This window comes from Gracilimonas sediminicola, from assembly GCF_024320785.1.
Lineage (GTDB): Bacteria > Bacteroidota > Rhodothermia > Balneolales > Balneolaceae > Gracilimonas > Gracilimonas sediminicola.
Genome location: NZ_JANDBC010000001.1, coordinates 975,961 through 1,033,631 on the forward strand (window position 1 = coordinate 975,961; position 57,671 = coordinate 1,033,631).

The 57,671-nt window shown below is 45.3% G+C and carries 43 protein-coding genes, 3 tRNA genes and 3 rRNA genes (2 of these 49 only partly in view); 14 read left to right on the forward strand and 35 right to left on the reverse strand.

Going from position 1 to position 57,671, the window contains the following annotated elements; all coding sequences use genetic code 11:
- From NM125_RS04405 to NM125_RS04425, 5 genes are all read right to left on the reverse strand, one after another.
- Positions 1 to 1,924, reverse strand: the 5' portion of a protein-coding gene (locus NM125_RS04405; protein WP_255133248.1) for a CotH kinase family protein. It extends 635 nt beyond the left edge of the window; only the first 1,924 of its 2,559 coding nucleotides appear in the window; it begins with the start codon at positions 1,922 to 1,924; its stop codon lies off the left edge, out of view.
- Between the two features lie 101 nt (positions 1,925 to 2,025).
- Positions 2,026 to 2,892 (reverse strand): DUF3667 domain-containing protein, encoded by an 867-nt coding sequence (locus tag NM125_RS04410; RefSeq protein ID WP_255133250.1) that lies wholly within the window; start codon positions 2,890 to 2,892, stop codon positions 2,026 to 2,028.
- Positions 2,893 to 2,898: 6 nt separating this feature from the next.
- Positions 2,899 to 4,239 (reverse strand): pyridoxal phosphate-dependent decarboxylase family protein, encoded by a 1,341-nt coding sequence (locus NM125_RS04415; RefSeq protein ID WP_255133252.1) that lies wholly within the window; start codon positions 4,237 to 4,239, stop codon positions 2,899 to 2,901.
- Complete coding sequence (locus NM125_RS04420; RefSeq protein ID WP_255133254.1) at positions 4,239 to 5,114, reverse strand: DUF3078 domain-containing protein; 876 nt, start codon at positions 5,112 to 5,114, stop codon at positions 4,239 to 4,241. The genes NM125_RS04415 and NM125_RS04420 overlap by 1 nt, the downstream gene beginning before the upstream one ends.
- Before the next feature lie 17 nt (positions 5,115 to 5,131).
- Complete coding sequence (locus NM125_RS04425; RefSeq protein WP_255133256.1) at positions 5,132 to 5,635, reverse strand: phosphoribosyltransferase family protein; 504 nt, start codon at positions 5,633 to 5,635, stop codon at positions 5,132 to 5,134.
- A 123-nt stretch (positions 5,636 to 5,758) separates the two neighbouring features.
- On the opposite strand from NM125_RS04425, the gene NM125_RS04430 reads away from it, so the two are divergent.
- The 8 genes from NM125_RS04430 (at position 5,759) to NM125_RS04465 (ending at position 12,867) form a co-directional block, all read left to right on the forward strand.
- The gene (locus NM125_RS04430; RefSeq protein WP_255133258.1) at positions 5,759 to 6,070 is read left to right on the forward strand and encodes a YtxH domain-containing protein; all 312 of its coding nucleotides are present in this window, start codon (positions 5,759 to 5,761) and stop codon (positions 6,068 to 6,070) included.
- Positions 6,063 to 7,232 (forward strand): DUF2851 family protein, encoded by a 1,170-nt coding sequence (locus NM125_RS04435; RefSeq protein ID WP_255133260.1) that lies wholly within the window; start codon positions 6,063 to 6,065, stop codon positions 7,230 to 7,232. Before NM125_RS04430 ends, NM125_RS04435 begins: the two co-directional genes overlap by 8 nt.
- Before the next feature lie 48 nt (positions 7,233 to 7,280).
- Positions 7,281 to 7,351 (forward strand) — tRNA-Gln (locus NM125_RS04440).
- Positions 7,352 to 7,454: 103 nt separating this feature from the next.
- Positions 7,455 to 8,387, forward strand: a complete 933-nt coding sequence (locus NM125_RS04445) for a ribose-phosphate diphosphokinase (protein WP_255133262.1) — start codon at positions 7,455 to 7,457, stop codon at positions 8,385 to 8,387.
- 19 nt (positions 8,388 to 8,406) lie between these two features.
- Complete coding sequence (locus tag NM125_RS04450) at positions 8,407 to 9,126, forward strand: 50S ribosomal protein L25 (RefSeq protein ID WP_255133263.1); 720 nt, start codon at positions 8,407 to 8,409, stop codon at positions 9,124 to 9,126.
- 44 nt (positions 9,127 to 9,170) lie between these two features.
- Positions 9,171 to 9,728, forward strand: coding sequence for an aminoacyl-tRNA hydrolase (gene pth / locus NM125_RS04455; protein ID WP_255133265.1), 558 nt, complete (start codon positions 9,171 to 9,173; stop codon positions 9,726 to 9,728).
- 60 nt (positions 9,729 to 9,788) lie between these two features.
- A complete protein-coding gene (locus tag NM125_RS04460) occupies positions 9,789 to 11,972 on the forward strand; it encodes a sodium-translocating pyrophosphatase (protein ID WP_255133267.1) in 2,184 nt (727 codons plus the stop codon).
- A gap of 220 nt (positions 11,973 to 12,192) precedes the next feature.
- Complete coding sequence (locus NM125_RS04465) at positions 12,193 to 12,867, forward strand: hypothetical protein (RefSeq protein ID WP_255133269.1); 675 nt, start codon at positions 12,193 to 12,195, stop codon at positions 12,865 to 12,867.
- Positions 12,868 to 12,936: 69 nt separating this feature from the next.
- Here the strand turns inward: NM125_RS04465 and NM125_RS04470 are convergent, their stop codons facing one another.
- Entirely contained in the window at positions 12,937 to 16,278 is a 3,342-nt protein-coding gene (locus NM125_RS04470) for an amidohydrolase family protein (protein WP_255133271.1), read from the reverse strand.
- 411 nt (positions 16,279 to 16,689) lie between these two features.
- On the opposite strand from NM125_RS04470, the gene pyrF reads away from it, so the two are divergent.
- Both pyrF and rnhA read left to right on the forward strand, forming a co-directional pair.
- On the forward strand, positions 16,690 to 17,529 hold the full coding sequence (pyrF, locus tag NM125_RS04475) for an orotidine-5'-phosphate decarboxylase (protein WP_255133273.1): 840 nt from the start codon (positions 16,690 to 16,692) through the stop codon (positions 17,527 to 17,529).
- Positions 17,522 to 17,965, forward strand: a complete 444-nt coding sequence (gene rnhA / locus NM125_RS04480; protein ID WP_255133274.1) for a ribonuclease HI — start codon at positions 17,522 to 17,524, stop codon at positions 17,963 to 17,965. The genes pyrF and rnhA overlap by 8 nt, the downstream gene beginning before the upstream one ends.
- 69 nt (positions 17,966 to 18,034) lie before the next feature.
- On the opposite strand, the gene tsaD is transcribed toward rnhA, so the two are convergent.
- The 10 genes from tsaD to NM125_RS04530 form a co-directional block, all read right to left on the reverse strand.
- Complete coding sequence (tsaD, locus tag NM125_RS04485; RefSeq protein WP_255133276.1) at positions 18,035 to 19,018, reverse strand: tRNA (adenosine(37)-N6)-threonylcarbamoyltransferase complex transferase subunit TsaD; 984 nt, start codon at positions 19,016 to 19,018, stop codon at positions 18,035 to 18,037.
- Between the two features lie 117 nt (positions 19,019 to 19,135).
- A complete protein-coding gene (locus NM125_RS04490; RefSeq protein ID WP_255133278.1) occupies positions 19,136 to 20,077 on the reverse strand; it encodes an Lcl C-terminal domain-containing protein in 942 nt (313 codons plus the stop codon).
- Positions 20,078 to 20,220: 143 nt separating this feature from the next.
- Positions 20,221 to 22,176, reverse strand: a complete 1,956-nt coding sequence (dnaK, locus tag NM125_RS04495) for a molecular chaperone DnaK (RefSeq protein ID WP_255133279.1) — start codon at positions 22,174 to 22,176, stop codon at positions 20,221 to 20,223.
- Between the two features lie 114 nt (positions 22,177 to 22,290).
- Positions 22,291 to 22,725, reverse strand: a complete 435-nt coding sequence (locus NM125_RS04500; RefSeq protein WP_255133280.1) for an Hsp20/alpha crystallin family protein — start codon at positions 22,723 to 22,725, stop codon at positions 22,291 to 22,293.
- A gap of 166 nt (positions 22,726 to 22,891) precedes the next feature.
- Positions 22,892 to 24,181 carry a 3-phosphoshikimate 1-carboxyvinyltransferase gene (gene aroA / locus NM125_RS04505; protein WP_255133281.1) on the reverse strand — a complete coding sequence of 430 codons (1,290 nt, stop codon included), beginning with the start codon at positions 24,179 to 24,181 and terminating at the stop codon, positions 22,892 to 22,894.
- Complete coding sequence (locus NM125_RS04510) at positions 24,178 to 27,174, reverse strand: tetratricopeptide repeat protein (RefSeq protein WP_255133283.1); 2,997 nt, start codon at positions 27,172 to 27,174, stop codon at positions 24,178 to 24,180. Before NM125_RS04510 ends, aroA begins: the two co-directional genes overlap by 4 nt.
- Positions 27,175 to 27,210: 36 nt before the next feature.
- Positions 27,211 to 27,876 (reverse strand): CBS domain-containing protein, encoded by a 666-nt coding sequence (locus NM125_RS04515; RefSeq protein ID WP_255133285.1) that lies wholly within the window; start codon positions 27,874 to 27,876, stop codon positions 27,211 to 27,213.
- 6 nt (positions 27,877 to 27,882) lie between these two features.
- A complete protein-coding gene (hflX, locus tag NM125_RS04520) occupies positions 27,883 to 29,172 on the reverse strand; it encodes a GTPase HflX (protein ID WP_255133287.1) in 1,290 nt (429 codons plus the stop codon).
- Between the two features lie 16 nt (positions 29,173 to 29,188).
- Positions 29,189 to 29,773, reverse strand: coding sequence for a hypothetical protein (locus NM125_RS04525; RefSeq protein WP_255133289.1), 585 nt, complete (start codon positions 29,771 to 29,773; stop codon positions 29,189 to 29,191).
- Positions 29,773 to 31,875: a BatA domain-containing protein gene (locus NM125_RS04530; RefSeq protein ID WP_255133291.1), complete on the reverse strand. Its 2,103-nt coding sequence runs from the start codon at positions 31,873 to 31,875 to the stop codon at positions 29,773 to 29,775. Before NM125_RS04530 ends, NM125_RS04525 begins: the two co-directional genes overlap by 1 nt.
- A 108-nt stretch (positions 31,876 to 31,983) precedes the next feature.
- Here NM125_RS04530 and NM125_RS04535 point away from each other — a divergent pair, with 108 nt between their 5' ends.
- A complete protein-coding gene (locus NM125_RS04535; protein ID WP_255134725.1) occupies positions 31,984 to 34,617 on the forward strand; it encodes a hypothetical protein in 2,634 nt (877 codons plus the stop codon).
- A 174-nt stretch (positions 34,618 to 34,791) separates the two neighbouring features.
- On the opposite strand, the gene NM125_RS04540 is transcribed toward NM125_RS04535, so the two are convergent.
- The 11 genes from NM125_RS04540 to NM125_RS04590 all read right to left on the reverse strand — a co-directional run bounded on the left by NM125_RS04540 (position 34,792) and on the right by NM125_RS04590 (position 43,474).
- Positions 34,792 to 35,688 (reverse strand): TIGR01777 family oxidoreductase, encoded by an 897-nt coding sequence (locus NM125_RS04540; protein WP_255133293.1) that lies wholly within the window; start codon positions 35,686 to 35,688, stop codon positions 34,792 to 34,794.
- A 51-nt stretch (positions 35,689 to 35,739) separates the two neighbouring features.
- Positions 35,740 to 36,765, reverse strand: coding sequence for a dipeptide epimerase (locus NM125_RS04545; protein WP_255133295.1), 1,026 nt, complete (start codon positions 36,763 to 36,765; stop codon positions 35,740 to 35,742).
- Entirely contained in the window at positions 36,752 to 37,573 is an 822-nt protein-coding gene (locus NM125_RS04550; protein WP_255133297.1) for a phosphatidate cytidylyltransferase, read from the reverse strand. The genes NM125_RS04545 and NM125_RS04550 overlap by 14 nt, the downstream gene beginning before the upstream one ends.
- Positions 37,574 to 37,585: 12 nt before the next feature.
- Positions 37,586 to 37,867 (reverse strand): DUF2007 domain-containing protein, encoded by a 282-nt coding sequence (locus NM125_RS04555; RefSeq protein WP_255133299.1) that lies wholly within the window; start codon positions 37,865 to 37,867, stop codon positions 37,586 to 37,588.
- A complete protein-coding gene (locus NM125_RS04560; RefSeq protein ID WP_255133300.1) occupies positions 37,864 to 38,820 on the reverse strand; it encodes a CPBP family intramembrane glutamic endopeptidase in 957 nt (318 codons plus the stop codon). Before NM125_RS04560 ends, NM125_RS04555 begins: the two co-directional genes overlap by 4 nt.
- Before the next feature lie 9 nt (positions 38,821 to 38,829).
- Positions 38,830 to 39,381 carry a DUF4199 family protein gene (locus tag NM125_RS04565; protein WP_255133303.1) on the reverse strand — a complete coding sequence of 184 codons (552 nt, stop codon included), beginning with the start codon at positions 39,379 to 39,381 and terminating at the stop codon, positions 38,830 to 38,832.
- 8 nt (positions 39,382 to 39,389) lie between these two features.
- A complete protein-coding gene (locus tag NM125_RS04570; protein WP_255133305.1) occupies positions 39,390 to 39,860 on the reverse strand; it encodes a DUF2085 domain-containing protein in 471 nt (156 codons plus the stop codon).
- A gap of 3 nt (positions 39,861 to 39,863) precedes the next feature.
- The gene (locus NM125_RS04575; protein WP_255133307.1) at positions 39,864 to 40,301 is read right to left on the reverse strand and encodes an acyl-CoA thioesterase; all 438 of its coding nucleotides are present in this window, start codon (positions 40,299 to 40,301) and stop codon (positions 39,864 to 39,866) included.
- A gap of 5 nt (positions 40,302 to 40,306) precedes the next feature.
- Complete coding sequence (locus NM125_RS04580) at positions 40,307 to 41,263, reverse strand: acetyl-CoA carboxylase carboxyltransferase subunit alpha (RefSeq protein WP_255133309.1); 957 nt, start codon at positions 41,261 to 41,263, stop codon at positions 40,307 to 40,309.
- Between the two features lie 71 nt (positions 41,264 to 41,334).
- The gene (locus NM125_RS04585) at positions 41,335 to 42,063 is read right to left on the reverse strand and encodes a polyprenol monophosphomannose synthase (protein ID WP_255133311.1); all 729 of its coding nucleotides are present in this window, start codon (positions 42,061 to 42,063) and stop codon (positions 41,335 to 41,337) included.
- A 1-nt stretch (position 42,064) separates the two neighbouring features.
- Positions 42,065 to 43,474, reverse strand: coding sequence for a sugar transferase (locus NM125_RS04590; RefSeq protein ID WP_255133313.1), 1,410 nt, complete (start codon positions 43,472 to 43,474; stop codon positions 42,065 to 42,067).
- 92 nt (positions 43,475 to 43,566) lie between these two features.
- Between NM125_RS04590 and tgt the strand changes: the two genes are divergently transcribed.
- Entirely contained in the window at positions 43,567 to 44,694 is a 1,128-nt protein-coding gene (gene tgt / locus NM125_RS04595; protein ID WP_255133315.1) for a tRNA guanosine(34) transglycosylase Tgt, read from the forward strand.
- Here the strand turns inward: tgt and NM125_RS15950 are convergent.
- From NM125_RS15950 to NM125_RS04635, 8 genes are all read right to left on the reverse strand, one after another.
- A complete protein-coding gene (locus tag NM125_RS15950) occupies positions 44,691 to 46,766 on the reverse strand; it encodes a glycosyltransferase (protein WP_255133317.1) in 2,076 nt (691 codons plus the stop codon). The two genes, tgt and NM125_RS15950, sit on opposite strands and share 4 nt — an antisense overlap.
- A 62-nt stretch (positions 46,767 to 46,828) precedes the next feature.
- On the reverse strand, positions 46,829 to 49,138 hold the full coding sequence (porZ, locus tag NM125_RS04605) for a type IX secretion system anionic LPS delivery protein PorZ (protein ID WP_255133319.1): 2,310 nt from the start codon (positions 49,136 to 49,138) through the stop codon (positions 46,829 to 46,831).
- Positions 49,139 to 49,364: 226 nt separating this feature from the next.
- A 5S ribosomal RNA gene (gene rrf / locus NM125_RS04610) occupies positions 49,365 to 49,474 on the reverse strand.
- Between the two features lie 124 nt (positions 49,475 to 49,598).
- Positions 49,599 to 52,509, reverse strand: a 23S ribosomal RNA gene (locus tag NM125_RS04615).
- Between the two features lie 401 nt (positions 52,510 to 52,910).
- A tRNA-Ala gene (locus NM125_RS04620) sits at positions 52,911 to 52,984 on the reverse strand.
- A 13-nt stretch (positions 52,985 to 52,997) separates the two neighbouring features.
- A tRNA-Ile gene (locus NM125_RS04625) sits at positions 52,998 to 53,071 on the reverse strand.
- Positions 53,072 to 53,225: 154 nt separating this feature from the next.
- Positions 53,226 to 54,749, reverse strand: a 16S ribosomal RNA gene (locus tag NM125_RS04630).
- The 16S, 23S and 5S rRNA genes sit together here with 2 tRNA genes alongside, the layout of an rRNA operon.
- 287 nt (positions 54,750 to 55,036) lie before the next feature.
- Entirely contained in the window at positions 55,037 to 55,804 is a 768-nt protein-coding gene (locus NM125_RS04635) for a queuosine precursor transporter (RefSeq protein WP_255133321.1), read from the reverse strand.
- A 118-nt stretch (positions 55,805 to 55,922) separates the two neighbouring features.
- On the opposite strand from NM125_RS04635, the gene NM125_RS04640 reads away from it, so the two are divergent.
- Positions 55,923 to 56,660 (forward strand): TetR family transcriptional regulator C-terminal domain-containing protein, encoded by a 738-nt coding sequence (locus NM125_RS04640; protein ID WP_255133323.1) that lies wholly within the window; start codon positions 55,923 to 55,925, stop codon positions 56,658 to 56,660.
- A protein-coding gene (locus NM125_RS04645; RefSeq protein WP_255133325.1) for an ABC1 kinase family protein crosses the window boundary here: on the forward strand, positions 56,653 to 57,671 show its 5' portion. Its footprint extends 307 nt past the window's final position; 1,019 of the gene's 1,326 nt are visible here — the first part of the coding sequence; the start codon lies at positions 56,653 to 56,655; its stop codon lies beyond the right edge, outside the window. The genes NM125_RS04640 and NM125_RS04645 overlap by 8 nt, the downstream gene beginning before the upstream one ends.

Genomic DNA, 57,671 nt, shown 5'->3' on the forward strand with positions numbered 1-57,671 from the left:
CGAAAGTGTAAATGTGCTCATCGTCGGAATCGGAGAAGTACCAGCCTCCTAAATCAATATTTGAGTCGGTATTATTATAAAATTCAATCCAGTCTTCGGGATCAAAATCTTCAGCTGAATTGTAGTTTATCTCATTGATCACGACCGGAGTATCATCGGATAGATCATTTCTTTTGAACACCGCCGTTAAAGATTCCTCACTTTCAATGGTAATATCTGCTTCAGTGTTGGTGCCCGACGCCTCACCGCTCCAGCCCACAAAAGTGTAGCCCGGAGCCGGAATCGCTTTAATAGTGGTTGGTATGGATTTATAAATCAAAACCCAATCGGTAGTATCCGAACGAACCGTTTCAACTGTCACTGCCCCACCCTCGGCAGGACTTGAAGAGACTTCCAGTTTAGTTACCCCCGAAACCTCAAAGAAATTCTGAAGATGTGTCCGCGCTTTTGTTTGCCTGCTCCTCACAAAAACCTTCATTCTTTCCAGATGTTTTTCCCAATTCATGCCCGAACCCAACCGGAATGACTTTTCCCATCGGTCCATATGCCGGGGAATTTCAGATTCTATAAGTGCGGCCGTACTGTCAATAACTCCCAAAAGCCGCCCCGGCGAAAAAGATGCCTGTATGTGAATACTATATCGCTGAATAAATGTATTCCGAAAACGTTCATTGGTTAGCAAACTTCTGAATAGAAACGTCGACCATCCCGGATTTGCATAATAGATGTTGTTGGTCGTAGCCACCAGCTCCAGGCTGTTGGTATCATCCTGCCCAAAAGTGTGGCTGTTCATCGTCATATCCATGTCATACATTATCCAGCGCCACTTTCCTCCCGGAACCTGAGGCCTCCAGAATCGAATGTTATTAGCCGGCCAATCTCCATTCGCCATATAGATTTCAGTAAGCACATAGTCGATATACTGGTCGATATGCATTTGACGACTAACCCACTCGTAATTTTCCTGTACCGACAGGTCGTTATTCTTCATGAAGTCAATCATGGCCTGGTAATGCGTATCTGATCCTTCTTTCACATTTGCATTTCCTGTGAGGATATCGAGTTCGTCTTCATCATAGCCGTAATTCGATTCAATGAAATCCTCATTTTGCTTTTCACGCAGGATGTGAATCCCCCAGTATTCACCATTTAAGAAAACGACAACCGGCTTAAAAGCTTGGTATCCTAAATCCATCCGATCTTTCATCATGGCCTGTATGGATGCATTCCTGATCATAGCTCTGTACCAATCCTGCCCTCCACTTCTCAGGGCCAGCCGGTCAAACTCAGTAAAAGGTTTATCCTCAAAAAGGGGATAATTCAGCTTCTTGGGACCATACTCTTCCCGAAAATAGATATCCAGTGATTTTTGATCGTACAGCCGGGTACAACCTCCTCCAATTTTCACCCCGGCGTTTACGCTAAAACCGGGAGTGTGATCTTTTTCGAAGAAGGCCAGATGGACCGGACGTTCCCAGTCCTGATTCCAGTTTTTGGGAGTGCTTCTGCAGTATCCGGGAATGCCATTAGTACCTTCCACATAGATACCGGCACTGTCTGAGAAAAACCCGGCAGGATTTGTGGTTACGGATAGAATGGGCAATTCGGTCGGTTCATCTATAAAATATGATCTGAAAAAGAACGAGGTGTCTGCACGATCATCGGATAAAATCATGACTCGTAAAACAGAATTTTGGGTAATAGACAATGAATCCTGAAAAAGCGCACTTGCAGAATCCGGGAAGGCTCCGTCAAGTGTATAGAAAATGGATGAAGAATCGGACACACCCTCAATTTGAACGATCACTGAATCTGAATAGAAGCCGCTGTCGGTAATATGGATTTCATTTTGAGCCTGCACCTTAACTACAGAACAAATGATGATTAGAAATGCGACTGATTTTAGAAAATAGGCTCGGTACATCTTGATAAAGCTATTGGCATTTTACGGCCTGCAATTAAAGGCCTTTTGAGAAAAAAGGTGTGAAATAAAATGTAATAAGATTTATCCCTGCCGGGGGTACGCTAACCAAAAAATTTCATCCAGCCTAAAGTGACAAACAATAAGATGAGGCGGTAAGATTGAATCAAGGGCACGAACGCCACATTCAACAGAACCACTTTAAATCCTTTTATCAGCAAATTTCCGGCAAAAAAATTCCTGTACAGGAAATAGCCATACACATTCAGAATCAACAATACGGTAACTGATAAGCTCATCTCAGTAACTAATTCCATCATCCCGTCAATCTCAAAATATACTGCGATCAGCTTATACGACCCCGGAAGCACAGAACACAATACAAACACCAAGAAAGCACTTAAAACCAGGCTGTAATTGATATGATAAAGTAATGGCTTTCTCTCCCTTTCACTCAGATTAAGCACCCACGTAGCCACAGAAAATAGCAAGGGAAGAATTACAAGCAGTGCTTTTGAAAGTATTTGGGTCAGCTCATTGTATTCCGGCGTAAACTCCGGGTAACTCATACCGGAAGCTGCGATAAAAGACATGATAAAACCTTCCGTGTACTCACTATAGGGAAGTCGGTTTAGCTGAGTATGCAAAGTGGTTTTAAAGGTATCTACTGCCGGAAATATGAAGTAAAAGGCATTAGCCAGAATGAAAAGCTTAATCGGTGAAATATACTTTTTCCGTGCCCCGGATAGGTACTCACTTACATACGTGTGGGGCTTACCCAGAAATACCTTTAGGGTGTTCAGGAAGCTGTTTTCAAAATTAAGCCAGCCGCTTATAAACTCATTAAAGAGAACTGTAACCCTGTGGTCTTTCTCCGATAATTTTCGCTGTCCGCATTTGGGGCAATACGAAGTAGTGAAAGGCTCATAGCCGCAGTTTGGGCATTCGTGTGTATCAACCAATTCCGACATGGTTGACTATATAGCTTTTTCAATCCTTTGGAGCAACTGCTTTGTGAAAGCTTTTTGCTCAGGCTTCATGAACACGCTCCTCAGAATGGTCACCTGCTCCGCATCCACTTTATATTCGGGGTGAAGTCGGCTAAACATTTTTGCCGGAATTTTATACAGGGAAAGATAAAACGACTGCTCTCTCATCCCCGCATCGAACACGGCCTTGGATTTTGCAGAGATCTCTGAAGTCATTTTTGCTTGCGCAGGAAAGTATCCCAGAATATCCAATTCCGGTTTTTTAAATGCCTTAAGTTTTTGGGACGAACCAAGCAGATCATACATATTCCGGGCAGCTTGCAGGCATTTTTTCAGGATGGGCCCAAAGCCTTCGTTTTCTGTCAGGGGAAACATCTGCAAGGTAGCCCAAAGCGCTACTGCTGCAGCACCCGCCCGGGAACATTCCAAACTGATTTCCCCAAGGTGAAGATCTTCCGAAGTGAAATAGGTATAGGGAGAATCGTGCTTATAGAATTTCCCCACAGCCGGGTTTTTGAAAAGCACGCATCCACAACCATATGGCTGTAACCCGTGTTTATGTGGGTCCACCACAATGCTGTCGGCTTCTTCCATCAGTTTCCAGGATGTACCGTCTATGATTCCGGAATCTTTGAGCGTTCTGAAGAAACCGCCATAGGCTGCATCGATGTGAATCCGGATTCCATGCTTTTTTGCCCAGGGCAGAATTTCATCCAGTGGTTCTACCTCTCCCAGTCCCGTGGTCCCCAGGGTAACCACCATCGTTCCGATTTTCTCAGGGTTCACCGCTTCTAAATCAAAAGAACCATCATGTTTAACCGGTACCTTCACTCCTTCCACTCTTAACACTCCACACATTCGCTGATGGGTGTAATGGGAATTTTCAGAGAAGGCAATTTTTTTGTCGGGATGAGATTCCCGTGCCACCCAAAGAGCTTCCAGGTTCGCTATGGTTCCGCTTGCGGTAAGGTGACCCAAAAACTCCTCTCCATATCCAAAAAACTGAGCCAGCTCAGCTACCGCTTCTTTTTCCATTTCTGAGGATGGAGGTCCGCCATCCAGGGCATGGTTATTGGGGTTGATGGACATCGCCATGGCATAAGCCGCCCATGTAAGCGGATGCGGAGGCTTCAGCATTTGCCCCGCATAAACCGGATGGTGGAATGGGAAATTACACTTTAGCCTTTGTACCAAACGTGTGAAAACTTCCCGCTCTTTTTCTTCTGAAACAGAAAGCGAGGAATCCTGCTCCCAATCCCCAAAAGAAGACTTCCACTCTGAAAGCTGTTCCAGAGCCCGGCCTAACGCTTTTTGTGAGCTTTCATCCATTAGTAAAGATTTACAGAAACACCGGCAGACAGCACCTGCTTAAGCTGTACTTCACTGGAAAAGTCGTTATCGTAGCGAAGTTCAAACTGAAAAGAGGCACTCACAATACTGTTGATTTGCCCGACCAGTTCATTTCCCCACATTACGTCTGTTTCACTGACGGGGATCAGGAAATTGGTGAAGGTTTCGAGGCTGCTGCTGTACATAATGTTTTCGGCCACTTGTTTTTCAAATGTAATGCCGGTCGTTAAACCACCTTCTGACCGGAAGTTATCGCCCGGATCAAGGCCATAAACGGCAGATAAGCTATCATCATTTACAATGGTTTGCTTAAGCCCCAAACCTGCCTCAAAGGTAAAGGAATTACCGGGTTCGTATGCCAAACCAACGCCTTCATTAATATAAGCCGGTGCCATAAAATCTGATATCAACTCATCAGGAACCCCTTCTTCACTATTGTATTCGTACCCCTTATCAAACTGGGTTTGAAAACCTATCACCCCGTAAGCAGCAAGCGAACCGTCTTCCCTGAAGGTATAAGTAAATCGGTTTCTGATGGAAATAAGGTCATCTGTTTTACGGACCCCTTCGTTCTTAATTCTGGATTGTCCATACTTAACGTTGGTTCTGAATCCATAGGCAAATTGGTCCTGCCGGTAAAGTAAATTTAGGACGGATGAACCTGTTCCGCTTACTGAGCTTGCACCACCCTGCGACCAGTTGCTGTAGGCTGCTTGTGAGCCATTGAAACTAGCCACCCATTTTTGCTCCCATCCGCTTAGAGTATCCGGGATGGTAATGGTTTGGGCTGAAACTGTTAGTGAAATAAAACTTAAAAAAAGAAAGGCTGTTAAAGCTTTAATTCTGATAGTCATTTTACAATTTTGATTGATTAATTATTCTTAAAAAGTACGGCTTGGCTGAGGCTACCGTCTTTAAGCATTACCTCAATATGTTCTCCGGGCTTAGTCGGTACTGTTATTCCCATCAAGTCTGTTCGTAACGGGTATTTGCGGTGTCCGCGATCCAATAAAGCAGCGATTTCGATACTTTCGGGTTCGTAAACACTGCAAACCGCCGACAGTGCGCTAAACATAGTTTTGCCAGAGAAAATCACATCATCAACAAGCAGTACAAACTTATCGTTGCAATCCGGGAGGCTGCTTTTGGAGGCTTTCCCTTGTACATCATATCGGTGAACCGCTATATCTGTTCCCATTAATTCTTCGAGGCTCTCCCCAAGAAGCCGGGCCGTTGCTTCTCCCCGTTCATTCAAGCCAATCAATACCATTTCACCTTCATTCTCTTTATTGATTCGCTCCCAAACCTGTATCGCCATTCGCTTAAGCGTGCGCTCCATCCGCGCCCGATCCATTAAAACAATCTGCTTTTTCATAACCTGACTTTAAAAATTTAGACAAATGTACCGTTTTCTTTACTTAGTGTTAAAAAATAACATAAAAAACATGGCACAATTTGTTATCTTAACAGTGTTAACCTCAACCCAAAAGAGAGAACTATGAAACGTGTACTTGGAACATTATTAGTAAGTGCCACTGCCTTTGCCGGAGGCATGGTAACCGCGTTACTGCTATCCCCAAAAAGCGGTGAAGTAAACCGACGCTGGGTAAGCAAGCAGGGGAAAAAGACCAAAGGCATTCTGGAAGAAAAAAGCCGTAAATGGAAAGAAGACAGCGAGAAGAGAATTGACCGCTTTTCCAAAGGCGTGAAAAGAACGCTGAAAGATTCCGTCCCCAATTTATACGAAGCCACTGAAAATCTTCATTTTTCTGAGGGGGAAGAAGTAGAAGAAATTACCCGACATGGCTAAACCGGGCTTTGCACATTCTGAAGCCTTTTTGCAATGGATTTGGGAAAACCTGCTTTTTGATTTTTCGGACTTGCAAACAACGTCCGGGCATGCTGTTACCATCCTGAATCCCGGGAAGAAAAACGTCTCAGACGGGCCTGATTTCAAGCAGGCTACACTTGAAATTGACGGGCTTCGCTGGCATGGTGATATTGAGCTTCACACTAAAAGCTCCAACTGGAGATCACACGCTCATCACACGGATCCAAATTTTAATAGCGTGGTTCTGCATGTTGTAGCCGACTCAAATCCTGAACAAGTTCAGACCCAAAATCGCAGCCGGCCTTACACGCTCAATATTTTACCCTATCTCTCTGAAAAATTACACGTATTCTTAAAGAATTTTGAAGAACACTCCCCTGAGTTACCCTGCACCTCCGGTTTTCATTTTATTTCTGAAGAAGCTTTTTACCGCCAGATAGAACAAGCACACCGGGAGTATTTTGAAAAGAAATCCGATGATTTTCTCACCTTTTTTGATCCTAACCTGCTTCCATCCAAAGCCTGGAAACAAGCCCTCATTATTTCTCTTTGGGATGGGCTCGGCATTCCGCACAATCGGGAAGCCATGGCTACCACTGCCGCAGAGCTGTTAAAAAAATGGGATGGGCAGGATATAAAAGAAGCTAAGGCAATGAGCCTGGAAATTGCAGGTTTCACAAACGCCGATTCAGATCTGAACTGGAATTATAAATCAGTCCGCCCCGCCAATCACCCTGAAAAGCGGATTGAACAGGCTGTAGAATTAAGTGCGGCTATTCTTCAGGAACCATTTAATCATTTTCTTGCTACTGAAGCGATTCACCTCTGGGAGCAATGGTTCCGGAAAGCGGCGCTCAACCAAACCGCCCGCTTCGAGATTTTATTTGGCACGGTCTATCTTCCCGCACTCTTTATGCTGGGAAATTTATTTGCTTCCGGCCGGCTGAAATCTGCTTCACTCTCAAGCTGGAAAAATTTAAGAACCCCGATACCGGCCTCTTTGCTCAAAAAGTTCCGGCCTTTCCATCTTCAGGACAAACGATATCGCAAAAAGCTGGGCTCAATCCACCAATTAAATTCATATTGCAAAGCTTCCCGATGCTCTGAATGTTTTGTACTAAAAAAAGCGATTCAGTCTTGATTGCTTTTAAAGTGATTTCTATCTTTGGAGTCTGTCAATGACATGAATTGCCCGGTCGTCTAATGGCAGGACAGCTGGTTTTGGTCCAGTCAGTGGGGGTTCGAATCCTCCCCGGGCAACATATTTAGCTAAAGGATGACTGTTAAGCCATCCTTTTTGTTTATTAGCTGTTGTTTACATGAGTAACTCACAGCATTAACCTGAACTGAAAGCCCGCGCAAAGTGGACACACCTCTGGCGATTTTTTCCGGAACAAGTAACCCGGCTTTGGCAAGAGCAATTGCTGAAGAATATGGCACATCATTAGGTGATGTGACTATTAAAAAGTTTTCAGATGGAGAGCAGTACGTTAAGTACGAGCAAAGCATTCGGGGCGAAGACATTTTTGTGATACAGTCTACGCCTCCTCCCGGTGATAACATTATCGAACTTTTGTTATTGCTGGATGCCGCTAAACGAGCTTCAGTGAAAAGGGTAACCGCCGTTATTCCCTATTTTGGATATGCCCGGCAGGATCGTAAAGATCAGCCCCGGGTGTCAATAGGTTCAAAATTGATGGCTAACCTGCTGGTTAAAGCCGGTGCCGATCGCATCTTAACGATGGATTTGCACGCAGCTCAGATACAAGGATTTTTTGATATCCCGCTTGACCATTTATATGCAAGCCGGGCTTTTATTGATCATTTTACTTCCAACCCTATCGATAACCTGGTAGTGGTAGCTCCTGATGTTGGCAGCCTTAAAATGGCACGTGCTTACTCTAAAAAATTGGGCGCTACGCTGGCATTTATTGATAAGAGAAGGCCTAAAGCCAACCAATCTGAAATCATGAACCTGATTGGGGAAGTAGAAGGAAAGAATGTGTTAATCGTCGATGATTTGATCGACACAGCCGGAACATTGACGAATGCTGCAGCAGCTTTGAAAGAACGAGGCGCGCTCAGTATTGTCGCAATTTGTACACACCCGATTTTGTCGGGTCCGGCATTTCAGCGAATCGAAGATTCGCCTATTGATGAGTTGTTGGTAACGGATACCGTTCAGCTTCGCCAGCCTTCGGATAAGATTAAAGTGCTGAGCATTGCGAATATTTTTGCTGAAGCTATACAACGCATTCACACTAACGACACTATCAGTGCACTGTTTGATAATTAATGATTAAGGTAAACGCATTATGGCATACCCAGAATTAGTAAAACTTGAAGGAAAGGTCAGAGAGACCAGCAAAAAGGCGAATAAAGCGCTCAGGGAAGAATTACGTGTCCCGGCTGTTCTCTATGGTCCTGATGTTGAGGAAAATGTTCACTTTTCTATTGATGAACTTGAATTAGAGAAGATTTTAAGAAAGCCTCAAACCAAGCTTCAGGAACTCACTGTTGACGGCAAATCCTACAAAACTCTGTTAAAAAGAACGGAATTCGACCCGGTTACAGACCGTCCGATCCATGCCGACTTTTACGTATTGGCTGACGATCAAAAAGTTACACTTCGTGTTCCTATCAAGATTTCAGGAAATGCGAAAGGGGTTGTTGAAAATGGTGGTCGCGTATTCAAACCAATGAATTTTGTGCGAATTCGCGTACTTCCAGCTGACATTCCTGCAGAGTTTGAAATTGACATTTCTCCACTCGAAATCGGCCAGTCTTTCCATATTTCTGATTTGGAACTGGAAGGTATTATTCCTTTGGATGACCTCAGCCGAACCATCGTAACCATTCGTCCTCCGAAAGGTGCCGACTTCCTCGAAAATCTTGTGGCCGGTATTACTGAAGAGACCGAAGAAGAAGTTGTTGCTGAAGGCGAAGCGGCCGAAGGTGAAGAACTTGCTGAAGGCGAAGAAGCTCCTGAAGGTGAGGAAGGAGAAGATTCTTCTGAAGAAAAAACAGAAGAATAACATTTATTTGATACCCGAGAACGGTAACGTGATCCCTGCTTGATATGTCCCTTATTGTTGGATTAGGAAATATCGGGCAAGAATATGAAGGAACACGTCACAACATCGGTTTTGAAATTGTTGACGCGATAGCTGAAACTCTTTCTACCACATTTAGGCCTGGAAACGGGCCTTTTGTGGTTGCAGAAGGAAGGCATCGCGGGCGGAAAGTGGTGTTGATTAAGCCAACTACTTATATGAATAGAAGTGGTGTCGCGGTACGAAAAGCACTTTCTGAGTACAAAACAGACAAACAGGACTGCCTTATTGTATATGACGACCTTAATCTTGACGTCGGTGACGTTCGGTTAAGGCCACAAGGCAGCGCCGGCGGTCACAATGGGATTGCCAACATCATTGAGTTATTGGGAACACGTGAGTTTCCACGACTTCGGTTTGGCATCGGAAATGATTTTCCGAAAGGCCGGCAGGTTGATTTTGTACTTTCGCCGTTCAACAACTCAGATCAAAAGTATTTGGAAGAGGGCATTCAAAAAGCCCATGATGCCTGCCTGCATTTTGCACGGGAAGGCATCGCAAAAACCATGAACAACTTTAATTAATGAATGTTGACTGAAGCCAGACTTCAGCACATTGAACTTAAACTAACGTAACGGGAAACAATGCATACTTTAGTCTATCTAATACCGGTGGCAGGGGTGCTCGCACTTTTGTACACTGCATTTAAATCTTCCTGGGTATCTAAACAAGATATCGGGACCGAAAAAATGGAACGCATCAGCAAGCATATTGCGAGCGGCGCCATGGCCTTCCTTAAAGCTGAATACAAAGTACTTTCTATCTTTGTAGCTGTTGTGGCTGTAATTCTTGCTTTCAGTGCCGACCCAACCACTTCCAGCTGGATGGTTGCTATCTCATTTGTAATTGGTGCCCTGTGCTCCGGTCTTGCAGGCTTTATTGGAATGAAAGTTGCCACTAAAGCAAATGTAAGAACAACAAATGCTGCTCGTACCAGCCTTGGTAAAGGACTTGAAGTTGCCTTCGCCGGTGGTTCCGTAATGGGACTTGGCGTGGTAGGCCTTGGAGTTTTAGGATTGAGCGGATTGTTTATCCTTTTTGGAAACCTGTTCGGTCTTGAAGGCGCAGCTGCTGTAAATAAAGTACTCGCTATTGTAACCGGATTTTCATTCGGTGCTTCTTCTATCGCCCTTTTCGCACGTGTGGGTGGTGGTATTTACACTAAAGCGGCCGATGTTGGTGCCGACCTTGTAGGTAAAGTTGAAGCTGGTATTCCTGAAGACCACCCGTTAAACCCAGCAACTATTGCTGACAACGTAGGTGATAACGTAGGTGACGTTGCCGGTATGGGAGCCGACCTTTTTGAGTCTTATGTAGGATCGATTATTGGTTCTATGGTATTGGGTGCTGCTTTCATGACTATTCCTGAGTGGAGTGATAACTTCAACGGGCTTTCCGCAGTATTGCTTCCTCTGGTTCTTGCAGGAACAGGTATCATTACTTCTATTCTGGGAACTTTCTTTGTACGCGTTAAAGAAGGCGGAAATCCTCAAACTGCACTGAATATTGGTGAGTTTGCTTCTGCAGCAGTTATGCTGGTAGCATCTTTCTTTATCATCCAATGGATGCTTCCTGCTGAATGGACATTCGGTGGACAAACCCTTACCTCTATGGGTGTTTTCTGGGCCACTATTTTTGGATTGGCTGCCGGATTGTTAATCGGACTTATTACCGAGCATTATACCGGAACAGGCACAAAACCTGTTTGGTCGATTGTCAATCAGTCCGTAACCGGATCTGCAACAAATATTATTGCCGGTTTAGGTGTTGGTATGATCTCAACAGCTATTCCAATTATCATTATTGCTACTGCCATTATCGGAGCTTATGAATTTGCCGGACTTTATGGTATTGCGATTGCTGCCGTGGGTATGCTTTCAAATACAGGTATTCAGTTAGCTGTTGATGCATACGGCCCAATTTCTGATAACGCCGGTGGTATTGCTGAAATGTCTGAGCTTGAGCCGGAAGTACGTGAGCGTACTGATAAGCTTGATGCTGTAGGAAACACTACGGCTGCTATCGGTAAAGGGTTTGCGATTGGTTCTGCTGCTCTGACCGCACTTGCTCTTTTTGCTGCATTCATTACAGCGTATAACGCAACTCATGAAGTAGCTCTTACCGGAATTGACGTTACCCGTCCTTCTGTAATGGCTGCTCTTTTTGTAGGTGCCATGCTACCATTCCTTTTCTCAGCTCTTTCCATGCAGGCTGTAGGCCGCGCGGCAATGAGTATGATTGAAGAAGTTCGTCGTCAGTTCAGAGATATTCCCGAGCTTACTGAAGCTCTGAGTGCGATGAACCGAAATGAAGGCAAGAAACTTGCTGACTGGTCAGATGAAGATCGCGCTACTTTTGAAGCCGCAGACGGTAAAGCTGAATATGAGAAGTGTGTTGAGATTTCAACCACAGCTTCTATTCGTGAAATGGTACTTCCCGGCCTTCTTGCCGTGATCGTTCCTGTACTGTTTGGCTTTGTTGGCGGACCAGAAATGCTGGGTGGACTTCTTGCAGGTGTTACTTCTGCAGGTGTACTTATGGCCCTCTTCCAGTCTAACGCCGGTGGTGCATGGGATAATGCCAAGAAGATGATTGAAGAAGGCGTAACCATCGACGGTGTTGAGTATGGAAAAGGCTCTGAGCCTCATAAAGCCGGTGTTGTTGGTGATACGGTTGGTGATCCTTTCAAGGATACATCCGGTCCTTCACTGAACATCCTGCTTAAGCTGATGTCAGTAGTTGCCCTTGTTATTGCAACCATGATTTAAGCTTAAAAAGCACGTATTTTAAAGCCCCGCCCATAAATTATGGGCGGGGCTTTTTTGTTATTTGAATCAATCAATTTGTTTTCTCAAGTCATCCTGATCCCGAGAATCGGGGGAAGGATCTTCAACTGCATAAAGTGATTGTGATGTACTATCAGACTCTTGAAGATTCTTCGGCAAAGCCTCAGAATGACTCAATTATTAAAGAATGTTACCCTAATCAATGAATACTTCGACCGACATCTTCAAACTCTTTTTTCATCATGACCAGCGGCTGGATAAACTTCCCGAACGAACGCCCAACAAAAAGTCGGATGAGATGGAATCGACCCTCGAAGATTTCATGAAGCCCGACCCCACCTATTCAAAGTTTTACTTAACGGGAACCGATCTGGCACAAGAGCGATTTGGGTTGAACATGATTTCCGGGTATGAAAAAGTAATAGCTGCCCTTGAGAAGGCCTTTCCTGACGAGAATGTGTTCACAGCAAATGGGAAGGCGACTTCAATTTCTAACGCAGTCTCTGTGCTGGAATTAGGTGAAGTATTTGTGCTTGCGGGTGCAGAATCAACAGACCTGGACATCGAAAGCCTGCACATTGATATCAATTCCAACGTGGGACATCTGAAGGAAGAGCTGAAAGAAGCTCTGGAAGACGGGCATATTGTTGTGTACAAAGAGCAGGCTAAAGACGGATTTGACCTGCATATTTTTTCTAAAGAAAACATATACACGGATATGTTCTATCCGTTTCAGGAGTTGGTTCCGGATACTTTCCGCTTCTTCAGCATTAACGGCAAGAAATTCAGATCTGAACGGCACTTCTATTTCGAAACCTGGACACTCGACCGGCCTCCCCACGGATTTGAAGAGGTTCACCCTGAAAGCGTTCTATAGTTGGAAAGTGTTAGAGTGTTAACGTGTTAAAGAGTAGTTTGATCTTAAACACGTTAACACTTAAACACATTATTCCTTTTCGACACCGGGAACATTACTTGGTTCATTATCCTGCCACCAGAAGGTTGGTAGCTCTCGTTGATTCGGAAATACTTCGTCCAGCGTTTCAGCTTCGTACATATACCCGTTTTTCATAATATGGGAGATATCAGCCGTATTTCTGATGTTATCCAGCGGATTGCTGTTCAGTATCACAAGGTCGGCCAGCTTTCCTTCCTCTATAGATCCTAAATCCTGATCCAGCCCAATGCCATCAGCTCCCTGAATGGTGGCTACTTTCAGAATGTCATGTTCGGAAATTCCACCGGCCTGCATGGCCCACAGTTCCCAATGGTACCCAAGGCCCTGTAGCTGTCCGTGACTTCCAACTCCGGCACGTCCACCCGCTTCCACCAGGTCTTTTACAACAACGGAGAGCTCTTCAAACACATGCTCTTCTTCCATAAACCAGCCGGCATTTCGGCGCCGGGTCCGCTCATCCAGGTTTTGGTGGGGCATAAACCGCTGAAGCTTGGGCTCATCATGTGGTCGTTCGATAGCATAAAAGTAATTTTCTGCCCACGGGCCGCCATAAGCAACCAGCAAAGTGGGCGTGTAAACCGTTCTGGAAAACGCAACAAGATCAATCACATCTTTATACAGGGGGAACACCGGAAAAGAATGCTCATGGCCCGGATAACCATCTATTACCTGCGTCAGGTTTTCCTTGAAATCGAGAGAACCTTCCGTGGTTGGCATCAGCTCTTGCTCTTTCGCAGCCTGAATAATCCACTGTCGCTGTTCACGGTTTCCGGCACCATACATCTTTATGGTCTTGGTGTCATAATATTTACTATATCGGGTTAACACGTCCCGGGCATGATCCAAATCACTGATATCTTCACTGCTAAAAACACCCGGACCTGTTGAGTAAACTCTTGGACCTAAAAGCTTACCTGCATGTACCAAATCCTGATAGGTAAGTACATCGGTAGTAGCTGTTTGCGGATCTCGCGTGGTGATAACACCATAGGCCAGATTCGTCAGGTACGACCAAAACTCACCACGGTGCAAGTTCACCGGATGCCGGAAATGGGCATGCGTATCCACAAATCCCGGGATAATGGTCTTGCCATTCATTTCCATGATCTCAGCACCCTCCGGGATAGTAACTTCTCCTTGTTTTCCAACCCCAATAATCCGGTTATCCTGAATAACCAAATCGGCGTTCTCAATAATTTCGTCCCCATTCATAGTGATGAGTCTTGCATCGCGAAGCACCAGAATACCTTCCGGGATATCACGGTCGGCCATTACGGTTATCTCTATTTCCTGAGGCTGGTATCCTTTGTCTTCTTCTTTCTCCTCTTCCTCTTCTTCGTCAGATTCTTCTTCTGAGTCAGCCTCCCCGGCTTCATCTTCTGCCTTCTCCTCTTCCATTTCTTTGGCAGCTTTTACACTGTCTTCATAGGCCTGCTCATCATCAAAATCATAAATAACGTGTGCATTCCCAATCGACCAGTGTACACGATTGGCATCCCAGCTCCATGCAGGGAACTGCCCTCCAATATCAGTAAGTTGTTTACTCGGGAATTGACTGGATGAACCGCCCACACGTATTTCCGGGGCCTCCCCACCAACTTTTGGCACAGTCACCACAAACAGGTCGTTGCGAACCTGAGCCAGCGCCTGATCTCCTTCGGGAGCCATCCTGATCCAGGAAGCAGTACCTCCTCCACTCCTGCTTACTTCCAGATGTTCTTTTTCATCGGTTCCATCCCAGCGAATGGAGGAAAGACCTCCCCAGCTCGACAGATAAATCCGGTCTGATCCTTTTACGAAATGAGGATTTCCCCGACCATTTGTATAGGTAATAAATTTGTTTTCGCTTCCATCTGCATCAATCCAGATTAAATCGCTGGTTCCCTGAAAAGCCGTTCTTCGGGTTGCATTACGAAAGTCCTGAGGCTGCCCTTTGATCAACACAATGCGGCTGCCATCATTATTCCAAACAGGATCCTGGAATACCCCTTCCTCTTCATTAAGTTGTTGCAGCCGGCGTCCATTTGGCCGAACTTTATAAACCTTTCCTGTTTCGGGCGTCCAGGTAACAAACGCAATCCATTCTCCATCGGGTGACCAAACGGGTTGAGCCTGAGTTTCGTCCAGGTCCACCAATTTCTTAGGCTCTCCATCGGGAAGCACCATGGTGTAAATTTCATTCAATGCAGTGAAGGCTATTTTCCGCCCATCCGGAGAAGGAACAGCATCACGAATCTGTGTGATTTCAAACTGGGGCGTATCTTCAATGGGATAGTCGAAATCCAGCTCAGGGCCAAGCTCTATGGTTGAGTTTACTGAAAACGGAATCTCAATGGCATCTCCACCATCAATGGGCAGCTTCCAGATTTTACCTCCATAAGAGGCAACCACATACTTGTTATCCGGGGTGAACGACATTCCTGGCAGCACATCTCTGGAAGCCCGTGATTCCTGATCATCATGCTGAACCGGGTAGGCCAGCCAGCTTTCGTCTCCGGTCACCAGATCTCTTTTTACCAATCCTGTATACTCATCATGGCGGGTACCATACACCAGCCACTTGCCATCGCTTGAAAGTGTGGGGCGGAATGAAGAACCATAGCGATTGGACTGTACCGTAATATCCCCTGTTTCACGATCATAAGTAGCAATCTGATATTGGGGCAAACTCGCATTGTAATTCCAGGTTCCGAATCGTCGGGAGAACCACACATAGCGGTCATCAGCACCAAAAGCGCCTTCCAACATACGCAGGTTGCCGGGCTCATCAGTCAAAGCCACACCGGAGCCTCCGTCAATGTGATACATCCAAATCTTGTGGTTGCCGGGGTCATCTTTCGAGGCAATTACGTATTTACCATCAGGCATCCACTCCGGAGACTGATACTCGTCATCTTTTCCTTTTGTCAGCTGTTCTTTCTCCTCGGTTTCTAAGTCATAGATCCACACACCTTCTGCACCGGAAGCATCCGATATAAACGCAATCTTTTTTCCATCCGGGCTGAACCGTGGCTGGCTGTCGAACTGCATGCCTTCGGTTAATTGAGTAGCTTCTCCACCTTCCATCGGGATGGTATAGAGATCACCGAGGTAGTCAAATACTATGGTTTTGCCATCCGGGCTCACGTCAAGGGCAATCCAGGAACCTTCATTCAGGTTGAAAGAAAATTCACGACCGGGTTCCAGTGGTAAATCATTTTTCTTCTCTTCTTCGGTACTATCTGCTTCGGCTTCACCATCCTGAGCAACTGACAACTGAGGTATTGAAATTACCAGCAACCCGGCGAACAGTAATTTGATCCATTTATTTACAAACGTATGCTTTTCCATAGTATTCGACTTATTTAATTTGAAGTGAAAGAAGCTAAAAAATTTAGCGAACCAGCCCAATCGTTTTACAAGTATATACAAGTAACGCTTCTGTTTTTGCCACTAAAACACGAAAGCGCAAAAGAGTTGTTCATCTGAGTTCGATTATAAAAAATTGAGAGTTTTTCCACTTTGTGTATCGGTAAGTAAGTTGTCACCCCTGAACCTGTCTGCCGACAGGCAGGCTTGTTTCAGGTCTGAGAAGAATGATTTATAGGAAAGGTTTTAGTTCCAAGGTGTTAGGTTTTAGTTTTTGCCTTTTTTATCTAAAAGAACAAACTAAAACCTAACACCTAATACCTTGTCACTAACACCCATTTCAAATAAAACATTGGGTTTTAGAAATGTTATCTTCAGCAAAAATTTTATGGTATGACATTTACAGAAAAACTAAGAGCCTCAGTACAAGAAACCGGCTCTACCTTATGTGTAGGACTTGACCCCAACCTCGATCTTCTTCCTCAACCTGTTAAGCAGCAGTTTGAATCTCGTGAGGAGCAAGTCAGCTATTTCTGTAAACTCGTAATCGATTACACCGCTGAGCACGCCGCTGCTTTTAAACCCAATCTGGCTTTTTTTGAAGCTCTGGGTAAAGACGGATTGTCTGTATTTGAGGAAGTGATCAGTCACATCCCGGAAAATAAAATCATTATTGCCGATGCCAAGCGAGGAGATATCAGTTCAACAGCCGACCATTACAAAAAGGCGTACTTCGATGAGTTTAATGTGGATGCCATCACCATAAACCCGCTGATGGGTTTCGAAACACTGGAGGCCTTTTCCAAAGATGAAACCAAAGGCCTGTATGTACTGGCCTTGACCTCAAACTCCGGGGCTTCCGACTTCCTCAAACAGCCCTATAAAAATTTCGAGTCCATGTCGGAGTACATTGCAGATCAGCTCTCGAAAAAATCACGTTTTTCAGATACTCATTTAGGGATGGTTATTGGCGCAACGCAAGCGGAAGAGGCCTCTTCAGTGTTAAAGTATCATCCCGAAGGGGCTTTGCTTATTCCGGGCATCGGGGCTCAGGGCGGTTCTATTTCAGAACTTGAAAAGGCATTAACCCATCATACCGGAATTCCCCTTATTAACTCCAGCCGGGGCATTATTTACGCAGGAAAAGATGAAGGAGACTGGCCTGAATATGTTGCCGAACAAGCCAAATCGATGAAACAGAAATTAAGTTCAATCACGAAAAAATATGTCTAAGAAGCCGGAAGTTATTGTTTATACCGATGGAGCCTGTAGCGGCAATCCCGGTCCGGGAGGATGGGGAGCCGTCCTTATTTGGAATGGAAAAGAGAAAGAACTGTCGGGAGGAGATCCGCAAACCACCAATAACCGAATGGAGATGCAGGCCGTAACTGAGGCCTTAAATGCATTGAATAAACCCTGCACGGTCATAATCCACAGCGACAGCGCCCTTATTATTAACGCTTTTACCCAGGGATGGATTGACAGCTGGCAGAAACGCGGATGGCGCAAAGCCGACAAAAAACCGGTTGAAAACAAAGAGTTGTGGCAGGATATGCTGGAAGCTATGAAACCTCACGATGTAAAATGGGTGAAGGTAAAAGGCCATGCCGGCATTGAACTAAATGAACGAGCAGACCAACTCGCCGTAGCCGAATCGAAGAAATTCTAAATTAGAAATGCTGAATTTTGAATTCGCTTAGAGCCAATTCAAAATTCATAATCCAGCATTTCTAATTTCTTAAAGCGAAGCGTAGGGAACCATATCCAGATCATCAAACTGACCGGCTTCGGCTTTCATTTTTCCGGTGATGGCAATCATGGCTGCGTTATCGGTGCAATAGCTAATTTTTGGAGAGAACAGCTGAACACCCATTTCCCTGGCCATTTTTTCTGATTTTTCTCTCAGCATGGAATTCGCCGACACTCCACCGGCCAACAGCACTGTTTTAACCCCGGTTTTCTTAATTGCGCGTTTTAACTTTTTCACCAACACTTCAGCAATCGCAAAGGAAACGCTGGCGCATATATCATTCATGTGCTCCTGAATCCAGTCCTCCTCTTTATCCTGCAGATAATACAATACACTGGTTTTTAAACCCGAGAAGCTGAAATCCAATCCCTCCTGAAGCAAAGCTTGTGGAAATTTATGGAACTTAGGGTCCCCGTCTTTAGCCAAACGATCCATGTGAGGCCCGGCCGGATACGGCAGCCCAAGCAGCTTACCGATTTTATCGAAAGCCTCTCCGGCGGCATCATCCCGTGTCTGCCCGATAATTTCGTGCTCAAAGGCCGATTGCACATGCACCAGCTGTGTATGCCCGCCCGACACCGTAAGCGCCACTAACGGAAACTCAGGGCTGTGGTCGATGAAGTTGGCATAGATGTGGGCATCCATATGGTTAATCCCAATCAGTGGGATGTTTCGGGAAAGGGAAAGTCCTTTGGCAAAACAGGTTCCAACCAACAATGAACCCAGCAATCCGGGGCCCTGGGTTACGGCAACGGCATCCACTTCATCCAGCGAAAGCTCTGCTTCTTTCAAAGCCTGGTTTACGGTTTGCGTAATAGTTTTTTGATGAGCCCGCGATGCCAGCTCCGGTACCACTCCCCCGAATTTGAGGTGTATAGACTGCGAGGCAATCACATTCGATTTAATTCCTTCAGCCGTTAAAACCGCCGCTGAGGTATCATCACAAGAGGATTCAATTCCGAGTATATTCATGCCTTAAAGATACGAATGTTGGGCTTGAAAGACATGAGAAATGGAACACGGATGTCGCGGATTACTTGACTTCGTTTATGCCACTTCGGGCTTAACTAAAATCTGCTATTTATTATACTAATATCTTCTGATTGGTCTGACACGGTGTTCATCCGTTTTACTATCAGTATCCTCATCTCCCCAGGAAATCATTATCACTGCTCTCAGTGAATCGACAGCATGTTCATTTGAACTCCAGTAGGTTTCATTATCTAAACCACCCACTAAGCCACCGTTTTTAAATTGATAGAGTTTTCTCAATTCTCTGATGGATGGTAAATACCAATCATCAAACCCATTTAATTCCAGCTCCAGAGCTAGTTTGTAAGCTGGTTTACCATTTTTTGAATCATCGCACTCAGCATTATTTATAGCTTGTGTGTTTTCCAATCCATTTTCTCCGGAATAAGTACCAATTAAAACTGAATTACAACCCCATTCTGCCTTTGGGTCAATCTCCCCATTGTACCAGTTTGGTGGTGCAGCAACTAAATACCTCCATCCATCCGAGTACTCTCCTTTATCATAGAATACAATACCGCCTTGTTCATATAGCTGATCCTCTGTATTAAATTTTTTTGATTCTGAATACTTTTCAAAACTATCACCATATTGCTTAAATAGAGCCTTAATGCGGTAAAAATATTCAGTTCCGGGGCTCAGTTCATAGATTACATTACTAATGATACCTTCATTTTTTTCTTTATTGTAGTAAACCAATCCCTCCATATCTGTTGCATCAGCAAACTCGATATTATTTGTTTCATCCGGCAAACTGTCAACAGAAATAAATATTTGGTACCCGTAGCTAGAATTAAACTTTGTATAATTTGAATAATAAGGTTCATTGATGCTGAAGGTCGTAAATAAATTCACCGACCGTGTCTTTAAATACCTTACCTCGGTCGATAAAATTTTAATGGCTTCTATTTTTTTCTCTTCAACCGATGACGATGAATTGCAGCTTATGACTAAGCCCGAAAAAAGGAAAAGTATAAAACAGATAAGACGGTAACTCATAATAGTTCCTTAAAGATTACTCCAAAGAATATAATAATTTACCGATTTATTTAGATAGAAGAATACCTCCACAAAATAAAAAACCCCACACAGTTAAATGTGCGGGGTTAATTTAATCTTCGAGTAAGTGAGCTATATGTTACTTACTTCTTGTCTTCATCGTCAACTACTTCGTAATCTGCATCTACGGCGTCATCGCCTTCATCAGATTCTTCGGAAGCGGATGCACCATCAGCGCCGGGAGTTTGACCTCCGGCAGCTCCGGCTCCGGCTGCGCCACCTGCAGCAGCTTCTTCCTGAGTAGCTTTATAGATTTCTTCAGAAGCACCGGACCAAGCCTGATTTACAGCTTCGATCGCTGAATCAATCTCGTCCATGTTTTCTTCTTTATGTGCTTTTTCGAGGGTTTCAAGAGCATCTTTAATGGCTTTCTTATTGTCATCGGAGATCTTGTCGCCGTACTCGTCAAGCTGCTTGCGGGTAGAGAATACAAGGCTGTCGGCCTCATTAAGCTTCTCAACACGCTCTTTAATCTTCTTGTCTTCTTCTGCGTGTTCTTCAGCAGCTTTCTTCATTTTTTCGATTTCCTCATCAGACAATCCTGAAGAAGATTCGATACGAATACTTTGCTCTTTACCGGTTCCTTTATCCTGTGCCTTAATGTTCAGTACACCGTTGGCATCCATATCAAAGGAAACCTCGATTTGAGGGACTCCGCGTGGTGCCGGTGGAATTCCATCTAAGTGGAAACGACCGAGTGTTCGGTTGTCCTGCGCTTTAGCACGTTCACCCTGCAATACATGAATCTCTACACTGCTCTGATTATCGGCAGCTGTTGAAAATGTCTGTGACTTGCTGGTTGGAATGGTGCTGTTGGCTTCGATAAGAGGTGTCATTACACCGCCCATGGTCTCAATTCCGAGGGTAAGCGGAGTTACATCCAGAAGAACAACGTCTTCTACATCACCCGACATTACACCACCCTGAATAGCCGCACCAACTGCGACTACTTCATCAGGATTTACACCTTTACTTGGGTCTTTACCAAAGAATTCTTTAACCGCTTCCTGAATTTTCGGAATTCGGGTTGAACCACCCACCAGAATTACCTGGTCGATATCATTCTTGGTAAACCCGGCATCATCCAGTGCTTTCTTACAAGGATCGATAGACCGTTTGATCAGGTCATCAGCCAGCTGCTCAAACTTGGCACGGCTCAGATCAATGTTCAGGTGCTTAGGTCCTGAATCAGTTGCCGTCACAAATGGCAGGTTGATGTTCGTTTTTTGAGAGCTTGAAAGTTCGATCTTGGCTTTCTCAGCAGCATCTTTCAGTCGCTGCATGGCCATTGGATCTTTGCGAAGGTCAATACCTTCATCTTTCTTAAACTCATCGGCCAGGAAGTCGATGATGCGTTGGTCAAAGTCGTCACCACCAAGATGTGTATCACCGTTAGTAGATTTCACTTCAAACACACCGTCACCTAATTCCAGGATGGACACATCAAAAGTACCGCCACCGAGGTCATACACTACGATGGTTTGATCATCATCTTTCTTGTCCAGTCCATAAGCCAGAGAAGCGGCTGTTGGCTCGTTAATAATACGCTTTACTTCGAGTCCGGCAATTTTCCCGGCTTCCTGTGTTGCCTTACGCTGGGCATCGTTAAAGTAAGCAGGAACTGTAATTACAGCTTCCGTTACTTTCTCGCCCAGATATTCTTCCGCAGTTTGCTTCATTTTTTGAAGCACCATTGCCGAGATTTCCTGAGGCGCGTATTTGCGATCTTCAATTTCAACACGTGCCGTGTTGTCATCGCCTTTTACAATTTTGTAGTTAACCTGCTTGGTCTCATCCTTAACCTCGTCAAACATGCGCCCCATAAAGCGTTTTACGGAAGCAACAGTTTTATCCGGATTAGTAATGGCCTGACGTTTTGCAGGCGCTCCAACCAGTCGTTCACCGTCTTTGGTGAAAGCAACAACAGAAGGAGTAGTTCGCCCACCCTCACTGTTCTGAATCACCACCGGCTCGTTGCCTTCCATTACGGCTACGCACGAATTGGTAGTTCCTAAGTCAATTCCTATGATTTTTCCCATTGGTCTAAAATCTGAGTTTTATTTGTTTGATTTAATATTCTTTTGTTCGCCACAAAAACTCTAAAACACAAAATTAATTTTTCTTTCGTGGTTTAGAGCTTTCGTGGCCCTATTCTACTTAACCGGTATGGATTGTGAGTCCTTTAACGCCTCCGATTTAGGCATAGCGATGGTCAAAACACCGTTTCTGAAGCTGGCTGACACTTCGGCCGCATTCACATTTTGCGGTACCGCAAATGCCCGGGCAAAAGCCCCGCGACGTCGTTCCTGTCGCTTAAATTCTTCGCCATCTCCGGCAGTGATTTCACGCTCGCCTTTAACCGTCAGCACATTGTTCTTAAGGGAAATTCCAATCTCTTTTTTGGATAGTCCCGGAAGATCCAACAGAATTTTAAATTCTTCTTCACTCTCTACGATATCACAGTCAGGAGCAAAATCTTTGTCGTCGTTGGCCAGCGGCACAACTTTCTCTACAAATTGCTGAATATCCTTACCCAGCTTTGAGAGATGTCTCTCTATTTCGATACCAAATTCTGTAAAATCTCCCATGTGCTTGCCGATTAATTCTTGTTCACCCATAAGTAAGCAATAGCAATGCCAATCAGGGAGGGCGGTGGGAAAACTGACGTATTGACGGACGTATTGTCAGGAGTGGGAGGTGTTAACGTGTTTAAGTGCGAACGTTAATACTTAAACACGTTACATAGCAATCAATTTAAGAAGTTGATAGGTCTTCAAGATCATTCCAGAAGCCGGGATAGGAAACGGCCGCACTTTCGGCATCTTTGATGAAGCTCTCTTGACTTCCTTTAAGTGATAGAACAGCAGCAGCCATGGCAATACGATGGTCATGATAGGATTCAAAATTCGCGGAGGAAAATGAAAAATCCGGGTCTCCATGAATAATTAAACCATCTTCTTTTTCCTCGAAGTTGGCCCCCACGGCATTCAGCATGTTTGCCATTGCCATGATACGGTCGGTTTCTTTGTGGCGAAGTTCTTCCGCGCCCGATATAGTGGAAGTACCTTCTGCAAAAAGCATAGCCACCGAAAGAATGGGTAGTTCATCGATACAGTTGGGGATCATCTTCGGGTCGATCTCAATAGCTTTCAAATCGGAACCTTTTACGATAATATCCCCGGCCGGTTCGGCACCTTCCATACGCTCATTTTCTATGGTGATGTCTGCACCCATCTCATCCAAAATATCCAGCAGGGCATTTCGGGTAGGGTTCAGTCCCACGTTCCCGATCTTAATTTCCGCATCGTTTTGAATAGCGCCGGCAACCAGCCAGAAAGCTGCGGCAGAAAAATCTCCCGGAATAGTGTAGCTTTGATTGGGAATTTCATCCGCCAAACTTGCCGAAATGATTTTGCGATCCTGAACCACCTTCTGGTCCAAATTCAGCAAGCGCTCGGAATGATCACGGCTTGGCAAAATTTCAATAACCTGCGTTAACTCTTCTCCAAATAAACCAGCTAATAACACGCATGACTTCAACTGCGCGCTTGGAATCGGAAGTTCAAACTGCAGGGGCTTCAGCGGTTCATTCCTGTTAATGAAAAGCGGAGCATAAGCACCGTTCCGCGCCAGTATATGTGCCCCCATTTTCTCCAGCGGTTTGATAATTCGTGTCATCGTACGCCCGCAAAGGGATTCATCCCCTACCAGCTTCGCTGAAATATTGGCCCCAACCAATACTCCCGAAAGCAAACGCATGGCAGTACCGGAATTACCGCAATCAAGATCTTTAACCGGTGTTTTGATGTTCTTTCTTCCGGTTCCTTTTATAATGAGGGTGCCGTTTTCCTCTTTCACTTCAGCACCAAGCTGCTGGACGCAGCTTAATGTGCTTTGCGGATCCTGGGCTTGGGAATAATTTTTTACCTCCGAAACACCATCATACAATAACGAAAAAATGGCAGCGCGTTGAGAGATTGATTTGTCAGGAGGTAATGTGAGTTCACCTTTTAAAGATGAAGCCGAAGTAATCTTTTTAATCATGAATCTGTTTGGCTTAGCAATCTCTGAGCTTTTTGCTCTGCTTCGGTACCCGGGTAATTATTGATAATTGAGTTCAACACGGTCATAGCTTCACCACGGTTGCCCAGGCGAATATGGCATTCCGCCGTAGCGTACATCGACTCAGAAACCCAGTAGTCAAAAGCCTCAAAAAGAACCTTCACTTTGGCATATTCTTCAATGGCGGGGTTGAAGTCGTTTTGTTCCTGAAGAATTTTACCGAGATAATATTGTGCTTCAGCGCCAATTTCGGTAGTACTTCTTTCGGCAATTGGGAAGAGCAGGTCGCGGGCTTCGTCATAATTATTATTTGCCAGCGCTACTTTGCCCAGTCCCACTTTGGCAGCTTCGTTGTTCGCATTCACCTGCAGGGCCGACTCATACTCTTCCTTCGCCTGATCAATTTTTTCCCGGGCCAGACTGGCATTCCCCATTCCCACATAAGCTTCCTGCCTGAACCGTGGAGCGGACTCCAACAGCTGCGCATAGTTTGCGTGGGATAGGTCGTACTCACCCCGCTCAAAATTCAGCGTTCCAAGTGATGTAAGTGCTGAAGATGCCAAATCATCATTCGGGAATTCATCCACAATGGTTTGGTAGGCATTGATGGCATTATCAATCTGACCCAGCTGGCGATAGGCTTCTCCAAGGTTTGAGTAGGCTTCGGGCATGAGTCTTTCTGAATTGGTAACCCTCAGGTACTGCCGGAATTCTTTTATCGCATTTTCATAATCGCCTGACTGAAACACATTCAATGCTTGTCGGTATCGCAGTTGGTCGGCAGTGGAACTGGTTGGGTTATCGCTGAGGAATTCTTCCAAAATCACCGAACTACTGTCTGATCTTCCGGCTGATAATTGCGCATACTGAATACCGTTAATCGCCTCAATGATGTAACTGCTTCTCGGGTAATCGTCCAATACTTTTTGGTAAGCGGCTATGGCTCGCTCATATTCGCCGGCATTATAATAGGCATCCCCGATGTTGTATTGTGAACGTGCCGCCCAATCGGTGCCCGGATATTTGTTAATCACCGTTTGAAACTCTTCGACCGCCTGCGAATAATTGTTCGTATTCAGGTAGATGTAGGCCACATTATATTGAGCCTGTTCCCTCAGTCGGCTAAAAGGATAAATTCTCAGCATCTTCCGGAAGTTAGAAACTGCTTCAAAGGTGCGTCCGGCCCGGTAATAGCTGTTTGCTGTCTGGAACATGGCGTAATCGCCACCCGGCTCTGCACCGATGGCTTGGTTGTAACTGGCAATTGCCTGCCGATACTGACCCAAAGCATAATAGGCATCACCGACACGAAGCTGAGTATCCGTGTCATATGGGAACAGAGCTGTTTCCGGCTTTTCGTAATTCTCGAGGAAATCTTCCAGCGGGCCAACGGCCTTTTCGTATTGACCCATTTCAAAATAGCTCCAGCCCAGTGAATACAGCGCCGGGCCCATCATTTCATTATCAGGGTAGTTTTGGGTGTACATCTTGAAGCGTTGAGCGGCACTACTAAACTGGTTCATTTTGTAATAACTGTCGGCACTCCAGAACAAGGCTTCCCGCCCTACCTCAGAATCGGGCGTTTCTGCATAAACCGACTCAAATATAGGCTGTGCTTGCTGATAAGCCTGATTTCTATATAAAATCCAGGCTTTCTGAAAACGTGCCTGTCGCTTAAGTGCGGGATCGATATTCCCTGCTTTCTCTGCTTCTTCAAAAGCCTGAATGGCACGAGTATATTCCGCATTAGCAAAAAAGGCTTCCCCAAGCATGGTATAAATTTTGGCCGGCTCCTCAAGTTCTACATCACTGCGCACCAAATCTAACAACACTTCAATAGCCTCTCCATAAAGCGAAGCCTGAAAAGCCGACACCGACCATTCATAATAAGCCCTTTCAACCCATAGTCCGTCTTTGTAGCGCTCTCCAAACTCACGAAATGAATTGATGGACTTGCGATACTGCCCGCCCAGCTTTTCATTTACCGCTTTATAGTATTGAGCCTTTCGAGCTATTTCATCGTCTCCGATGGCTGCTTTTCCAAACGACTCTGCCGCCCAATGATAAATCTCCTGTTTGTTATACACCCATCCCAACCCATAATGAGCGATGCGTTCCTGCGGTGTTCCCTTTGTCATATTGATGTAGCGCAGGTATGATTTTGATGCTACATCATATTGTCCCAGGAAATTCTGACTTTCAGCAATCAGGAATACCGCTTTCTGTTGGGACTCCCCCTCCAGATAAGGTAAAGCACTATTTAATGCTTCGATGGCATCTTCATACTTGCCCTGCATATAATATGACTCACCCAGAGCAGTGCCCACTCTTCGGGTTATCTCGTTATTGGGATAACGCTCTTTGAGTACTTCAAATGCTATGGAGGCTGCATTATACTGCTGTTGGGACAGGTAGAGTCTCCCACGAGCGTACAATGCCTTTGGCGCCCACTCAGAATCCGGAAAATCATTAGCCAGTTCCATAAAGTAAACGCGGGAATCGGCATAGTCTTCGTTTTCAGCTGCCGCTTCCGCTATCCAGTATTTCGTTTTTGCAGACTCGGTGTCTTTCATCCATGATTTAATAGCCTGCTGATAATAGCCGATGGCTTCCTCGTACTGTCCCTTTTCCGTAAACCGATGCCCCAGATCTTTAAGCAGTTTCTCGGAGAGATCACTTCCGGGATATTCTTGCACAAACTGTTTGTAGTAGGTTTCTATGCCGGAAGAATCAACCCCGGTTTTAGCTCTCACTAAATAATAGTCCGCCGAAATGCGCATTTCATGGTTAGGATATTCGGAGCTAAACTGCTCAAATCGTTCAATGGCTTCTTCAAAAAAACCACTCTCGTACAGATTTATCCCTTTTTCATACAATTGGGTGGACGGTGAGGGTATATCTTGTGCGGGGAGCACATTCACCAGAATTAATGTAATAAGAAAAGTAAGAAGGCTGCTTTTGGGGACGACGTGCATGAACTCGTCAGGATAAATAAGGTTAATTGTTACTTCTTATATGTCAAGATAACGAATAAGTTCATCCGCGCGGTCAGAAAAATTATGCTCCAGCACCTCGCTATTGGCTTCAGATGTAATTGTGTATCCAAAGCGGCGTAATCCTGCGCTTACTACGGAAGAGTCTTCGAGGTTTAATTTAAAGGATACACGGTAGGCCTGATTTTTGGCATTGGGTTGTTGAACAGCCACTCCCAATATCTTTGCCCCTTCCATTTCGATGATGCGAACCAAATCAGAAAGGGTAAAATCTACCTGGTCCAGCTCCACAGTTATAACAGATCCAAAACTTGAAAGGTTGAATACATCACCAAGAGCACTTAATACATCCCGTTTTTTAATCATGCCCTGGAATTTCATTTCCTCATCGGTGACGGGAAGCAGAAATAACTCTTTAGCCAGCATAATTCGGGAGGCCTCAAATAAATGCTGATTGTACGGTACAAAAATAGGGTCTTCCAACTCTACGTCCGAGAGCAGGGAATTTTCATCTACTACTTCAATCAGCTTGTCCAGCGAAGCCATGCCCACCACCTTGTTGTCGGCATCCACAACGGTAAACTTTGTGGTGTGCAACAAATCGATTTTCATCAGTGCCGTAGCAACCGTGTCTTCGATATGAAGGGGTGATATGTCTGTATTCAGGATTTCGTTTATTAACATAAGTGACTATACAACTTCGCCGTTAGCACCAATAGTATCCAACAAATGGGATAATTGCTTAAAATCTTTTTTGGCGATACTGAACGTTAATTCAACATCGGTACCATCGTACGTTTCCTCTTCAACGTTGGCGTTTTCATGAATAAAAGCAACTGCCTTGTATTTTGAAACCGGAATTTGCAGTGTATGGCGGCTGTAATCGAGCTCAATCATCTCCTCGATGCTGTTTTCCAGCTCTTTAAGGCCAATTCGCTGTTCAGCAGATACAAACACTGCATTCGGATACATCCTTTTCATATCTGCAACCTGGTGTGCATCCATTTTATCCACTTTATTGAACACTAAAATGGTTCTTTTATTCGTGGCTTCAATCTCTTCCAGGGTCTCTTCCACCACTTCAATATACTCCTGAGCCATTTTGGAAGATGCATCCACTACATGTAACAGTATATCGGCTTCCCGAACTTCATCTAAAGTAGATTTAAAACTCTCTACCAGATTATGGGGCAGCTTTCGGATAAATCCTACAGTATCAGACAGAAGTACCGAATGGTTTTCAAGCTCATGACGGCGAACGGTAGAATCAAGCGTTGCAAATAGCCGGTCTTCGGCAAACACTCCTGTTTCAGTCAGGGCATTCATCAGGGTGGATTTACCGGCATTGGTATATCCAACCAACGATACTCTGTTCATTCCCTCACGACCTTTACGCTGTGTGGTTCGCTGCTTGCTTAGCTTTTCGAGCTTATCCTTTAGCACAGAAATGCGCCGGCCAATCAGCCTTCTATCGGTCTCAATCTGGGTTTCCCCCGGACCTTTTGTTCCAATCCCTCCTTTCTGTCGGGAAAGGTGAGTCCAGTATCGGGTAAGTCGCGGGAGCAGGTATTCCAACTGGGCAAGTTCCACCTGTGTTTTAGCTGCAGCTGTTTTAGCCCGGGCTGCAAAAATGTCAAGAATCAGTGAACTTCGATCCAGTACTTTAGCATCCGTGCCTTTTTCTACATTTCGTATTTGCGTGGGAGAAAGGTCATCATCAAAAATTACGGTATCAATGCGCTCCTCTCCCATGATGCGCTTCAACTCACTAAGTTTACCTTTACCTACATACGTGGAAGGGTCGGGGTGCGTTTTGTTCTGAAGTACTTTTTCTACCGTAATTCCCCCGGCTGTATCGGCAAGTAGTTCGAGCTCGTCTAAATATTCTTCGGCCTGAAATCTCGTGGTTTCAGGTCCATACAAACCTACCAATACAACTCGTTCTCGTTCTATATCGGAATTTTTAACGTCGTCTAACAAATGGGTGTCTTCTTAATTAGTCTTCCTGAATTCTCTTGAGGTCGATATCGGGTATCGCTTGTCCTTCAATCTTATTTTCCAGTTTTAAAGATACAATTTTTTTCACTGCTTTATATCGGTTCCGTGGCACAAATAGTTTTAGCTGTTTATACCCTTCAATCAGCGATTTGTCCATTTCTGAGTAGTTAAACAGGTATTCAACCCCGTTTTTTTCCGGCCTTTCCACATAATCCAGAATTTGAAACCATGGAATAGTTTGAGAGGGTTCATTTATGTTCTTCACAATACCGTAGTCGGTGATATAATACTTGGAAGCCAGGTAACTTGAAATGAACCACATCGTGCCGATCCAGGCGTAGGCAAAGAAAATCGGGAACCGGGCGATGTCGCCGGTAAATACCACAATGGCCGACAGACCCAGTACAATTCCCAGAAAAACTGTGGCAAATAGCGGATACCCCCGCAGCTTCCCGGCCCGCCAGCTCAGGCGTACTTTCCGTAACCGTAGTTTATTCTGAAAGGAATATCCTGCCAGTAAAGTGGATGCAATGGTAAACATCACAATCACACCGCGAAAAAAAAGTGAGAGTATCTCTTCCATTAACTTACGGTTTCAGCTTTATACCATATAGACACTAACGATTCCATTATTAAAAATAACAAGCCTGCCAACATAAACCAGCTCCATATTTCTTTACCGAATCCTGAGGCCATAATTTCATTCTGTAACTCTTCCTCATTGAGCTCGGCTGTTTGAACCCAGCTTATTTCTGCGTCTTCAATCAAATTCTCAAGCTGCTGCTCATTGGTTTCTGAAAAATCAGATTCATCGGCGCTGAGGTTTGCCGACAATACGTATTGTTTTTCACCATCGGTAACCGTAATCCAGCCGGGCGTCCATTCTTCGGCAGGGTACCGGAGCCGAATGCCCGATGAAACTACATCTACGGTCGGCTTAATTTCGTCTTCACCTACTTTAATAACGGCATTTTCTCCGTCAATGTTTCCTCTCCAGCTAAATGTATTCCCCAATTGATGATTAGCAAACCCACCCTGGTCGGATGAAGCCGAATACAGCAGTATGCGATAGTAAAAAGGGGCAAAAAGTGGCTTAACCGGAAAATTAGACCAGCCCGGATCGTTGCCTATGGTTGCAATAAGCAGACTTCCCTCGCCAAATCGTTTTTCATGAACCAAAACATCCCCGTTGTTCAAGCTCAATAAATCGAATCCGGTGCCCGAAGAGTTCGTCACTAACTTCAGGTAATAATAAATATCGGGATTGGTAAACCGCAGCTGTTCGTTCTGCTCCCGTTCAAACAGTCCGGTAAATGCGGGATGATCTTCCAGCAATTCATCTGCCGTTGCCACAGCGCTGAAGGAAGCATATTCTCCCTGAATACCCGCAAACCTTCCGGCATTGAACTGTGCAAATAAACTATTATAATTATTGATATTTCCGTTTTCAGAAGGGAAAAACATCACTCCCCCGCCATTTTGCACATACTCTTGCAGGGCTTGAAAGCTGTATTCGGGGATGGATTCTACTCCATCCAGCAGCACCGCATCAAATTCGCTGAGGTTTGCGGTTTCAAATATGTCCGGTGTTGCTTCCTGATAAGAGAGCTGTGCGTCATTTTCTCCTGCCACACGGAGCATGGCCCCGGTATAAGAAATAAACTGTGGATTTCGGCTCTCCTCACTTACCCACAACACATTTCGCGTTTCCGGAACCTGAACGGTAAAATAATACTCATTATCAGGTTGAAACTCATCTCCTTCAATAACCAACTTCCCTTTGGATGAACCTGTTTGTGATGGAGTGATTTCAAAAGTGTAGGTTTTTCGCTCGTTGGGAGCCAAAGCAATGGAGTACTGTCCGGCATTTTGCTCTTCAAATTCCAGCGACACAAATTGATTTACCGCTGCCACATCACTTTCATTTGCCAGCTCCACATTCAGGGTAAATGGGATATTGGTACCAATCATATTAGTGGAAGTAGAAATATCAGAAATCATCGTGTTTTGAACCTCTACTTCTCCCACATCAATAATGCTCACAGAAACATCTTCCATGTCCAGATCACGTAAGTCATCCAGCTGACTGAGTTGCCCATCCGTAATCACAAAAATATTCTTGTTCTGATAGGGGGCTTCTTTGACTGACTCAATCAATCCCGTCAGCCTGTTCAGCGTAAAATTGCCGGAGGATTTAATCTCAACTTCATCCACGGTTCTAAGCAGGTTGGCCCGGCTCAGAATATTGCTGTATTCTCCTTCTCCGTTTGTAAGCTGCAGCATAAACCGGTCCTCATCTTTGGCAGAACTTTCGATATCCCCTATAATTTCCCGGGCATATTCAAATAAGGGACCTTGCTTCCCGATTCTCGACATGCTTATACTATTGTCCAGCAAAATTGCGTTTAATGCCGGGGCTTGGGTAGTTCCTCCACCCGATAATCCGGGCGGTAAAAAAGGTCGTGCCAGCACCAGCGCCAGGCAGGCAATAGCCCATAATCGCAATATCAAAAGCAGGTAACGTTTGATACGGATTCGCCGGATGGTGGTGTTCTTCAGTTCCTGAAAAAATGCCAGTGTAGAAAAGGCTACTTTTTGCGGACGCTTGAGATTAAGCAGGTGAATAAGCAGGGGCAAACCCACCGCAATTAAGGCAAATAAAAAAATTGGATTTAGAAAACTCATTTAGCGCTCAAAAAATGTTACCTTTATTTCTTTGATACGGAACTTTTTATGGTTCCGGAAATTAGCCAATACAGAACCAAGACCTAAACAGCTTATTATTTCTTATTGATGCAACGCCTTTTTCAACTCTTAATTACTTTTTTTTCCATTAGCCTTATAGCTGCCTGCTCATCCGCACCGGATAACGAATGGTTTGCATTAATTCCTGAGGAAGCCACTTTTTTGGTAGTACCCGAGGATGGACTGAATGTACAAGAAATCATTACCAAAGAGTATGCCACTTACCTTGATGATTTAACGCCATCGGCCCTGCAGCAAGTGGCCGGCATCGATGCTGAAATGGATAACCCCTTAAGTATAAAAGCGGTGGCTCTGTATCCAGCTACCTCCCTTCACTCAAATTTTTTGTGGATTACGGGTTCGCCTTCATCAGATTTGAGCCAATGGGCATCCAGGTTTTATCAGCCGTTCACTCAGAATAATTACGAATTTAAAGGTTTCATCATTCATAAATTATTCTTCAATAAGACGGAAATTTATGCAGCTCAGGTAAACGACTACCTAATTTTGTCGGAATCGAGCCTGATTATAGAAAACTCATTGCGCGCTTTTCTTGATGAAAAACCTTCGATTCAACTTCAGCAAAACCCGCCGGCTTCCACGCTGGTGTTGAATACCCCGCAATTAGATCATTGGGTTGAACAGTTTGCAACGGTCATCAATCGCCCGGCCGTAATGTCTTCTTTCTCGGGCACTCAACCCACTGCCTTTACTTTCGATTCCTATTCAGACTCCACCAACAACATCCAGCTTTCCGGAAATATCGAACTAGCCGAAGACCGGCATTCCGTTTTAGTGGACGCATTCTCTTATGAGAACAAACCCATCACTCTCGACCGGCATATAGCCAGCAATGCCGCCGCTTTTGCCCTGTTTCGGCTGCCTCCCGTTTCGGTTCCTGTAGAGCCAACCAATACCATCACCACTAAACTTGATTCGGTATTGCTTCAGAATATCAGCATGTACCAAAACCTGGCGAATACCCTGGCATCAGAATTTGCTTTCGAGGCTTTCCCTGAATCCGGGCTACTATCTACCGGAGAGTTTTTATTTATGCGAAAGCTTAAAGACCGAAATTCTTTCCGGAGCCAACTGAATCGATTGGTACGCGATGGCCTGATTAATTTTCAGGATAACACGTATCAAATCAGCAGCAGCGTGATGGGTAAGCTGATCGGATCTGAAATGAGTACACTGCGGGATTTTTACCTTGCCTTTTCAAATGATGTAGTGGTGATCGCAAAGCGAAAAGGACTGGCTGAAAGCGTGAATGCAGATCGAATTCGTCGGCGGGTTATCTATTATGATGAAACCTATTCAAATGTCCGAGATAACCTTCCTGAGGAAGTGAGCGGATTTGTATGGTCGGCCTCTAACGACTTTCTGCAGTTCATCCGACCCTATGTGAAAACGGAGACTTCTATTGCCGGTTTACTCAGTCGCTTCGACATCACAACGATGACGATGACTACCCAAAACAGTGCAATAGACCTGACGCTGAACACCTACTCAAAAGAAGGGTCGAGCCTGCCATATGAAGAATTATGGGTGATGCCACTATCCAATTTTGAGCTAAGTGGCAAACCGGTATTAGGTGATTTGGTTGGAAGCAGCACGGATGAAATTATCTTTTCAACTCAGGACGGCCGGGTGATGGCTCTTGCTTTGGACGGCACCATTGCTATGCAAACATCAACCGATGGACTCGCTCCCATTGGAGGGCCTCAATTATACGATTGGTACGGAAACGGGCAACAAATCATTTTCCTGGCGGCCGGCTCTAAAATCTTTGCCTGGAACGAGAACGGAAACCTGCTTCCGCGTTTCCCGCTTGAAATGAACGAGCCGATTACAGCTCCTATTTTAGTTCAGGATGTTCTTAGAAATGGTGTCCCTGAAATTGTTGTAGCCACCGAAGACCGGAAAGTTCATGTTCTGGACGGGAGAGGTGAAAACGTACGCGGATGGCCTCAAAACACCAATGCAACTGTTCAGTCACAACCGGTATTTTCACTTCTGGATGATGTTTGGTCGGTTTGGGCTTTTTCTGAAAATGCCTTGCATAGCTGGTTGCGAAGCGGAAACACGCGCCCGGGATATCCACAATTTGTAAATGCTCGATTCACCCACTCCCCACTTGTTTTCGAAAACCAGGTAACCGCCAGTGCAGCTGATGGCTATCTTTATTCGTTAGGGATTAACCCGGTTTTCAGTGATTCTCTGGCAACTACTATTTCTGAAGACTCCGTTTCCATACGTTCACTTTACATAGCCAATAATGAGCTTTCATCGGTTGACTATCGGGAGAACATTTTGCTCAGAGACAGTACCGGGTTTTATCGGAATGACTTACTTATCACCCAAAGTTTGAATGGGTCATTATTTTTATACAACAAGGAAGGAGAGCTCCGGTTTACAAAAAGTTTGGGTCAGCCTGCTTCCACAACATTTGCTCCACAACTTATCGATATAAATTCGGATAACACTCTTGAGCTGGTTGCACTGGCTGAGTTCGGCCGGCTTTACGCCTGGGAAGTGCTGACCGGAGAACGTTTATTTGGAATACCCACATCCGGAATGAAGTATCCGATTATTACAGATTTAAACGGTGATGGACAAAAAGAACTGATTGCTCAAACAAGAGAAGGCCTTCGCTGCTGGACGATTAACAGGGAGAATTAGGTTATAGGTTTTAGGTGTTAGGGGCGAGGTGTTAGGTTTTAGTGGGAACTTGGATCGTAAGCAAAGAATCGTCGCGCATATCCTCCAGTACAAATCTCTTAATTCAAATCTACCCGTATGATGAAAGCTACCCCACTAAAACCTAACACCTAAAAACCTTGCCCCTAACACCTCCTACACAATGTCAGCGAGGGCTTCTTCCAAATATTCAAAATGAAACTCAAAATCCGCAACTTGCAGCTTCTTTGGTTGCATGCGGATGCTGTCGGTTACCGGCTTGGCGGCTTCACCCAATACAATATCCAGGGCAAACTTAGGTACCCGGAATATGGACGGACGATTCATCACATTACCCAGAGTCTCGGCAAACTCATTCATCGTAACCGGGTTAGGTGAACATAAATTATAAGCACCGGTGAACTCTTCATTCACTAATGGAAAAGTAAGTGCTTTGCATAGATCCGATCGGTGAATCCAACTCATATATTGCTTACCGCTGCCAATGGGCCCGCCTACCAAAAACTGAAAGGGCGGGATCATTTTTCCAAGAGCTCCTCCTCCTTTTTCCAGCACAATGCCAATACGCGGGTTAACCACACGAACACCAAACTCGGTTGCCTTTTGAGACTCCGCCTCCCACGCCTCACATACGTCAGCTAAAAAATCACTTCCATGCGCTTCTTCTTCATCCAGAATATCATCACCACGGTTTCCATAGATTCCTGAAGCCGAGGCGGATACAAATACATCCGGCTTTTGATCGGCTTCACGCATGGCATCCACCAACTGTTGTGTGGATTGAACCCGGCTATCCATAATTCTCGTCTTCACTTCATCGGTCCAGCGTTGACCGAATAGGTTTTCTCCCGCCAGGTTTATCACCCCATCTATTTCATTCATCTCGGTGGCAAGATCATCATCCCACCCAATAAACCGCTGGTTTTTGGCCGCTTCGTCTTCATATTTTTTGGGGCTGCGACTCACAATTACCAGGTTATGACCTTGTTTGAGAAGCATAGTTCTCAATTCTTCGCCAATAAAACCTGTTCCGCCCGTAATAAGAATATTCATAATCTTGGTTTCTTTGTTTTCATACCAAACCACATCCAGCTACAAAAACATTCACTTACTAACCCCGAAACCCGGTTTCTCCGATAATTCAATTTCTCCTGATTCCAGCACTGTTAAACCACTAAACGGATCATTCCCAATCAAAAGGTGGCCGTCCAGGTCGGCGTAGTCTGCTTCAAGGGCCAATAGTGTTCCTGCAGCGTTCGCCAAAGAGCTTTCGATCATGCACCCTATCATGACTTCCATGCCCAAAGAACGGGCTTCTTTCAGAACCTGTCTCGCTTTAACCAAGCTTCCTATTTTCATCAGTTTGATGTTAATCACATGGAAAGCTTCTTCTATTTCCCGGAGGTCTTCATTTCCCCGAAAGCTTTCATCAGCAGCCAGTGGCAATGGTGACCATTGCTTCAATTTTTTCATGAGCTCAAACTCATCAGCAGGCATGGGTTGTTCAATCAATTCTACATTTTGGGTGGCTAAAAACTCGATCTCTCTTTTGGCTTGATCAAGGGTAACCCAGCCTTCATTGGCATCCACCCGAAGGGGTTTGTCTGTGACTTCTCTGATAGCCTGAATAATCTCCCTGTCCCTGTCCGTTCCCAGCTTGATCTTGTAAACCGGATACTGACCGGCTTCCTGAATTTTCTTCTGCATTCTTTCAGGCGTATCCAAGCCGATGGTATAAGAGGTTACGGGACCTGTCGGAGAATCTATCCTCCACAACCTCCACAACGGTTGATCCTGAGATTTTGCCCACCAATCCAGCCATGCCATTTCGATTGCGCATTTTGCTGACTGAATGGAGGATAGATTCAGGCCTTCCAGCTTTTCAGTTATTTCTTCAGCATGTTCAATTTCATCAAAAAAGTCACCGGGTAGCGAATCAAAGTACTCTTCTACTTTTTCCGGAGTCTCATTGTATCGCGTATTTGGACCAGCCTCTCCATAACCGGTAAATCCATCTTTGGTTAAAGACAGAAATACATTGGGTACCTGAGATTTTGATCCTCTTGAGATGGTAAAAACTTCTTTTAGCTTGAGCGGGAATACTTCCCAATCGACCTTAAAATGAGACATATCCAAATTTCTGAATGAGCTGTAAATAAATATAAACGGCGGGTGCTACCAGTAGCAGTGCATCAAAACGATCGAAGAAACCTCCGTGCCCCGGAAGTAAATCAGAAGAATCTTTTACACCGGCTTTTCTTTTGATTTTGCTTTCAATTAAATCCCCGACGGGACCAAAGGTGCCCACCAACAAAATTAACGGAAGAGTCAGAGTCATCGTTACACTCGTTTCAAATGGGATGGCATATAAGGCAATGGCCAGCCCCACAAAGCACCCAAAATAACCTGATATAAAACCTTCCCAGGTTTTATTGGGACTGATGGAAGGAGCCAGTTTCCGTTTCCCGAATGAACGTCCACCGAAGTAGGCAAACACATCCCCGCCCCACACCATAAGTACGGCTGCCAGGGTTAGAAGAAATCCGGTTTCGTTAGTGCCAAGATCCCGAATCAGCATCAGGCAAAGCAGGCCAACGGGAGCATACAATCCCGCAAAAAAGGAAGTGCTCAATTTAGTGATACTCTCTTCGGAGACATCAAAAGTTTGAATGGCAATGAAGAGAAGTAGAATGCCCAGTCCAATTTCAAAAGCATAAGGAAGTACCGGGAACAGCATAATCCACAAACCTATGGTGTAGGGAAAGTATTGATCGGTGGGATTGCCCGCACTACTCATCAACCGCATCACTTCCTGCTGAATAAAAAATCCTATAAAAATGATGAAGCCTTTGAAGTACCAGCCTCCCATCCATGTTAAGGAAATGAATAAAATTGCTGCAGGTACCGCAAAAAGAATGCGTTTTACAAGTTCACTCAAGTCAGGCTCCGGTTATTCGGTGTCAGGATTGAAATCGGGATTTTCTTCTTCAAGATCTTCCAGTGCCTTACGGGCTTTTTTTTCAAACTCTTTGGGCACGTATAAATAGACCATCGCCATCTCACTTACATTCAGGCTGTAGGCTGAATCACGCTTGGATAAGATATTGGAAGGAATCTTCAGATTAGACAGGTAGTTCTTAGCCATTTCGATTTCGAGGTCTGTGCTGCCTTCAAGCACACATACCCAATTATCGATATCGTTTGGCTTGGGGGATTTGGAGAAAAAACTCATGCTTCCTGCTCTTTTGGTTTCAACGTGTACAGGTAATAAAGCAAACCTGTGGTTAAAACGACACTGCCAATTACCAAAAGAACAGGGATGTCCATTTCAGGGGTAATTTTCTCATCCAGCATTTCCGGGTAAAAGCTGCTGGCTACTACTTGTCCGCCGTTATTTACGAAGTGAGCAACCATAGCCGGAATCAGACTATCAGAGATGTAGGTAACATAGGCCAGGAAAACACCTAAAGTGGCCAGCGGTAAAAAGTTTGAAATTTGAAGGTGATAGGCTCCGAAGATAGCCCCTGATATTAAGATAGCAGCCGTTATGCCCCAGCTTTTTTCAAAAGCCCGCTGCACATATCCACGGTACATAATCTCTTCGCACACCGCCGGTACCAACCCAATATGAAATACTCCCAAAAGCAGGGCATTATCTGATTTCAGAAAGTTTGAAATCATTTCGGCCATGGTCTCCTGCATTTGAGCCATAGCTTCCGGAACCGGTAGAAAGGAATTCAGCCACCCTAAAAACAAAATAGTGGGCTGAGCAACAACAAAAAGAACGGCAGCCAAAGCGGTTACCTGCCACACATTCCCGGAAAGCTTCATTCTGAGAAATTCTTTCCGGTCTCCCTTTACTGCGTGAAGTTTGACAACCAGCAGTGTAGCAAGGGCCATGATGAGAATTTGACCCGAGGAGTTTGCCAGAAAAAGGATGTCAAAGTTGGTGGAAAGCTCGTCCAGCATGGTTTGCACATCCAGGCTTTCAGCGGTAGCTAAAATTCCTACGAACCCAACAATTCCTCCAACAATGTTAAACGCGATTAGTGCTACAAAAACCCAGGCAATAGCCATTCCCCAGTGGGCAAAACCGTTACGTTCTACCCACGGGGCCGGCTTATGGTTTTCATATACTTGCTGGTATTCACTGTGCGAAGATGCCGTCTCTTTTTCCTGATTCATTAACTTCTTTTACTCTTCTGATGCGAAAATTTTAGCGCCGATTAAGCCCGAGATTACGTTCAAAAGTCCAAGACCGATAAAAGTAAATAAAGCCTGAAGACCTATATTTTTAGCAGAATTAGGATTCTCCATCCCGGAAATAGCTTGCTCTTTTGCCTCTGCCGGCATTTGCATAGCTTCGATATTCTGAATGTTCCAGTCTACAAGAGCTTGCTGAAAACTTGGATCAATAATATTCCAGATTTGTCCTAAAATAACAGAAACAACGGTAGCACCCAGACCAACGAAAAGTCCAATTAATGCACCTTTGCCGATTTTATAGGTAACGTCATACTCTTTAGCGTAGTGCCAGTTTGCAAGCACTCCACCAATGGCACCGACCAAACATCCGATGGTTCCAAGAAGTTGAGCTGAACTAAAAAATGATCCTGATGGCTCAGAACCTAAAGTCATATACCCGCCGATAATTGCAAAGGCTGTAACGATAATCCCTACCACCAGTGAGGCTATTATTACTGAATTCCAATAACTTGGGTTTTCTTGTATCTGTTCGTTTTCCATATCCATTGTTACTCCGAATTATTAATTGTGAAAAATTCATGTACCAAGATAAATGCGAGCGGTAATCCAAATAAGGCACCCATAATAAATCTTGAGGTAAGGGTATTCGTCCAAAGGCCGAAATAGTTTCCCGAAACATCAACTAAATTTAACAGAATAGCAGCAATTAACCAGCCCTTTTCTATGTTTTGTCCCCGCTTTTTTAACAGGGCATACACAGGCAGTAAAATCCAGCCGGCAAACAATGCCCCATAGATACCAAAACATCTTGCACAAACAGCCATTTGAACACCGGAAAGAGTATATGAGCGGGCAGGATCCTGATGGCATAGCACATCAAATATGGCAAATTGCCAGCTGTTTATAGCTGTGGGTGAAGATGAAAACAGACCGGGGCCCAAGGCTGCAATAACCAGAAACACCAGTGCCGGCAACAAACTCCAGTACAATAGCTTGTTATGTGCCTGCAGGCTCCACACATTTTACCCGTTTAGCTGTCCTTGGATACCCTGTAGAAAAGATTCGGGTGCGCGCAATGGCTTTCGGGATTCACGATCCATAAAACAAAGGCTGACTTCACCAAACACATGCACCTTATCGGATGCTGAAGTTCTTACTTCATAAAAGGTTTGAAGCCGAACGGTAGGCATATCATATACCATCACTTTAATACGCATTTCCTCGTCATAGGTGATGGGCATTTTATATTCCAGCTCGGCATGAATCACCGGGAGCATCACACCGGAGTCTTCCATTTCCCGATAAGAAAGCCCGTAAGAGCGAATCATCTCTGTACGGGCTACCTCAAAATATTCCAGGTATCGGCCATAATACGCGTATCCCATCCTATCGGTCTCACCATACCGGCTTCGGAGTCGGTGCGTATATTCAATGATGGGCTGCTTGTCCGGGAATTCCACAATCGTTACTTAACTACCTTCCACTCACCCATGGCAGCGTACTTGTCGATGCGTTGTTCGATGAGTTTCTCAGGTTTAAGTTTTTTGAGACGCTTGAGGCTCTGCAGAATTTGTTTTTTGAGAGCGGCAGCGGCTTCATCATGATCACGGTGAGCTCCTCCCATAGGTTCGGGTATCACACCGTCAATCACATCAAGTTCTTCAAGGTCAACGGCTGTCAGTTTTAAAACTGCTGCAGCCTGCTCTTTGTAGTCCCAGGTTTTCCATAAAATGGAAGAACAGGATTCCGGAGAAATAACCGAATACCAGGTATTCTCCATCATATAAACTTCATTCCCCATGCCTATACCAATCGCTCCGCCACTTGCTCCTTCACCAATTACAATGGTCACGAAAGGCACTTTCAGCATCGCCATCATTTTCAGGTTTTTAGCGATGGCTTCAGCCTGACCGCGTTCTTCCGCTTCCAGGCCTGGGAAGGCTCCGGGTGTATCCAACAGCGTGATGATGGGAATATCAAACTTTTCGGCAAGCTTCATCAACCGGTGGGCTTTTCGATATCCCTCCGGATTGGCCATTCCAAAATTGCGGTATTTACGGCTGTTGGTATCCCGACCTTTTTGGTGGCCGATAATCATAACCGACTGCCCGTCAATAGTAGCAAGTCCGCCCACAATAGCTTTATCATCAGCGTGATAGCGGTCTCCGTGAAGCTCTACGAAATTCTCCGTGATTTTGTAGATGTAATCCAATGTGTAAGGCCGATCAGGGTGGCGGGCCAGCTGTACTCTTTGCCAGCGGGTGAGATTACTAAAGATAGATTCTCTGAGCTTATCAACCCTTTTTTTCAGGCTTTGAATCTCTTTATCCAATACGCCATCGCTTACATTTGAAAGTTCTTTGAGTTCTTCAATTTTACCTTCGAGTTCGGCAATGGGTTGTTCAAAATCTAAATACTGCATATCTGATTTTTAATTTTTTATCAGCAATAATATAAGGAATCCTCACCTGAGGTGAGAGTTTCAATTAGGAGTTACAGAGCACCAAAAATACTGCGGAATTTAAGCGCCCAAACCCGCCAGATGGCCTCTCTTACAATGGCCTTCGACATTTTTGAGACCCCTTCTTCCCGCTCCCGGAATACAATCGAAACTTCTTTCAGTTTAAAACCGGCTTTCCAGGCTCTGAAGTGTAGCTCTATCTGAAAAGCATATCCGTTCGATTTTATCCGCTCAATGGAAATGGATTCCAGCACCTTGCGGTGAATACATTTAAAACCGGCGGTAGTGTCAAAAATGGGCAGCCCCGTAATGGTGCGGGCATAAATGTTAGCACAGTAAGATAAAATCAAACGGCTTAGCGGCCAGTTTATAATACTGATTCCGTTTGCATACCGCGAGCCTACGGCCACATCAGCTTTACCCGATTTAACCTCGTTAATCAGCCTCTCTGCATCATCGGGATCGTGGGAGAAATCGGCATCCATTTCACATACATAATCATAGCCTTTATCCAGGGCGTACTCAAAACCTTTTACGTAAGCCGTGCCTAACCCCAGTTTGCCGGAACGTTCGATAAGCGCCACACGGCTGGAATATTCTTTCTGGGCCTTCCGTACAAAATCAGCGGTTCCATCCGGTGAACCGTCATCAATCACAAGAATATCCACTTGGTTCTCAAGATTCATAACGCGCTCAATCAGTCTGGTTATGTTGTGCGCTTCGTTGTATGTGGGGACAATAATTAAGGTATCTGAAGCCATGCTACTGTCCCTTTCCTTTTATGACGGTAATCATAGTGTTAATCAGGATTTTCGCATCCATTCTTAGTGATGCGTTTTCAATATAAAACAGGTCGAATTTTGTTTTCTCTTTTACATCATCGAGTGATGCATCGTATTTCCACTTTACCTGAGCCCAGCCGGTTATCCCCGGGCGAACTCTCAGCCTGCGGGTGTACAGGGGAATTTGTTTACTGAACTGTTCGACAAAATGAGGGCGTTCCGGTCGGGGGCCCACCAAACTCATATCACCTTTCAATACATTTATAAACTGTGGTACTTCGTCAACCCGAAGCTTTCTTAACCAGTAACCAAGCTTGGTTACGCGAGGGTCATCTTTCTTTGCCCAGGTGGGTCCGCTGTGCTTTTCCGCATTATCCAGCATGGTTCGGAATTTATAGATGGTGAAAATCTTACCGTTTCTCCCCACTCTTCGCTGCCGGTAAATAGCCGGCCCCGGTGATGTAAGGCGAACGGCCAAACCTATCAAAATCAAGAAGGGGAAGGTGAGCAGTAAAACAACCGCAGAGACAATGATATCAAATGCCCTTTTAATCGTTTTTTCCCAAAGAGGCATCGGTTCCGGGGAAATTTCAACCAGCGGCATTCCAAAAATCTGGTTGGTTTTACTGAGTCCGCTCACCAGCTGATAAAAATCGGGTAATAATTTGAGTGAGATCTCTGGAGCATCCACTTTAGAAATGACGTCCACCAAATCCTGACGGCGGTCGGGCTCCAGGGCCACTAAAATATCCTGAACCTGCCGTTCTTCCAGTATTTCTTTAATCTGATCGAGGTTCCCGATTACGTCCTCTTCGGTAATACCTGTTTCGGGGTCGGGTGCTTTTCCATTCACCTGTATAAACCCGAGCACCTGCATCCCCAGTATTTTATTACGGTTCAAATCATCATAGGCCGCTTTTGCTGTTTGGCCGGTACCTATAATCACCGTACGGTGCAGTCCTTTTCCTCTTTGCGCATAGTATTTCTGGATGGTACGAACGATAAACCGGTTCAACGCCAACAGCACAAAAATGGTAGCCCAATAGGTGATGATAATCATCCGCTGTTCGCTGATAGATATACTCTCGTTGATATTAATGATGAAGTATAAGATGAGCGCCCCAAGCACACTGGCTTTCAGTACTTTTATAAACTCATCGAGGCGGGATACGAGATATAGCTTTTTATATGACCCCATCACCACAAAAATAGCCAGCCAATAAAAGCTTATAATGATACCGCCGGAAATAAAATCCAGGTTAAAATCCTGAATCAGAATATTCATCGTATTCGGATAGAAGGAATGAAATACAAACCAACTGGCCAATACGATGAGGAAATCCAGAATACTGGTAAAAATTACTTCCCGATATCTTTTTAACTTCAGCACTATATTTATATGAGGCCTTTCATTTTTAAGATTGCCAAAATAAGCAATTTTAGATAGGCTGCATAACTTCTAAAACTTAAATTTAATTTAGATTGTACACACTTAAAAAGACAGCATCTACCACAAAAGCACGGCTTGGCGAACTAAAAACGGCACATGGTACTATTGAGACTCCCATTTTTATGCCCGTTGGCACCCTGGGAACCGTAAAAGGAGTTTCACAGGATACCCTGGCAGATCAGATTAAAGCACAGATTATTCTTGGCAATACCTATCACCTGTATTTGCGGCCGGGGTGTGATATAATCAAAGAAGCGGGTGGATTGCATAAATTTATGAAGTGGGATCTGCCTATTCTTACCGACTCAGGGGGATACCAGATTTTTTCCCTTTCCGATAACCGGGAACTGGACGAGGAAGGAGCTCACTTTCAAAGCCATATTGACGGCTCCCGACATACTTTTACTCCGGAAAATGTGGTGGAAACCCAGCGTATTCTGGGATCCGATATTATGATGCTGCTTGATGAATGCCCGCCCTATCCCAGTTCGTATGACTACGCCAAAAACTCCATGGAACTCACCCACCGCTGGGCCAAACGCGGCCGGAAGGCTTTTCTTGAAATGAAACCACTATACGGTCACGAACAGGCTCAGTTCGGTATTGTCCAGGGAGGAACGTATAAGGATTTACGGATTGAATCTTCCAAATTTATGGCCGATCAGGATTTTGAAGGCATTGCCATTGGTGGACTGAGTGTAGGGGAACCCATTGACATGATGTACGAATTTACCGATTTGAACACCGATTATCTCCCCAAAGAAAAAGCCCGCTACCTGATGGGTGTTGGAACTCCCGCCAATTTACTGGAAGGAGTGGCCCGCGGCGTGGATATGTTCGACTGCGTGATGCCTACACGTAATGCCAGAAACGGTACCATTTTTACCCGAAATGGAAGAGTGAATATCCGAAATGCCCAATGGAAAGAACACCACGATTACCTCGATCCTGATTTTCCCAGCGATTTATGCAGCAAATACACGATGGCTTATATCCACCACTTGATTCGAAATAATGAGATTTTTGGGATGGTGCTGGCATCTATCCATAACCTGACATTCTATTTATGGCTGATGGAAGAAGTGCGGAAGCGAATAGCGGATGACACTTTTGGCGAATGGTATCCGGGAATGGTGGAAAGACTGGAGAATAGGATTTAGTCTTTTTTCTTTGTTTCTGATAATATTTCTAAAGGATACGGACCATTAAATATGGTTTTGATAAGGATATCAATATCCATCCACAGCGAATAGTTTTGCAGGTAATACAAGCCAAAGCTTTCGGCTTCCTCTTCCTGCTGAATCCGGTTTTTGCTGATTTGAATGAGGCCCGTAACCCCCTTTTTGGCGGTGCTTGATTGCTCCATTACTGATTCATTGATGGGCGCCCCGACTAAACTCAGCTTACCTGAAATCACATACCCCAATAACCGGAGCCGGTTTTTCCACTTATTTTGCTCTATCTGCCGGTACAGTTTTATGCCTTCCACAAAAACCCAGTCTCGTCTCGAAAACAGCACAGCCGGCCAGCAGACCAACAACAGCAACACGAACAAAGGAACCGATAACCCAAGATCCAGCAATCTTTTCAGCAACCGATTTATGGGCTTGGAATATTCAAACTCTACTTCAACCAGGGGAATAGCTTCGAGGTATTCCACATTAGATTTCCCCAAAATGAAATCCATGGAGTCCGGGATCAGCTTAAATACAACTTCTTCTTTCTGGAGATTGGATATTTCCTTCAGCATCTGCTTATAGCTGATGGAATTCAACGCAAAAAACACCTGATCTACCTGATAGGCTTTTACCAGATCACGAAGCTGAGTCAGCCCTCCCAATGCTTTTTCATCATCTTCATCCACATTCACATAGCCTACCACTTCATAACTCCAGTCGGGACGCGTGTGTATTTTTGAAATGATATCAGCCGACTGCCCGGCATCGCCAACCAGAATTACCCGTGAATTCCTCAGTCTGCCCCTGTTCATGTTTCCAGCATCCTTTCTGTTCGCCCTGATCAGTTTATAGCTGACGAAAAAGATCACCCCTAAAATAAATCCAAAAATCAGACCCAGCCGCGAGTACGCAAGATTCCTTACAAAAAACGTGATTATTACCACTCCGGCATAGGTAATACTTAACGCTTTAAGAGCCGTTGAAATTGATTCCTTATTCTTTTTAAACATCCCCAGCAAGCTTCCGCTAAAGAGGAATAAGAGCGTCATCAACAGGTTTATCCAAAGGTATTTGGTTCCTTCCGGGGTCAATATGTTTGTACCCTTAATGCCGTAGCGGATCAAGAACCCTAAAGCCACCGACAAATTCAGTAATATCAGGTCGGCAAATACGGGCTTCAGTTTTTTCAGATTGGTTGAGATAAAAGAAAGAGCCGTTTTCAACCAAATAGCCAGGTAGATAAATATCCGAAAAAATAAACTGTACCGGGCGCTATAGTGCTTGTCAAAAAATTGATACAGCGCTTTATTAAAGATTCGGATGTACCGCAGATCACCTTTCTTGGTGCTCTCTCCTTTATAGTGAATGATGGAGGTATCGGGCACATAATCAATTCTATAATCTGTTTTCTGTACGCGGTAGCACAGGTCAATATCTTCCCCATACATAAAAAAGCGCTCATCGAAACCGTCCAGCTCTTTGAGTAAATCGGTTCGCCAGAACATAAAGGATCCGGAAAGCACTGGGATTTCACCGGCCTCATCTTCACCCATCCAGCTCAGGTAGTATTGGCTAAACAGTTTACTTTCCGGGAATAACGTATTCAGCCCAAAAACTTTGCACGAAGCTGACCAAATAGTAGGGATCGAACGCCGGGATTCCGGAGCAAAAGTACCATCCGGATTTAAAATTTTGCACCCTGCCGCTCCACACTCCGGGTTTTCATTCATGTGGTTCACCAATACATCGAGCGTGTCTTCACTTACCAGCGTATCCGGGTTAATGATTAGCGTAAACTCCCCATTTGCCTGCCTGATGGCCTGATTGTTCGCCTTCCCAAAACCGACATTCTCCTCATTGGCTATGTAATTAACTTCCGGATACCGCTGTTTGAGATAGGAAACAGAATCATCGCCGGAGTCATTGTCCACAACAAATATTTCCAGGGCAAAGTCGTGTTGTGCTTTTTTTAACGAGTTAAGGAGATTGGCTATATACTCTTTAACCTTATAGTTAACAATAACCACCGAGATATGAGGAGCTGCATTTTGCACGCTTTAAAATCCTAAGTTCTTGGGGTGATAGTCAATATTTTATTCCAACACATATCCGCCCCTTATTTTACAATAACTACTTTTCCAACCCCTGTTTCCCGGCCACTGTCTTCATACGCAATCAGGAAATAAACACCGGTTCCCAATCGGTTGCCACTGTAATCAAATCCATCCCAGCTTATCCTTCCACCTTGGGCCGTAAGCTCGTTCACCACAATGCCATCCACACCCAACACTTTTATTTGGGTTGATTCGCTTAATCCCTCTACCACAATCCGGCTATGTTTAGCGTAGTTAAATGGGTTCGGAAACACCTTTAGCTTATCCATTGATTTAACCGGAGCTTTTGGAATATCGAGATAACTCACCAATCCCAAATCAGTAGCTATAAACACCTCACCCGTTTCATTATTTATGGAAATAGATTCAATATTATTTGAGATCAGGTTACTGTTCTCTGTGGTAAACCGTTTTATGATCCGGCTGCCTTCGTCATTTAATACCCATATTCCCTGGTTCACACTGCCAATCCACTTCTGGTTGGCATCATTAACCGCCATGGTGCTTACATTTACATCTCGCAGTAAAAAGCGGGATGCAGCCGTGGTATCTTCATTAATTAGCCATTGAGCCTGCCGCTCTTCCGGGCCTCCTTCAACAATTAGCTCCGGGAAAATGAACCGGGCAATTCCCCTTCCGGTGCCAATCCAAACTTCTCCGTTCTTATCCTGAATAAAGGCATTAATTTTATCATCAGGAAGATTTCCATTTGATATTGCTGATGATAATCGCACCGAACGGTCATCATTGGGGTCCGTAGGTTCCCCGGTTTCTAAAATCAACAAGCCTTGCCCCACATTGTCGCTATTAACCAGCGAAATCCATTTTTGGTCAAAGGAGTCTATAAATAAGTTAAAGTATAAGCTGCTTCCGGCTCGTCCTCTAAAGGGAATCCATTCCTCAGTCTCATTTAATTGAACGTAAAGCGGGAACTCAGCCCAATATGAAACAGCCCACATATTATTTTCGCTGTCATCATCCAGTCCGGAAATCACCACATAATTGGGGTTTTCATCAATTCCCAACAGGCTCGAATTAGACCTGTCATATTGAGTGATTTCGTTTGTTGATTTCTGATGCTTAATAATACCGTCGCCCCAGCTTCCAAAAAAATAGGAAGAATCGTTTGAGCCTACCGAAAACGCATAGGCTGTATTATTTAATGCGGGATTCGTGTTTCTGTTGAAGTTATTCCATAATCCGTCTTCGAAAATATAATACCCTCTTAGAAAAGCGAATGCATCTGCACTTGGGAATGAGGTGGTTGAAGTACCAATCAATATATTATCCTCCACTTGTAGATTACCAAAAAAATTGAGGTAAGGCCCACTGGGAAGATAAAAATCGGCATTGCTGTTCCTGTTCTCCAGCACTACAAGTCCTTCATTGGTTGTCCCTAAAAAAATTCGCTCACTATCAAAGCGCATTTCCGTAATTGAACTTTCCAGGCTCAGGTTAATGCTTTCAGAATTCTGTTCTGTGTCTATAATCGTAAGTCTTGATGCTGAAGCAGCTCCCAATTCCTGACCGCTCATGCTTTTTTGAAAACTACGGATGCCACTTGCCGGAAATTCAGGATGTAAGGTCCACGCAGAGTTATTCTCCTGCGTATAAATGCTGCCGTCAATCAGAACGTTAATTTGGGAATTAAAAAAGTTAATCTCCTGCACACTATTAGCCGGGAGTCCCTCTGCTTCCGTGTAGTTAACCCAATTATCGCTTTCAACCAGGTTAGTATTTAAACTTCCGTAAGCTACCCCCTGAACTGTAGCAGCATAAATAGTATCTGAAACGATATCGAGATCATTTACTTGAACACCGATATCAAAATCAGCCAGCTGAAGAAAACTGTTCTCTACAAACAGGTTTTGAAGGTTATATACCACAATTCCAAAACTGGTGGCTACATAAAGCCGATTTTCATATACCTGAAACGCATTAATGCTTTTTGAATTAAATCTCGAAACTCTTTTGATGTCTTCTATTCTTTCTACTTCATTAGTTTCAAGATCAATTACATCCAGATTTCCGTCGATATATCCGGCGATTAATCGATTGTTGTCTGTGTCGGCAATAATCGTAGTGGGATTAGATCGATACAGCCCGTCGAGGGTCGTTAATTGGTGACTGATCTCTCCATTCTCAACGCTGAATATACCCCCTAAAGTAGCACTAAATATTTCGCCCTCATTTAACGTGATGGAATTTATCGTAGAATATGAGGGATAAGCGTTCCAGCTTTCAAGACCCTGCGATTGGGATGCAAAAGGAAGGCTACAGAGAATAGATAGAAAGAATAATTTCTTAATCATATCAACCAATTAGATGTCGGTTTCTTAAAGTAATTGCATGCAAGCAGTTGCTCGCAGATGGTCACTAACCGTAGCTATTTTCTATACTGCCTGATTTGATGTTTGAAATTATTCGGTGCTAATAACTTAAGGAAAAAGATCAGGTAGGTAAATTAAATCAAAAAATAAATTAACGACATAAAAAAAGCCTCTTCGTTGATTGGAAGAGGCTTAGGGGAAAAAAGGAAGAAGGCGACGACCTACTCTACCCCTTGCGGGAGTACCATCGGCGCTGCAGGGCTTAACGTCCGTGTTCGGGATGGGAACGGGTGGGACCCCTGCGCTAGAGTCACCTTCAATAAAATCAGTACATGTAATGTCTAAAAAAACGTTCTTTGACATGATGAGGCCAGCAATAGTAACGGGGTTTATAAACTTAGCTGATTACAGGGGGAATGCACGGGGACCCGTGCAAACCATATAACCGAAGCCAGTGGCCTAATTAGTATAGCTCGGCTAACCATGTTACCATGGGTACACCTGCTACCTATCTACCTGGTCGTCTCCCAGGAGGCTCTTAGGGAATACTTATCTTGGAGCGTGCTTCGCGCTTAGATGCATTCAGCGGCTTATCACTTCCGCACATAGCTACCCTGCGATGCATGCGACCACACAACAGGTACACTAGCGGTGCGTCCACTCCGGTCCTCTCGTACTAGGAGCAGCTCTCCGCAATATTCCTACGCCCACAGCAGATAGAGACCGAACTGTCTCACGACGTTCTGAACCCAGCTCGCGTACCGCTTTAATTGGCGAACAGCCAAACCCTTGGGACCTTCTCCAGCCCCAGGATGCGATGAGCCGACATCGAGGTGCCAAACCTCCCCGTCGATGTGAACTCTTGGGGGAGATAAGCCTGTTATCCCCGGAGTACCTTTTATCCTTTGAGCGATGGCCCTTCCATGCGGTGCCACCGGATCACTAAACCCAACTTTCGTTCCTGCTCGACCTGTGTGTCTTGCAGTCAAGCACCCTTATGCTTTTACACGCTACGCACGATTGCCAACCGTGCTGAGGGTACCTTTGGGAGCCTCCGTTACTCTTTAGGAGGCGACCGCCCCAGTCAAACTACCCACCATACACTGTTCCTCCGTTGCCCGGAGGTTAGAATTCACCTGAGGCAAGGGCGGTATTTCACTGGGCGACTCCCCCCAACCTAGCGATCAGGGTTCAAAGTCTCCCGCCTATGCTACACATGCATCCGGTAAAGCCAATGTAAAGTTGTAGTAAAGGTTCACGGGGTCTTTTCGTCCCGCTGCGGGTAATCGGCGTCATCACCGATACCACAATTTCACCGAGCTCATGGCTGAGACAGTGCCCAAATCGTTACACCATTCGTGCAGGTCGGAACTTACCCGACAAGGAATTTCGCTACCTTAGGACCGTTATAGTTACGGCCGCCGTTTACTGGGGCTTCAGTTAAGGGCTTCGCCGAAGCTAACCCCCTTCTTTAACCTTCCAGCACCGGGCAGGTGTCAGTCCCTATACATCGCCTTGCGGCTTAGCAGAGACATGTGTTTTTGGTAAACAGTCGTTTGGGCCTTTTCACTGCGCCCCGAACGCCCGAAGGCGCCCAGGGGATCCTTCTCCCGAAGTTACGGATCGAATTTGCCTAGTTCCTTAGCCATGAATTACTCGAGCACCTTAGGATACTCTCCTCACCCACCTGTGTCGGTTTGGGGTACGAGCGGGTTGTACAAACTACGACGCTTTTCTCGGCAGCGGGATTACCTCCACTATCTCCTTGCCCGCAGGCTCAGAGTACTGTCGGGGTTCAGCCTTAACGGGAGGCGGATTTGCCTGCCTCCCAGCCTACGCCCTTTAACGTGCATTCGTCAGCACGCGGGAGTGTCACTTCTGCGTCACGCCTTAGCCTGGCGTACAACTCGGTACCGGAATATTGAACCGGTTTGCCATCGGCTTCGCCTTTCGGCTACACCTTAGGTCTCGACTAACCCTGATCCGATTAGCGTTGATCAGGAACCCTTGGGTTTATGGTGGACGGGTTTCTCGCCCGTCTTCTCGTTACTCATGCCTACAGTTTCGCTTCCAGGGGCTCCACGGAGTCTCGCGACTCCGCTTCTGCGCCCCTGGAATGCTCCCTTACCTCCCCCGATAAATCGGGGGACCACAGCTTCGGCAGTATGTTTAATGCCCGTGTATTATCGACGCCGGGCCGCTTAACTAGTGAGCTATTACGCACTCTTTAAAGGAATGGCTGCTTCTAAGCCAACCTCCTAGTTGTCTGGGCAACCCAACTTTCTTTGTTCAACTTAACATACATTTGGGGGCCTTAGCTGGTGGTCTGGGTTGTTTCCCTCTCGCGACGGGACGTTATCACCCCGCCACTGACTGCCTGGTGGCTCTCTGCCGGTATTCGGAGTTTGTCTAGGGTTGGTACCCGGTGAAGGGCCCTAGCCTAATCAGTGCTCTACCTCCGGAGAGACAAAACCAGACGCTATACCTAAATATATTTCAGGGAGTACGAGCTATTTCCAAGTTTGATTGGCCTTTCACCCCTATCCACAGTTCATCCGAAGACTTTTCAACGTCTGGCGGTTCGGGCCTCCATGGGGTTTTACCCCCACTTCACCCTGACCATGGATAGCTCACTTGGTTTCGCGTCTGCCCCGCTGTACTGCACGCCCGTTTCAGACTCGCTTTCGCTGCGGCTCCTCCGCTTAGCGGATTAACCTCGCACAACAGGAGCAACTCGTAGGCTCATTATACAAAAGGCACGCCGTCACCCCTCAAAGAGAGGCTCCGACCGCTTGTAAGCACACGGTTTCAGGTACTATTTCACTCGCCTTCTCGGCGTTCTTTTCACCTTTCCCTCACGGTACTGGTTCACTATCGGTCATACAGATGTATTTAGCCTTACCGGATGGTGCCGGCTGGTTCACGCAGAGTTTCACCTGCCCCGCGCTACTCAGGATACCCGCCTCTCCGCTCGCCGTACGCCTACAGGCCTTTCACCTTCTGTGGGACTGCTTTCCAGGCAGTTTCGACTTAAGCTCGCTTCGATTATGCAGGTCCTACTACCCCGACTCCCCGTAGGAAGCCGGTTTGGGCTGCTTCCCGTTCGCTCGCCGCTACTAGGGAAATCACTGAATTGTTTTCTTTTCCTGGGGGTACTTAGATGTTTCAGTTCCCCCCGTACGCCCTCCTCGAAAGGAGTATCCTCCCGGTAAACCGGGAGAATGGGTTGCCCCATTCGGAAATCCACGGATCATTGCTCGTATGCAGCTCCCCGCAGCTTATCGCAGCTTTACACGTCCTTCATCGCCTCTGTATGCCTAGGCATCCACCGTGTGCCCTTAGTATGCTTCTACTATATGGTTTGCACGGCGTCTCCGCCGCCAAACCTACTCGTATTCATGCTATTGGTTTATTGTGGGCCGGACGGGGACGAACCTGTCCGGCTACCTTGGCGTAGTACGCAATCCTTAGTAACCTAAGAAATGCGCCCTACTATCTTTTGTCGCACATACAAGATGTGCGACATCAGACCTATTACTATTGCTATATTGCTTCATCATGTCAAAGAACCCGCGCTCGGCGCGGTACGGCCCGTTCGACGGGCAGCGTGTTTTACTACGGATGCATGCGCCCGGCCTCGAAAGACCAGCAAAATACATCCTAAACAATCTTATAAAGAACTTCGCGAGCTTTCCGGGCAAACCGCCTCTCATATCTCAATACTCACGACTACATTACTACCTTAAAATTCCTGTGGAGCTACGGGGATTCGAACCCCGGACCCCTGCCTTGCAAAGGCAGTGCTCTAGCCAGCTGAGCTATAGCCCCTTGGTTACCATTGTGGGCTTGGGAGGACTTGAACCTCCGACCTCACGCTTATCAGGCGTGCGCTCTAACCACCTGAGCTACAAGCCCCCATATCAGGCAGGCCTCGGCTGCAGGCGGTATTCGCCGGCTGCGGCGAGTGTGTGACCCGCCGGGTACACAGTCAATTAAAAGTACAGATCAGATTGTTTGCCACGAGCGATGCGTAGCGTCGTAGTCCCATATTGCAGGGACGCTCTCCTTGAAAGGAGGTGATCCAGCCGCACCTTCCGGTACGGCTACCTTGTTACGACTTAGCGCCAGTTACCAGGCTTACCCTAGGCACTCCTTGCTGGAGCGACATCAGGTACTCCTGACTTCCATCGCTTGACGGGCGGTGTGTACAAGGCCCGGGAACGTATTCACCGCGTCATTGCTGATACGCGATTACTAGCGATTCCACCTTCATGGAGTCGAGTTGCAGACTCCAATCCGAACTGAGAATGGCTTTGTGGATTTGCTCCTGCTCGCGCAGTGGCTACCCATTGTACCATCCATTGTAGCACGTGTGCAGCCCTGGACGTAAGGGCCATGATGACTTGACGTCGTCCCCACCTTCCTCACTACTTGCGTAGGCAGTCTGGCTAGAGTCCCCACCATTACGTGCTGGTAACTAACCACAGGGGTTGCGCTCGTTGCGGGACTTAACCCAACACCTCACGGCACGAGCTGACGACAGCCATGCAGCACCTTCCATAGTGCCCCGAAGGGACCCTCCTTTTCGGGAGGTTGCACTGTGGATTTAGCCCAGGTAAGGTTCCTCGCGTTGCATCGAATTAAGCCACATGCTCCACCGCTTGTGCGGGCCCCCGTCAATTCCTTTGAGTTTCATCGTTGCCGACGTACTCCCCAGGTGGTATGCTTACTGCGTTAACTGCATCACTGGCCCCAAAGGGCCAACAACTAGCATACATCGTTTACAGCGTGGACTACCAGGGTATCTAATCCTGTTCGCTCCCCACGCTTTCGTGCCTCAGCGTCAGTTACAGTCCAGCCGGCCGCCTTCGCCACTGGTGTTCTTCGTAATATCTATGCATTTCACCGCTACACTACGAATTCCACCGACCTCTTCTGTACTCAAGAAACCCAGTATCCATGGCAATTTTACCGTTAAGCGGCAAGATTTCACCACAGACTTAGGCTCCCGCCTACGCACCCTTTACACCCAATGATTCCGGACAACGCTTGCACCCTCCGTATTACCGCGGCTGCTGGCACGGAGTTAGCCGGTGCTTATTCCAATGGTACCGTCACCCCAGGTCGAAACCCGGGCGTTCTTCCCATTAAAAAGCCGTTTACAACCCATAGGGCCGTCTTCCGGCACGCGGCGTGGCTGCGTCAGGCTTTCGCCCATTGCGCAAGATTCCTCACTGCTGCCTCCCGTAGGAGTCTGGGCCGTGTCTCAGTCCCAGTGTGGGGGATCATCCTCTCAGACCCCCTAGCTATCATCGCCTTGGTGAGCCGTTACCTCACCAACTAACTAATAGCACGCAGACCCCTCTATACCCGGCCGAAACCTTTAACAACTGTGGCCATGCGGCCCCGCTGCATTATGCGGTATTAGCATCCCTTTCGAAATGTTATCCCCCAGGTATAGGCAGGTTATCTACGCGTTACTCACCCGTCCGCCAGTCTCCAGTGACTGCAAGCAGTCACCTTCTCCTTCGACTTGCATGTGTTAAGCCCGCCGCCAGCGTTCGTCCTGAGCCAGGATCAAACTCTCCATTGTAAATAAAATATATATACTCTGTGAGCTGACCCTACGCTCTTGGTCATTATCAAATGCAAAAAATTTGCATCAAGAAATTGAACAAGCTCTCGCTCGCACAAACAATCTGATCTATACTTCAATATGTCTAAGAACAAACCTTTCAGCGAAAAAAAATGCCGGCCAAAACATCAAGTTTTAGTCAGCGTTTTTGTTTCCTCGAAAGGATTATAAAGGTAAGGGCTGAACCCCATTCACTGCAAATTTTATTTCAAATTTCTTTCACTTTTTTTCTGTGCCAACGTGAGTCATTCAGATTCATATAAAGAGTGCCCTGAAGGGTCTTCATCATAGTGCTTAAGAAATCTAACACCCAAATAAAAGAGCGGTGTGTCGAAAAGTGCGAAGAAAAACTTAAACAAATAACTGTTGATGATCAGAATAATGAGCGTGGCAACAGAATTCACATTATCGCCGAGGTTTCCGGCCAAATATAAAATCGTTAAAATGGCGGTCGAATCTACCAGTTGACTACACATGGTTGATGCATTATTCCTTAGCCAAAGATGTTTGCCCCCAGTCAGGTTTTTCCAAAAGTGAAATAAACGGACGTCAACGGTTTGGGCTGTCAGGTAAGCGATCATACTGGCGATCGTATTCCCTACCATAAATTCATAAACTCCTTCAAATAATTGAATGCCACCGCTAACCCCACCTGTATTTGGAAGCCAATGCCCTACCGACATTAAGAAGAGCATGAACACGTTCATCGCAAACCCAATCCATACGACTAACTGTGCTTTCTTTCTTCCAAATAGTTCAGATATTAAATCGGTTGCCAGAAATGTTATTGGGTAAGCAATCAACCCAACGGGAATACTCATTATATATATGTCTTCATTTCTTACCAGCGAAGGCGTCAACGATTTTAACCAATCGGGTAGGTGAATACTGAAGAGTGTAACAAATTTGGTTGTCCCGATTACATTTCCCAGAACCAACGCCGTCAGAAATACTCCTGCCAGGCTCAGAAATAAAGCGTCTCTTTTTGCCAGTGATGGCTTTCGTTCATCCATAAAAACAATTGATAAGAATTAGCCCAAAAGTAAACATTCAAAACAATTTTTCAATTTATATCGTAGCAACGAACTGAAAGCCTCACGCATTCGTTTTGCAAGTGAAATAATCAAGACTATGACTACAGAAAAACTGAATACTAAAATTGAGCTGACGGAAGCAGCGATAGACCTATATATAGAGGATAAGTTTTCTATACCAAACCTGACCGATAAAACAGGCAAAACTGCTTCTGAAATTTATGCTTTGTTCCCGAATAAAAAGTCTATTCTTCAATTCTACTATCCCTCACTTGTAATACGCTACCGCGCAATGATTGGAGAGATTGAGGACTTCGACTCTTACACCATCGCTGAAAAGCTATCAAACTTCTGCTATACCCTATTTGATATGATGGACGACCGGCGGGCATTCGTGGAAGACACCTTTGAAAAGTATGAGTGGAAGTGTACATCCAACACGGAATTCCGAAATGAGATTAAAGATTTGTTTACTGACTTCTTTACCACAGATGGCCGCATTGCCACCAGCGCCGGCTTTATTATTGGGGATCTTTTTTACTCATCACTTAGAACACAGTATTTATTCCTGGTCAAATTCTGGCTGGAGGATGAAAGTGAGGATAAGGAACGTACATTTGCCTTGGTTGACAAACTAACCGGATTTATAGAAGAACTGGTGTATTCCAAAATTGTTGATAAAGGATTCGACTTAGCCAAATACTCTGTGAGTGCTTTTGGTTTCAGCCAACAGGTTGAAGATTTCAATGAATGGGTTTCTAGCTGGTTTGAAGATGAACATGAAGTTGAAGTCGAAATTACAGATGAAGAAGACGAGGAGACTGAAGATGAGTAATGACTTCCCATCCTCGAAATTTGAGCGAGGCAGCCGTATTGCCAAAACCGGACTCAAGGTTGGAACCAATTATGCCAAGCGTTATTTACGGAAGAAATCAGGTAAAGAAAACGGGGATTCTGACAGCAGCTTCCATTCCGAGAATGCCAAAGAGGTATTTAAGGAGTTTACCAAACTGCGAGGAACTGCATTAAAGATTGCCCAGGGCATGAGCATGGATCAGGGGTTTTTGCCTGAAGAATTCGCTGAGGTAATGAGTCAGGCTCAATATTCGGTTCCTCCTATTAATAAAGCTTTGGTTCGCTCTATCATAAAAAGAGAATTGGGTGACTATCCCGAGCAGTTATTTACCCGTTTCGACTCCGAGGCTTTTGCGGCAGCATCCATCGGCCAGGTGCATCTGGCAGAGCTTAAAGACGGACGAAAAGCTGCCATCAAAATACAATACCCCAATGTTCGGGAGACCATCAATTCCGACCTTGGCCTTGCTAAAATTTTAGTGAAACGCATCGTTAAGAAGGGCGCTGATATTGATCCCTATTTTGATGAAGTAAAACAAACCCTGCTGGAAGAAACCGATTATACAAATGAAGGCCAGCAAATTGAGTTATTCCGAGAGCGATTTGGCGGGATGAATATCGTTATTCCGGAGTGGATCAAAGAGTATTCTACGGATAAAGTTTTGTGTATGACGTACCTGGAAGGCCGGCATCTCAATGAGTTCCTGAAAGAAAACCCAACCCAAGAACAGCGAAATCGCTTCGGGCAGCTGCTGTGGGATTTTTTCCATCAACAAATTCAGGATAAGAATTACGTTCACGCCGACACGCACCCCGGAAACTTTTTATTCACTAACGATGACAAACTGGGCGTAATTGACTTCGGTTGTGTGAAGCAATTTCCCGAAGAGTTTTTCATGAATTACCTTCGGTTGCTACCCACCCATTTAGATGGGGATGAAGAAGCCATTCGTAATCTTTATTACAAACTTAAAGTCATCAAACCTGATTC

Bases quoted from the DNA above. Each gene is read 5' to 3' on its own strand.
- NM125_RS04415 (WP_255133252.1), bottom strand. From the start codon at position 4,239: ATGGATGAAAGCTCACAAAAAGCGTTAGGCCGGGCTCTGGAACAGCTT.
- NM125_RS04530 (WP_255133291.1), bottom strand. From the start codon at position 31,875: ATGAGTTTTCTAAATCCAATTTTTTTATTTGCCTTAATTGCGGTGGGT.
- NM125_RS04465 (WP_255133269.1), top strand. From the start codon at position 12,193: ATGAATACTTCGACCGACATCTTCAAACTCTTTTTTCATCATGACCAG.
- pth (WP_255133265.1), top strand. From the start codon at position 9,171: ATGTCCCTTATTGTTGGATTAGGAAATATCGGGCAAGAATATGAAGGA.
- NM125_RS04560 (WP_255133300.1), bottom strand. From the start codon at position 38,820: ATGAATCAGGAAAAAGAGACGGCATCTTCGCACAGTGAATACCAGCAA.
- NM125_RS04430 (WP_255133258.1), top strand. From the start codon at position 5,759: ATGAAACGTGTACTTGGAACATTATTAGTAAGTGCCACTGCCTTTGCC.
- NM125_RS04580 (WP_255133309.1), bottom strand. From the start codon at position 41,263: ATGCAGTATTTAGATTTTGAACAACCCATTGCCGAACTCGAAGGTAAA.
- NM125_RS04640 (WP_255133323.1), top strand. From the start codon at position 55,923: ATGACTACAGAAAAACTGAATACTAAAATTGAGCTGACGGAAGCAGCG.
- dnaK (WP_255133279.1), bottom strand. From the start codon at position 22,176: ATGGGAAAAATCATAGGAATTGACTTAGGAACTACCAATTCGTGCGTA.
- NM125_RS04535 (WP_255134725.1), top strand. From the start codon at position 31,984: ATGCAACGCCTTTTTCAACTCTTAATTACTTTTTTTTCCATTAGCCTT.
- NM125_RS04510 (WP_255133283.1), bottom strand. From the start codon at position 27,174: ATGCACGTCGTCCCCAAAAGCAGCCTTCTTACTTTTCTTATTACATTA.
- NM125_RS04460 (WP_255133267.1), top strand. From the start codon at position 9,789: ATGCATACTTTAGTCTATCTAATACCGGTGGCAGGGGTGCTCGCACTT.
- NM125_RS04420 (WP_255133254.1), bottom strand. From the start codon at position 5,114: ATGACTATCAGAATTAAAGCTTTAACAGCCTTTCTTTTTTTAAGTTTT.
- NM125_RS04585 (WP_255133311.1), bottom strand. From the start codon at position 42,063: ATGGCTTCAGATACCTTAATTATTGTCCCCACATACAACGAAGCGCAC.
- NM125_RS04425 (WP_255133256.1), bottom strand. From the start codon at position 5,635: ATGAAAAAGCAGATTGTTTTAATGGATCGGGCGCGGATGGAGCGCACG.
- pyrF (WP_255133273.1), top strand. From the start codon at position 16,690: ATGACATTTACAGAAAAACTAAGAGCCTCAGTACAAGAAACCGGCTCT.
- porZ (WP_255133319.1), bottom strand. From the start codon at position 49,138: ATGATTAAGAAATTATTCTTTCTATCTATTCTCTGTAGCCTTCCTTTT.
- aroA (WP_255133281.1), bottom strand. From the start codon at position 24,181: ATGATTAAAAAGATTACTTCGGCTTCATCTTTAAAAGGTGAACTCACA.
- NM125_RS04470 (WP_255133271.1), bottom strand. From the start codon at position 16,278: ATGGAAAAGCATACGTTTGTAAATAAATGGATCAAATTACTGTTCGCC.
- NM125_RS04490 (WP_255133278.1), bottom strand. From the start codon at position 20,077: ATGAGTTACCGTCTTATCTGTTTTATACTTTTCCTTTTTTCGGGCTTA.
- tsaD (WP_255133276.1), bottom strand. From the start codon at position 19,018: ATGAATATACTCGGAATTGAATCCTCTTGTGATGATACCTCAGCGGCG.
- NM125_RS04500 (WP_255133280.1), bottom strand. From the start codon at position 22,725: ATGGGAGATTTTACAGAATTTGGTATCGAAATAGAGAGACATCTCTCA.
- NM125_RS04410 (WP_255133250.1), bottom strand. From the start codon at position 2,892: ATGTCGGAATTGGTTGATACACACGAATGCCCAAACTGCGGCTATGAG.
- NM125_RS04555 (WP_255133299.1), bottom strand. From the start codon at position 37,867: ATGAGTTTTTTCTCCAAATCCCCCAAGCCAAACGATATCGATAATTGG.
- NM125_RS04545 (WP_255133295.1), bottom strand. From the start codon at position 36,765: ATGTCTCATTTTAAGGTCGATTGGGAAGTATTCCCGCTCAAGCTAAAA.
- NM125_RS04450 (WP_255133263.1), top strand. From the start codon at position 8,407: ATGGCATACCCAGAATTAGTAAAACTTGAAGGAAAGGTCAGAGAGACC.
- NM125_RS04435 (WP_255133260.1), top strand. From the start codon at position 6,063: ATGGCTAAACCGGGCTTTGCACATTCTGAAGCCTTTTTGCAATGGATT.
- NM125_RS04565 (WP_255133303.1), bottom strand. From the start codon at position 39,381: ATGGAAAACGAACAGATACAAGAAAACCCAAGTTATTGGAATTCAGTA.
- NM125_RS04515 (WP_255133285.1), bottom strand. From the start codon at position 27,876: ATGTTAATAAACGAAATCCTGAATACAGACATATCACCCCTTCATATC.
- NM125_RS04635 (WP_255133321.1), bottom strand. From the start codon at position 55,804: ATGGATGAACGAAAGCCATCACTGGCAAAAAGAGACGCTTTATTTCTG.
- NM125_RS04525 (WP_255133289.1), bottom strand. From the start codon at position 29,773: ATGGAAGAGATACTCTCACTTTTTTTTCGCGGTGTGATTGTGATGTTT.
- rnhA (WP_255133274.1), top strand. From the start codon at position 17,522: ATGTCTAAGAAGCCGGAAGTTATTGTTTATACCGATGGAGCCTGTAGC.
- NM125_RS04540 (WP_255133293.1), bottom strand. From the start codon at position 35,688: ATGAATATTCTTATTACGGGCGGAACAGGTTTTATTGGCGAAGAATTG.